General features: G+C 62.4%; 40 protein-coding genes (2 of these 40 cut by a window edge). 9 read left to right on the forward strand and 31 right to left on the reverse strand.

Annotated features, from left to right (window positions below; genetic code table 11):
- The 3 genes in view from ACE3O2_RS13680 to ACE3O2_RS13690 are tightly spaced (each overlapping or abutting the next) and all read left to right on the forward strand, a layout consistent with a single transcriptional unit that may run on beyond the window.
- Positions 1 to 6,181 carry the 3' portion of an amino acid adenylation domain-containing protein gene (locus tag ACE3O2_RS13680; RefSeq protein WP_374338359.1) on the forward strand. Its footprint begins 251 nt before the window's first position, so the window shows 6,181 of its 6,432 coding nt (coding positions 252–6,432); its start codon lies beyond the left edge, outside the window; the stop codon is at positions 6,179 to 6,181.
- Positions 6,178 to 9,207 carry a type I polyketide synthase gene (locus ACE3O2_RS13685; protein WP_374338361.1) on the forward strand — a complete coding sequence of 1,010 codons (3,030 nt, stop codon included), beginning with the start codon at positions 6,178 to 6,180 and terminating at the stop codon, positions 9,205 to 9,207. Before ACE3O2_RS13680 ends, ACE3O2_RS13685 begins: the two co-directional genes overlap by 4 nt.
- Positions 9,204 to 13,562: a condensation domain-containing protein gene (locus ACE3O2_RS13690; protein ID WP_374338363.1), complete on the forward strand. Its 4,359-nt coding sequence runs from the start codon at positions 9,204 to 9,206 to the stop codon at positions 13,560 to 13,562. The genes ACE3O2_RS13685 and ACE3O2_RS13690 overlap by 4 nt, the downstream gene beginning before the upstream one ends.
- Before the next feature lie 70 nt (positions 13,563 to 13,632).
- On the opposite strand, the gene panD is transcribed toward ACE3O2_RS13690, so the two are convergent.
- The 10 genes from panD to ACE3O2_RS13740 form a co-directional block, all read right to left on the reverse strand.
- Entirely contained in the window at positions 13,633 to 14,178 is a 546-nt protein-coding gene (panD, locus tag ACE3O2_RS13695; RefSeq protein ID WP_374338365.1) for an aspartate 1-decarboxylase, read from the reverse strand.
- 84 nt (positions 14,179 to 14,262) lie between these two features.
- On the reverse strand, positions 14,263 to 15,030 hold the full coding sequence (locus ACE3O2_RS13700) for a thioesterase II family protein (protein ID WP_374338367.1): 768 nt from the start codon (positions 15,028 to 15,030) through the stop codon (positions 14,263 to 14,265).
- Positions 15,011 to 16,537 (reverse strand): aspartate aminotransferase family protein, encoded by a 1,527-nt coding sequence (locus tag ACE3O2_RS13705; protein ID WP_374338369.1) that lies wholly within the window; start codon positions 16,535 to 16,537, stop codon positions 15,011 to 15,013. Before ACE3O2_RS13705 ends, ACE3O2_RS13700 begins: the two co-directional genes overlap by 20 nt.
- Positions 16,534 to 22,929 carry an amino acid adenylation domain-containing protein gene (locus tag ACE3O2_RS13710; RefSeq protein ID WP_374338371.1) on the reverse strand — a complete coding sequence of 2,132 codons (6,396 nt, stop codon included), beginning with the start codon at positions 22,927 to 22,929 and terminating at the stop codon, positions 16,534 to 16,536. The genes ACE3O2_RS13705 and ACE3O2_RS13710 overlap by 4 nt, the downstream gene beginning before the upstream one ends.
- Entirely contained in the window at positions 22,926 to 25,901 is a 2,976-nt protein-coding gene (locus tag ACE3O2_RS13715) for a type I polyketide synthase (protein WP_374338372.1), read from the reverse strand. Before ACE3O2_RS13715 ends, ACE3O2_RS13710 begins: the two co-directional genes overlap by 4 nt.
- A gap of 18 nt (positions 25,902 to 25,919) precedes the next feature.
- Complete coding sequence (locus tag ACE3O2_RS13720) at positions 25,920 to 27,941, reverse strand: AMP-binding protein (protein WP_168877553.1); 2,022 nt, start codon at positions 27,939 to 27,941, stop codon at positions 25,920 to 25,922.
- A gap of 42 nt (positions 27,942 to 27,983) precedes the next feature.
- Positions 27,984 to 29,330, reverse strand: a complete 1,347-nt coding sequence (locus ACE3O2_RS13725) for an MATE family efflux transporter (RefSeq protein ID WP_168877554.1) — start codon at positions 29,328 to 29,330, stop codon at positions 27,984 to 27,986.
- Complete coding sequence (locus tag ACE3O2_RS13730) at positions 29,327 to 31,063, reverse strand: ABC transporter ATP-binding protein (RefSeq protein ID WP_374338376.1); 1,737 nt, start codon at positions 31,061 to 31,063, stop codon at positions 29,327 to 29,329. The genes ACE3O2_RS13725 and ACE3O2_RS13730 overlap by 4 nt, the downstream gene beginning before the upstream one ends.
- A complete protein-coding gene (locus ACE3O2_RS13735) occupies positions 31,060 to 32,829 on the reverse strand; it encodes an ABC transporter ATP-binding protein (protein ID WP_374338378.1) in 1,770 nt (589 codons plus the stop codon). Before ACE3O2_RS13735 ends, ACE3O2_RS13730 begins: the two co-directional genes overlap by 4 nt.
- An 8-nt stretch (positions 32,830 to 32,837) precedes the next feature.
- Positions 32,838 to 35,003, reverse strand: a complete 2,166-nt coding sequence (locus ACE3O2_RS13740) for a TonB-dependent receptor (protein ID WP_374338381.1) — start codon at positions 35,001 to 35,003, stop codon at positions 32,838 to 32,840.
- Positions 35,004 to 35,168: 165 nt separating this feature from the next.
- On the opposite strand from ACE3O2_RS13740, the gene ACE3O2_RS13745 reads away from it, so the two are divergent.
- Positions 35,169 to 36,053: a helix-turn-helix transcriptional regulator gene (locus ACE3O2_RS13745; RefSeq protein WP_374338383.1), complete on the forward strand. Its 885-nt coding sequence runs from the start codon at positions 35,169 to 35,171 to the stop codon at positions 36,051 to 36,053.
- Positions 36,054 to 36,062: 9 nt separating this feature from the next.
- On the opposite strand, the gene ACE3O2_RS13750 is transcribed toward ACE3O2_RS13745, so the two are convergent.
- Together ACE3O2_RS13750 and ACE3O2_RS13755 are read right to left on the reverse strand one after the other, a co-directional pair.
- Positions 36,063 to 36,542 carry a substrate-binding periplasmic protein gene (locus tag ACE3O2_RS13750; RefSeq protein ID WP_374338385.1) on the reverse strand — a complete coding sequence of 160 codons (480 nt, stop codon included), beginning with the start codon at positions 36,540 to 36,542 and terminating at the stop codon, positions 36,063 to 36,065.
- Complete coding sequence (locus ACE3O2_RS13755; protein WP_374338387.1) at positions 36,508 to 36,786, reverse strand: hypothetical protein; 279 nt, start codon at positions 36,784 to 36,786, stop codon at positions 36,508 to 36,510. Before ACE3O2_RS13755 ends, ACE3O2_RS13750 begins: the two co-directional genes overlap by 35 nt.
- Before the next feature lie 126 nt (positions 36,787 to 36,912).
- Between ACE3O2_RS13755 and ACE3O2_RS13760 the strand changes: the two genes are divergently transcribed.
- A complete protein-coding gene (locus ACE3O2_RS13760) occupies positions 36,913 to 37,422 on the forward strand; it encodes a C40 family peptidase (protein ID WP_374338389.1) in 510 nt (169 codons plus the stop codon).
- A 10-nt stretch (positions 37,423 to 37,432) separates the two neighbouring features.
- On the opposite strand, the gene ACE3O2_RS13765 is transcribed toward ACE3O2_RS13760, so the two are convergent.
- From ACE3O2_RS13765 to nhaR, 3 genes are read right to left on the reverse strand one after another with little or no spacing between them, the layout of a single operon-like run.
- The gene (locus ACE3O2_RS13765) at positions 37,433 to 37,984 is read right to left on the reverse strand and encodes an RNA 2'-phosphotransferase (RefSeq protein WP_374338391.1); all 552 of its coding nucleotides are present in this window, start codon (positions 37,982 to 37,984) and stop codon (positions 37,433 to 37,435) included.
- Between the two features lie 35 nt (positions 37,985 to 38,019).
- The gene (locus ACE3O2_RS13770) at positions 38,020 to 38,934 is read right to left on the reverse strand and encodes an RluA family pseudouridine synthase (RefSeq protein WP_374338393.1); all 915 of its coding nucleotides are present in this window, start codon (positions 38,932 to 38,934) and stop codon (positions 38,020 to 38,022) included.
- Positions 38,927 to 39,823: a transcriptional activator NhaR gene (nhaR, locus tag ACE3O2_RS13775; RefSeq protein ID WP_374338395.1), complete on the reverse strand. Its 897-nt coding sequence runs from the start codon at positions 39,821 to 39,823 to the stop codon at positions 38,927 to 38,929. Before nhaR ends, ACE3O2_RS13770 begins: the two co-directional genes overlap by 8 nt.
- Before the next feature lie 108 nt (positions 39,824 to 39,931).
- On the opposite strand from nhaR, the gene ACE3O2_RS13780 reads away from it, so the two are divergent.
- The 3 genes from ACE3O2_RS13780 (at position 39,932) to ACE3O2_RS13790 (ending at position 42,256) form a co-directional block, all read left to right on the forward strand.
- On the forward strand, positions 39,932 to 40,501 hold the full coding sequence (locus tag ACE3O2_RS13780; protein ID WP_374338397.1) for a hypothetical protein: 570 nt from the start codon (positions 39,932 to 39,934) through the stop codon (positions 40,499 to 40,501).
- Between the two features lie 31 nt (positions 40,502 to 40,532).
- Positions 40,533 to 41,492, forward strand: a complete 960-nt coding sequence (locus ACE3O2_RS13785; protein WP_374338399.1) for a TerC family protein — start codon at positions 40,533 to 40,535, stop codon at positions 41,490 to 41,492.
- Positions 41,493 to 41,797: 305 nt separating this feature from the next.
- Entirely contained in the window at positions 41,798 to 42,256 is a 459-nt protein-coding gene (locus ACE3O2_RS13790) for a hypothetical protein (RefSeq protein ID WP_374338401.1), read from the forward strand.
- 19 nt (positions 42,257 to 42,275) lie between these two features.
- Here ACE3O2_RS13790 and ACE3O2_RS13795 read toward each other — a convergent pair whose 3' ends face one another.
- The 5 genes from ACE3O2_RS13795 to ACE3O2_RS13815 all read right to left on the reverse strand — a co-directional run bounded on the left by ACE3O2_RS13795 (position 42,276) and on the right by ACE3O2_RS13815 (position 45,167).
- Positions 42,276 to 42,713 carry a hypothetical protein gene (locus tag ACE3O2_RS13795; RefSeq protein WP_374338403.1) on the reverse strand — a complete coding sequence of 146 codons (438 nt, stop codon included), beginning with the start codon at positions 42,711 to 42,713 and terminating at the stop codon, positions 42,276 to 42,278.
- A 67-nt stretch (positions 42,714 to 42,780) separates the two neighbouring features.
- On the reverse strand, positions 42,781 to 43,209 hold the full coding sequence (locus ACE3O2_RS13800) for a hypothetical protein (protein ID WP_374338406.1): 429 nt from the start codon (positions 43,207 to 43,209) through the stop codon (positions 42,781 to 42,783).
- Between the two features lie 86 nt (positions 43,210 to 43,295).
- Positions 43,296 to 43,673 (reverse strand): glycine zipper domain-containing protein, encoded by a 378-nt coding sequence (locus ACE3O2_RS13805; RefSeq protein WP_168877567.1) that lies wholly within the window; start codon positions 43,671 to 43,673, stop codon positions 43,296 to 43,298.
- A gap of 83 nt (positions 43,674 to 43,756) precedes the next feature.
- Positions 43,757 to 44,158 carry a hypothetical protein gene (locus ACE3O2_RS13810; RefSeq protein ID WP_168877568.1) on the reverse strand — a complete coding sequence of 134 codons (402 nt, stop codon included), beginning with the start codon at positions 44,156 to 44,158 and terminating at the stop codon, positions 43,757 to 43,759.
- 34 nt (positions 44,159 to 44,192) lie between these two features.
- Complete coding sequence (locus ACE3O2_RS13815) at positions 44,193 to 45,167, reverse strand: quinone oxidoreductase (protein WP_374338409.1); 975 nt, start codon at positions 45,165 to 45,167, stop codon at positions 44,193 to 44,195.
- Positions 45,168 to 45,228: 61 nt separating this feature from the next.
- On the opposite strand from ACE3O2_RS13815, the gene ACE3O2_RS13820 reads away from it, so the two are divergent.
- Positions 45,229 to 46,077: an SDR family NAD(P)-dependent oxidoreductase gene (locus ACE3O2_RS13820; RefSeq protein WP_374338411.1), complete on the forward strand. Its 849-nt coding sequence runs from the start codon at positions 45,229 to 45,231 to the stop codon at positions 46,075 to 46,077.
- A 1-nt stretch (position 46,078) separates the two neighbouring features.
- Here the strand turns inward: ACE3O2_RS13820 and ACE3O2_RS13825 are convergent, their stop codons facing one another.
- The 11 genes from ACE3O2_RS13825 to ACE3O2_RS13875 form a co-directional block, all read right to left on the reverse strand.
- A complete protein-coding gene (locus ACE3O2_RS13825) occupies positions 46,079 to 46,870 on the reverse strand; it encodes an ABC transporter ATP-binding protein (protein ID WP_374338414.1) in 792 nt (263 codons plus the stop codon).
- Positions 46,867 to 47,706, reverse strand: coding sequence for an ABC transporter ATP-binding protein (locus tag ACE3O2_RS13830; RefSeq protein ID WP_374338416.1), 840 nt, complete (start codon positions 47,704 to 47,706; stop codon positions 46,867 to 46,869). Before ACE3O2_RS13830 ends, ACE3O2_RS13825 begins: the two co-directional genes overlap by 4 nt.
- Positions 47,699 to 48,592 carry an ABC transporter permease gene (locus ACE3O2_RS13835; RefSeq protein ID WP_374338418.1) on the reverse strand — a complete coding sequence of 298 codons (894 nt, stop codon included), beginning with the start codon at positions 48,590 to 48,592 and terminating at the stop codon, positions 47,699 to 47,701. The genes ACE3O2_RS13830 and ACE3O2_RS13835 overlap by 8 nt, the downstream gene beginning before the upstream one ends.
- The gene (locus tag ACE3O2_RS13840) at positions 48,589 to 49,623 is read right to left on the reverse strand and encodes an ABC transporter permease (RefSeq protein WP_374338420.1); all 1,035 of its coding nucleotides are present in this window, start codon (positions 49,621 to 49,623) and stop codon (positions 48,589 to 48,591) included. The genes ACE3O2_RS13835 and ACE3O2_RS13840 overlap by 4 nt, the downstream gene beginning before the upstream one ends.
- Before the next feature lie 22 nt (positions 49,624 to 49,645).
- Positions 49,646 to 51,208 carry an ABC transporter substrate-binding protein gene (locus tag ACE3O2_RS13845; protein WP_374338422.1) on the reverse strand — a complete coding sequence of 521 codons (1,563 nt, stop codon included), beginning with the start codon at positions 51,206 to 51,208 and terminating at the stop codon, positions 49,646 to 49,648.
- A 74-nt stretch (positions 51,209 to 51,282) separates the two neighbouring features.
- Positions 51,283 to 51,729: a hypothetical protein gene (locus ACE3O2_RS13850; protein ID WP_374338424.1), complete on the reverse strand. Its 447-nt coding sequence runs from the start codon at positions 51,727 to 51,729 to the stop codon at positions 51,283 to 51,285.
- 45 nt (positions 51,730 to 51,774) lie between these two features.
- On the reverse strand, positions 51,775 to 53,613 hold the full coding sequence (locus ACE3O2_RS13855; RefSeq protein WP_374338426.1) for a M24 family metallopeptidase: 1,839 nt from the start codon (positions 53,611 to 53,613) through the stop codon (positions 51,775 to 51,777).
- Between the two features lie 121 nt (positions 53,614 to 53,734).
- Entirely contained in the window at positions 53,735 to 54,598 is an 864-nt protein-coding gene (locus tag ACE3O2_RS13860) for a CoA ester lyase (protein ID WP_374338428.1), read from the reverse strand.
- Positions 54,599 to 54,602: 4 nt separating this feature from the next.
- Positions 54,603 to 56,060, reverse strand: coding sequence for a DHA2 family efflux MFS transporter permease subunit (locus ACE3O2_RS13865; protein ID WP_168877578.1), 1,458 nt, complete (start codon positions 56,058 to 56,060; stop codon positions 54,603 to 54,605).
- A gap of 52 nt (positions 56,061 to 56,112) precedes the next feature.
- Positions 56,113 to 57,027 carry an ornithine cyclodeaminase family protein gene (locus tag ACE3O2_RS13870; protein WP_374338431.1) on the reverse strand — a complete coding sequence of 305 codons (915 nt, stop codon included), beginning with the start codon at positions 57,025 to 57,027 and terminating at the stop codon, positions 56,113 to 56,115.
- Positions 57,024 to 57,671: the 3' portion of an alpha/beta hydrolase gene (locus ACE3O2_RS13875; protein WP_374338433.1), read on the reverse strand. It continues 336 nt past the right edge of the window; 648 of the gene's 984 nt are visible here — the last part of the coding sequence; the start codon falls outside the window, past its right edge; it ends in the stop codon at positions 57,024 to 57,026. Before ACE3O2_RS13875 ends, ACE3O2_RS13870 begins: the two co-directional genes overlap by 4 nt.

Here is a 57,671-nt window from a genome sequence, read left to right on the forward strand (position 1 = left end):
CTGGAACCGTTTGCTGCAGCGGCACGACATGCTGCGGGCGGTGGTCAATGCGGAAGGGGTGCAGCGTGTGCTGCAGGACGCCCCCTGGCAAGACATTGAAACGAGTGATGTCTCTACCCTGTCTGAAGCCGCCTTGCACGATCATCTGGCGGCAACACAAAGCCAGCTGCAGGCAGAGTGTGCCTCGCTGGCCAGCTGGCCCCATGCCCGGCTGATCTATGACCAGCTGAACGCAGCTGAAGGTTATCTGCACATCAAACTGGACCTGTGGTGCATTGATGGCCGCAGCCTGCATATTGTGTTTGATGAGCTGGCCCAACTCTACCAGCAGCCGGACTGCACACTCCCCCCGCTGCAGATGCAGTTCCGTGACTACATCATGGCCTTGCAGCAATATGAACAACAGGACGGCTGGCAGCACGCCCTACAATGGTGGCAACAACGCATGCCCACCCTGCCGTCGGCCCCTGACTTGCCCCGCCACCCGAATGCGGAACATCGCTCCGAACAATTCATCCGTCTGGAGCAGGCACTGGGGGACGCCGCCAGCCGGCAGCTTCAGCAGCTCACCCAGTCACACGGCCTGTCGCTGGCAGGCGTACTGCTGTCGGTCTACGCCCATGTTCTGGCTCACTGGAGCAGCAGCCGCCACTTCACCTTGAACATTCCCCGCTTCAACCGGCCAGACTGGCATCCGGACATCGGCAACGTGGTCGGGGAGTTTGCCTCGTTCAGCCTGCTGGAAGTAGACCTGCGCGAGCCAGGCAGCTTTATCCACCACGCCCGCACCATCCAGCAGCAGCTATGGCAGGATCTGGACCATCAAGCCGTGTCCGGTGTACGACAACTACGCGAACTGGCCCGCGCCCGGCACAGCGGTGAGCTGGCCAGCATGCCGTACGTGTTCACCACCACCCCCGACTTGCGACAAGGGGCACACTACACACCCCGCGCCATCAGCAGCGTGTTTGGTGAGGTGCGGCAGATGGTCAGCCGCACGCCACAGGTGTTGATCGACTGCCAGTACCTGCTCGAAGACGGAAGCCTGCATCTCAACTGGGATGCCATGCCGGGCGCTTTTCCGGATGGCATGCTGGACACCCTGTTTGCTACATTCGTACACCACTTGCGGCAGCTCGCAGCTTCCCCTGAGCAGTGGCATCAGCCTTTGCGTACGCTGCTGCCAGACGATCAGCACCGGCGTCGCCAGCCACCAGCAACGCTGCCCGCTGTCCGTCCCGAGACAGCTGCGCAGGGTTTACGGCACTGGAGCCAACGCACACCAGCAGCACCTGCTCTGATCTGCGCTGACGGGCCTCACTGGAACTATCGGCAGCTTGAGCAGCAAGTGGCCGCTTGGGTGCGGCAACTGCAGGCCCACGGGCTGAACACCCGCTCACGCGTTGCCTTGCTGCTGCCACGGGGCTGGCAGCAGACCGTTGCCCTGCTGGCCTGCCAATGGCTGGGCTGCACCAGCGCACCGCTGGACCACACCCAGCCGACTGCCCGGCTACAAGGCATGCTCAATACGCTGACACCGGATCTGGTCCTGAGTCTGCCGGGGCAACATCCTGAAACCCTGCCCTGCCCGCTCCTGCTGATGCCGGAACCCCTGCCAGCCCCTGCCACGCTGCCGCAAGTAGCGGCCTGGGACCCGGATCATAACGCTGTCATCATTTTTACCTCGGGCTCGACCGGCACCCCCAAGGGAGTGCAACTGCATGCAGCCGCGCTGGCCAATGCCTTGCAATACAGTGCACATCGCTTTGGTCTGAGCGAGCAGGACGGATTCATCGCCATTACCGCCCTGCACCACGACATGATGCTGTTTGATCAGCTGCTGCCTTTCCAGCTGGGCGCCCGCCTGGTGCAGCCTCTGGCCGCACAGGCGCTGGACCCGGCGCACTGGCTGCAATTGGTACAGGAGCACGGCATTACCGTCTGGAACAGCGTGCCCCGCTTTCTGGAATGGTTGCTGCAACACAGCCCGGCACTACCGGACTCATTGCGAACCCTGCTGCTCGGGGGCGACTGGCTCCCCCCTGCCAAACTGGCACCGCTGCTGGCGCAAGGGCGCGCGGTCTACAGTGTGGGCGGCCCAACGGAGACCACGTTATGGAATATTGTGCACCCGCTGAGCCTGGACGACTGCCATCGGACCCGCATTCCTTATGGCCGCGCCATTGACCATTGCCAATACCATGTGCTGAACGACTGGCTGGAAGATTGCCCGGATGGGGTCAGCGGTGAGCTGTACTGCAGCGGCATGAGTCTGGCGCAGGGCTACCTGAATGCCCCCGAGCACAACGCCGCACGCTTCTTGCCCCACCCGCTAACAGGCATCCGCCTGTACCGCACCGGCGACAAAGGCTACTGCGACGAGCAAGGCATCATTCATATTTTGGGCCGCACCGACTTCATGCTCAATGCCGGAGGCCTGCGTATCAACCCGCATGAGATCGAATCCGCACTGCTGCAGCACCCCGCCATCGCCCAGGCGGTGGTACTGGAACAGGCCGATGCGCAGCAACGGCAGCACATTGTTGCTGCTGTGCTCTTGCGACCCGAGCAGAAAGCGGACGAAGCAGACTGGATCGCCCATTGTCGCCAGCAGGTGCCGGCAGCCGCCATTCCGCGCCGTTTCGTGGTGCTGACGGAGTGGCCTGTCAACGCCAATGGCAAGCTGGACCGCCCAACCCTGAGCCGGCTCATGCAGACTCAGGCAGTTGTCCAACAGGCCAGCCGCCCGCTGAGCCCGGAAGAGCAATCGCTAGCCGATATCTGGCAAGCCCTGCTCCCACACAGCATCACCCGGCCGGATGCTCATTTCTTTGCCATGGGGGGCGATTCCCTGCTGGCCACGCGCCTGCTGCTCAGTCTGGAGCAGCATTATGGCTTCCGCCCCCCGCTGGGCATGGTGTTCTCGCACCCGGTGCTGCAAGACATGTGTCAATGGCTCAGCCGCCAGCCCGCCCGGCAGCGCACCCCATGGCCGAGTGCGCACCCTGAAACGCCAGAGCGAGGCTGGGCGGAGGACCGTATCTGGTTCATGAACCAGCTCTCCCCGGGCCATGCCTTCTTCAACCTCTGCCATCAGCTGACGCTGGATGGCGATCTGAACCCCGAGCGGCTGGCAGAGGCCTTCCGCCTGCTGGTAGCCCGTCACGAGCCGCTGCGTGCCCACTACCCACGCGGGCTGCAAGGCCACCGTTACCAGATTCAGCCCGCAACAGCGTTTCCGCTGCCCTGCACAGATTTGCAACAACTGGCACCTGAGGCACAAGCCGAGGCCTGCCAGCAAGCACTGGATACTGAGCTCACCTCCGGCTTTGACCTTGAGAACGGCCCCATCCTGCGCGCCCACTTGCTGCAGCTTGGGCCGCAACGCTGGCAATTGCTTTACAGCCTCCATCACATTGCCTTCGATGGCTGGTCCAGCGAGCTGTTCGTCAAGGAGCTGTTCCAGCTGTACGGTACGGGCAGTGCTGACAAGATGCCTGTGGTGGCCCGCTATGCCGATTTCACCTTGTGGCAGCAACAACACTACGGCGGCACGACGTTGCAACACAGCCTGACGCAATGGCAAGCCATCCTGGGCGAGGCCAGCCCGCTGAGCCTGCCGAGCGATCATCCCAGATCGCCCGTGCAAAGCTTCCGTGGCGCGAGCCTGCACCACTGGCTGGACGCAGAGCAGACCGCCGCTGTGCAGCAACTGGCCCAGGCCGAGGGCGTCACCCCATTCATGGTCCTGCTCGCGGCCATGCAGCTGACGCTGGGTCGTCTGGCCGGGCAGGATGATTTCATCATGGGCAGCGTGCTCTCAGGCCGCGATCATGCCGCCACCCAGAACATGATTGGCTTGTTCATCAACCCGGTCCCCCTGCGCGCCCGCCTGCAACCTGACCACACCTTCCGGCAATTGTTGCTGCAGACGCGCGAGGCTTTCCTTGCCTCCGAAGCGCATCAGCATGTTCCCCTGCAGGCACTGGTTCAACAACAGGACCGGGCACCGGACCTGAGCCGGAATCCCTTATACCAGGTGTCCTTTACCTATCAGGCTGCCGGGCTGGTGCAGGGAGACTGGCATGGTTTGCAAGTTCGCAGTCATCCGGTGGCCTCTACCGCCACCCATATGGACCTGGAAATTCTGGCCTTGCCAGACCAGGAGCGACTGCTGGTGGTCTGGCAGTACGCCGCAGATTTGTTCAGCCCTGCCCGTATCGAGCAGTGGCAGCAGGCCTTCACCCATGTGTTGCAGGCCGCACTGGACACCCCCGATGCCGCACAGGGCCGCCTGCCACTGGCACCGCTGGCCAGCCGCCTGGCGTGGTCGCGCTTCGATGGCGGCCCTGCGCTACCGGGTCTGGACCCTTGGCCAAAGCTGGCGGAGCATGCGGCACAACAGCCGGATGCCCTTGCCCTGTTTGACGATCACGGCGCACGCTGGAGCTGGCAACAGCTCATGACCCGCGCCGAGTATCGCGCCGGGCAACTGCTGCAACAGTGCCCGCAAGCACAGCGCATTGCCGTGCGCCTGCACCCCGGCTTTGACTATGCCTGCACCATTCTGGCCATCCTGCGGCTGGGACTGACCTGGCTGCCAATAGACCCGCAACGGCCCATTACCGCAGTACAAGACATGCTGCAACGCGCCGAGGTCGACCTGCTGGTCAGCACCCACAGCCTGTGGCCTGCCACTGACGCCACCACGCCAAGCTGGCTGCTGGATCAGCACACACCCGTTTCCCAGGCGCTGCCCCCCTACCAGGCAGCGCCGGGGCATCGCGTGGCGTGGGTTCAGCACACCTCCGGCTCCAGCGGTCAACCCAAAGCGGTGGCGCTCAGCTACGACAATCTGCGCCATCGCCTGGCCTGGGGACAGACCACGGCCCCATTGCACGCCGGCGCTGTCGCCTGCCTGAAAACCTCCCCCGCCTTTGTGGATGCCATGGGTGAGCTGCTGGATAGTCTGTTGGCGGGCATGTCCATCCTGATCCCGGACCCGGACGCGGCGCGCAGCCCGTATCAATTGCATACCCTGTTGCAACGACATCAGATTGATCGGCTGGTACTGACCCCGACCTTGGCCACCGCCCTGCTGGCCCAAGCCGGAACCGCAGGCTTGCCAGTGCGGGTGCTGGTGCTCGGTGGCGAGAAAGTGCAGCGTGATCTGGCGCAGCAACTGCTTGCCGCCCTGCCGGAGGACAGCCATCTCCTCAACTATTATGGCTGCACGGAGGTCAGTTCGGACGCGGCCTGGTCCCGCATCACCACCCCACTGCCGGATGAGGCCATCCTGCCTGCGGGTGAATCCGTGCCGGGTTGCACCCTATGGCTACTCGACGCGCATGGCGCGCCTGTGGCCCCTGGCCAGCCCGGTCACATCCACGTCAGCGGCTGGAATCTGGCCGAGGGCTACCTGAATGAGCCCGAGCTGACTGCCGCGGCCTTTCATAACTGGACGCACCCGGACGGTCACGTGCTCAGGTTGTATGCCACCGGTGATATCGGTCGACGGCAGGGGCAGCAACTCAGCGTACTGGGCCGGCAGGACCAGCAGATCAAGCTGCGCGGCATGCGGGTGGAGTCTGGCGAGCTGGAGGTCGCACTGCGCAGCCACCCGGCCGTCAAGGATGCGGTCATCCAGTTGCAGGTCACGCCACAGGGAGACCATCTGGTCGCCCATATTCTGCTGCGGCAAGGGCAGACGGTACGCTGTGCAGACCTGCGTGAACATCTGGCCCGCCAGCTGAGCGCCAGCCTGTTGCCCACCCACTGGAGCCTGTCCGAGCAATGGCCCCTCACGACAACCGGCAAGGTGGATCGCCGGCAGCTGCCGCAGGAAGGCTTGCTGACCAGCAATCACGATCGCCAGCACACCCCGCCCCGTACCGACAGTGAACGGGCCTTGCTGCAGCTGTGGCAAACCTTGCTGGGCCCGGCCCCGATCGGCATCGACGACAATTTCTTTGAAGCAGGGGGCAACTCCCTGCTGCTGGCGCAACTGCACCAGCAGGTCTGCAGCCGCTGGCAATGTGAGCTGCCGCTGACCCAGCTGTTCCAGCAGCCCAGCATCCGGGCGTTGGCCACCCTGCTGGATCAAGGGCACAACCAGCAACCCCGGCAGGCCACACGTGCCCGCGCGGCCGCACGCCTGGCAGCGCGCCGGAGGTCTGCATGAGCCAACGGATTGCGATTGTAGGCTGCGCGGGGCGTTTTCCCGGCGCCGAATCGGTCGCTGAATTGTGGCAGTTGCTGCTGGCGGGAACAGAAGCCTATCAGCTGCTGGACCCGGCGCAACTGGCCCAGTCAGCCCATCATCAGTTGAGTCAGCAAGCAGGCTATGTCGCACTGGCGCGCCCACTGGCTGACCATGACTGCTTTGATGCCCGCTTCTTCGGCTATGCCCCGCGTGAGGCGGCCCTGATTGACCCGCAGCAGCGCGTCTTGCTGGAGTGTGCCTGGCAGGTATTCGAAGATGCCGCCATTCCACCGGGGGATCAGGATGGGCGCCGGACCAGTGTCCTGGCCAGCGTGGGGGCAAACGCCTACCTGCCGCTGCATGCCCTGCCCGCCGTCTGGCGCGGCGAGGCCGACCTGCTGGAGTGCACACTGGGCAATGACAAGGACTACGCCGCCAGCCGTGTAGCCTACAAGCTGGACCTGACTGGCTCGGCACTGACGGTGCAAACTGCCTGCTCCTCGTCGCTGGTCGCCGTTCACTTGGGCGTGCAACAGCTGCTGGCGTTTGAAGCCGACCGCGCACTGATTCTCGCTGCCTCGATCAGCCTGCCCGCAGACCTGGGCTACCTGCCCGAAACAGGGGGCATCCGCTCACACGATGGCCATTGCCGCCCCTTCGACGCAGCCGCCAGCGGCACCGTGTTCGGATCCGGCGTGGCCGGGGTCATGCTGAAGCGGCTGGACGATGCCATCACGGACGGAGACCGTATTCTGGCCGTAATCGAGGGCAGCGCCATCAATAATGATGGTCATCAACGGGTCGGCTTCACCGCGCCCGGCCTGAACGGGCAGGTGGCCGTCATCAGCGAGGCGCTGCAAGTGGCCGGGCGACAGGCGGACGAGCTGGCCTATGTCGAATGCCATGGCACCGGCACCCATATGGGCGACCCGGTCGAGATCGAGGCCTTGCATCAGGCCTTGCAAGACAATGCGGACCACGCACTGGCAGCCGCCTCCTGCGGCATTGGCTCCATCAAGAGCAATATCGGGCATCTGGATGTGGCCGCTGGTCTGAGCGGCCTGATCAAGACCGCACTCAGCCTTCATCACGGCCAGATCCCGGCCACCCTGCATTACCAGCGCCCCAATCCGGCGCTACGGCTGGCACACACCCCGTTCCATGTCATTCATGAGTCTACGGTCTGGCCTAAGGATCGCCCGCGTGTGGCCGGGGTCAGCTCCTTCGGCTTCGGCGGGACCAATGCCCACGCCATCCTGTCTGCGCCACCGGACACACCGGCATCTGGCCCGACTCGCAGCTGGCACTGCCTGCCCCTCAGCGCCGCCACTCCTGAGGCGCTGCAACAGCGCGCCACCGCGCTGGCACACTGGCTGTCGCAACACCCGGCAACGCCACTCGATGATGTGGCCTGGACGCTGCAAACCGGGCGCAAAGCCCTGCCTCATCGCAGGGTTTGCGTGGCAGACAGCGCAGCCAGCGCCATCCAGCAACTCAGTACGCTGCCGACTACCCCGGTCACGCGCGTGACGCAGCTGCGCTGGTTGTTCCCCGGCCAAGGGGCGCACTATGCGGGGATGGCCGCCCCGCTCTATCAGCAAGAGCCCTTGTTCCGCGAGCGGCTCGAGCGCTGGCTGGCACGTCTGGTCCATGCCGGAGCCAACCCGGCGATCCGCGCCGTACTGCTGACCCCCTCGGAAGCGGAGGCGGATACCGGGCTGGTGCAGCCAGCGCTGTTCGCACTGGAGGTCAGCCTGGCCGAAACCCTGATGGCGCTGGGCCTGCAACCCGACGAGTTGCTGGGGCACAGTCTGGGGGAACTCAGCGCCGCAACCGTAGCCGGGGTGTTTCAGCCCGATGATGCTGCTCGCCTCCTGGTAGCACGCAGCCAGTGGATGGCCGCCTTGCCCACGGGCGGCATGGCGCTGCTGCTGGCGACAGCGGCAGACGTTGAACGCGAGCTACCCGTCCATGGCTCACTGGCGCTCGCGCTGGTCAATGGCCCGCAATGCTGCGTGGTTGCAGGGCCGGATGTCGCGCTGGAGGCCCTGCTGGCCTCATCAGCCGCTCAGCGCTGGCAGGCACGGCGCTTGCGCACGTCTCATGCCTTCCACAGCCCGATGCTGGACCCCATGCTGGTGCGTTATCAGGATTTGCTCAGTCAGCTGCACCTGTCTGCCCCGGTCTTGCCCTTGCGCTCCGGTACGCACGGCCAGCTGCTGTCCGCCGAGGAGGCGTGCTCCGCAGACTACTGGGTACGGCAGCTACGTCACACCGTGCGCTTTGATCTGGCGCTCGCCCATGCCTCACCGGATGGCATGGATCTGGAAATCGGCCCGCCGGGTGGTCTGCTGGAGTTTGCCCGCCAGTCGCAGCCCTCGCCCCGGCCCGGTGTCAGCCTGTGTCCACCGCGCCAGTTGGCAGGGCATGCGGCAGAGCGCATCTGGCCGTGGGCGATAGGCCTGCTGTGGCAACATGGTGTGGCCATCAACTGGCCTGCCTGGCAACACGCCTGGCTGCCGCGCCAAAAGTGTGCCTTGCCCGGCTACCCATTTGCCCGGCAGCGCCATTGGCTGCCCGCCGTGTTGCCTATCGCCCCGCCTGAAGGCGTACCAGTCAGCCCAGCCACGCTCCCGGCTCAACCACGGGGCATAGCCTCAAGTGATGTACCGCCCACGGCAGCGCCGACAGGGCTAACCGACGAAAGCCGCATGTTGGCCCTGTGGCGTGCCGTGCTGCATCTGGACGCCATCCAGCTAACCGACGATTTCTTTGCGCTGGGCGGAAATTCCATCCAGGCACTGCGCCTGTGCCAGCTGGCACGCGAACAGGGTTGGTCGCTGACCCCGCAACAGGTATTCCAGCTACGCACGCCTGCCGCACTGGCTGCGGTACTGACACCACCCGTGCAGACGTCACCTTCGTTGCCTTCCCACACTTTCAGCGAAGTGGATGAAGACGACCTGGCCTTGCTGCTGAATCAATTGACTGAAGAGACCCCATGACAATGACGGTGATGCCCTCCCGCCTGGACGCAATCGTACCCGCCACCCCTTTGCAGCAAGGCATGCTGTATCACGCGCTGCTGGACGATGACCCGAGACTGTATCTGGAACAGTATGGCTTTACTGTCTCCGGCACGTTTGACGTCACCCGCTATCGACAAGCCTGGGAAACCAGCCTGCAGCAGCAAGCGATGCTACGTGCCTCTTTCCACTGGGAGGGGCTGGGCAAAGCGTATCAAGTGACGCAGCAAGCCGTCAGCTTGCCCTGGCACGAGCACGACCTGCGTGGCTTGAGCCACGAAGCCCAGCTCGCCGCCATCGAGGCACAACGGCAACAGCGGCGAGAACAAGGCTTTGTGCTATCGAAGGCCCCACTGTTTGTGCTCGACATCCTGCAGCTGGACACACAACGCTGGAAGGTCCTGCTGACCCTGCATCACATTCTGCTTGATGGCTGGTCACTCGCGCTGCTGCTGGAAGAAGTCTCCCTGCGTTATGTGGATCCGACAGCAAGCCTGCCGCCGGCTGCGCCCTTCGAGCACTATCGTGCCTGGCTGGCACAACAAGACCCGGCATCTGCCGCCGCCTGGTGGCAACAGCAGCTGGCTGACTTTGGTGCCGCCACCCCGGCCCCCCTGCTGAATACCGCACAAGGCGAAGGCAGCGTGGCGTTTGACCTGGACTGGTCTGCCACAGACAGCGCCCGGTTTCGCCAGCTGTGCCAACAGCAGGGGCTGACCGGCAATACCGTTTTCAGCGCGGCCTGGGCCTTGCTGCTGGCGCGGTATCATCATCAGCAGGAGGTCAGCTTTGGCAGTACCATCGCCACCCGCCCGCCCGAGATTCCCGGCATCGACCGCACGCTGGGCCTGCTACTCAATGTGCTGCCTTGCCGGGTGGATTGCGATGGAGAGCAAGCCAGTGGCCTCTGGCTGCAGCAATTGCAGGCCCGCTGGCTGACCGCTCAGCAGCATGGCTACCTGCCCTTGAGCGAGCTGCAGCGGCAGGCCGGTTGCCCCGGTCAGGCCTTGTTTGAGACCCTGCTGGTCTGGGAAAACCAGCCCGGCAGTCAGGCCGATACCCCGGCAGGCGCGCCACTGCAGGTCCGCCACGATGAAAGCTACGAGCACAACCCTTATCCGCTGATGCTGGCCGGTTATCCCAGCGAGCGCATCCGCCTGCGGCTGACAGTCCGGCAGGGTAGCCTGGATGCGCAAGGCGCCCAGCAATTGCTGGCGCAACAGCAGGCACTGATGCTGGCATTGCTGACACAGCATGAAGCCCCCCTTCATCAAGTCACCGGGTTGCGGCAGCGGATCGAGACCACCGCTCCGACCGACGCCCCCCGCACGCCTTCACTGTGGTCACGCTGGCAAGCCCTGTGCGATCTGGCACCCGATGCTCTCGCCTTGCATGATCTGAACGCTGCGCGCAGCTACACCCGGCAAGACCTGATGGCGCACACCCGGCAATGGGTGCAGCAATTGCGCACCACCATCGCAGACACGGAGCCCACGGCTCCACTGGCCTTGTTACTCTGGCCCGGCATCGAGCAATGCACCGCCATGCTGGCCGCACTCTATCTGGGTCGCCCCTGGTTGTCTCTGGATCCGCGTCGCCCGCAGGATGGGCTGCTGGCGCAGTTGCAGCAGCTGCACCCTGCTGCTTTGCTGACTCGCCCGGAGCTGTGGCCGGCCACCGGGCAATGGGATCCGGCACGCACGCTATACCATGCCGAGTTGCGCCAGCCTGCCCAGACGCTGCCCCCGCATACGCCACCTGCAGCTGATGCTGCCGCACTGATGGTGCTGACTTCCGGGTCGACCGGTGCGGCCAAATGCGTGGAGCTACCCATGCAGGCCTTGCAGTCCCGACTGGACTGGATGGCCCATGCACATCCGGCCGCGCTGGACGAGCGCATGCTGTGGAAAACCTCACCCGTCTTTGTGGATGCCGTGTGTGAGGTACTGGGGCCCTTGCTGTCCGGCTACCCCGCCGTCAGCCTGCCGGACAGCCAGCTCGCTCACCCGGAGTCACTGGCATCAGCCTTGACCCGCGCGCGCATTAGCCGGCTGGTGATCACCCCCAGTGTGCTGGAGCATCTGCTGGCGCATCTGCCCCAGCCCTACCCGGGGTTACGGCTGCTGCAAGTCAGTGGCGAACGCTTCCCGGTGGCGCTGTTGCAGCAGGCACGTGTGGCCTTCCCTCAGGCACGCATTCTCAATGTTTACGGCTCATCCGAAGTCATGGCCGATGCCTCCGTCTTTGATGCGACGCACTGGCACGCCTCGGACGAATCTGTCAGCAGCGTACCCATCGGGGTCTGCCTGCCTTACCTGCAGGCGACCTTGCTGGACCTGCACGGCCAACCCTGCCTGCCCGGTGCCGTGGGGCAACTGTATGTGTCTGGCCTTGGGTTGGCCAAAGGCTACCGTCACGATGAGGCACTCACCCGACAGGTTTTCCGCAGTGTGCCCGGCCAGACCGGGCGGCACTATGCCACCGGCGACCTGGCCCGTGAGCATGCGCAAGCTGGACTGCTGATCTGCGGTCGCGCCGACCGGCAGCTCAAGCTGCACGGGGTACGCATTGAACCTGGCGAGATCGAGCATGCCCTGCTACAGATCGCCGGGGTGCAGGCCTCCGTGGTCACCCTGCACCAGGACCCACAGGGGCAGGCACGACTGAGTGCGCATCTGGTCTGGCATGAGGGGCACACACCGCACAATGCGGCCAGCCTGCGGAGCGCCCTGTCAGGCAGGCTCCCACCTGCCCTGATCCCGACACACTTTCAGAATGAAACCCATCTACCCCGCACGGCCAGCGGCAAGCTGGACCGCCGCGCACTGCAGGCCCGGTTTGCCCAGGCGGAGGTGACCGCGCTCCCCGAAACCGAAGACCAGCATGCCTTGCATGGCTTGTGGCAGAAGGTGCTGGGTCAAGCCCCCGCTGGTATTGACCAGGATTTCTTTGCCGCAGGGGGCAACTCCATCCACATGACTCAGCTGGCCTTTGCCATCCGCAAACAGTTTGCACAACCGTTTCCGATTCGCGCCATTTTTGAAGCGCCAACCATCCGTCAGCAGGGCGCGCTCTTGCACACGCTGCGCCAGGGCGAACAGCCGCATGAGGACCGCAGCCACAGCGACAGCCAGGGTTTTGATCTGACACAGGAGGCGCGTGCTGCAGATGACATCCTGCCGGGCGCCACGCTGCAATCGGTGTGGCCTGCGGGGCAAGGCAAGGTGTTCCTCTCTGGCGCGCAAGGGTTCATCAATGCCTGGCTACTGGCCCGCTTGCTGGATGAGCCAGACCTGCAGGTCTATTGTCTGGCGCCGGGGGCCAACCGGGTTGAGGCGTATCACCATCTGGCCGATCACCTGGGCCGCTTTGGCCTGTGGAACGCCACACGTGCGGCTCGTCTGACTGCGGTTGCTGGTCGGCTGGAGGCACCGCGTTTCGGACTGGAACCCGCACAATGGCAGCAGCTGGCGCAGGAGATGGATGTCCTGTTCCATACCGGGGTCATCATCAATTTCGTAGCCCCCTACACTCAGCTACGCCACAGCAATGCGCTGGCTGCCGCCGAAATGCTGCAGCTGGCGAGTGCACACCACAGCAAACCGCTGCACTTTATTGGCAGCCTGGGCGTGTTTGACCACAGCCAGGCCACCCCAGATAGCCCACCAGTACATGAAGACGATGCATTACAGCACTGGCGAGGCTTGCCCAATGGTTACCTGCAGGCCCGCTGGGTCAGCGACACCCTGATCCGCCGTGCCATCCGGCGAGGCCTGCCTTGCTCGGTGATCCGCTTGACCACGGTGTGCGGCGACCGGGTTCGCCATCAACCTCATGCGGACGACATGGCCTGGCAACTGCTGCGCTTGGGCATGACGGTGAAAGCCGTACCCGACAGTGCGCGGCTGCTCGACATGGTGCCAGTAGACGAAGCGGTGAATGCAGTGGTGGCCCTGGCCAAGGATGGTCAGACCCTCGGACAGGCGTGGCACATCTCCAACCCACGACGCTGGCGCTGGGCCGAAGTCGGCCAAGCGCTGGCCCGACATGGCTACCACTTGCCGCTGATGCACGGCAAAGACTGGTCACGCCATGTCCAGCAGTGCGCGGCGGAGCTGGCCAGCCAGACCGACTGGCAAGCGATACTGCCGCTGATCGGGGACAGCTGGCGTGATCACGCCCGTTTCCTGCAACTGGACAACCAGAAGAGCCTCAACCGTCTCCATTCGCTGGGGCAGCCGTTGACGGTCATGGACTGGGCACACTTCTGGCCCTCCATCCACACCCTGATCCAGCAGGGCTTCTTGCCACAAGCTGACCAACAACCGGTCTAACCCGGGGGCAAACCCAAAGCAAAAGCCCCCGCCCCATTATCCTGGGGCGGGGGCTTTTCAACATCCGGACTCAGTGTGAAAACTGGCTGAGGTGCTTGGACAGGATATCCGCAATCGCACGGTCATCCAGGCCACGGCTACGCAGTTCGGTACTCAAGGCCTCCACATCCACCTGCTGCAGGCTGCGGGTCGTGCCTTGCTGGCTGCCTTCCCGGACAATGCGGAAATCATGCTGCCGCTCTGCCGTTTCGCGCACTTCATAATGCATGACCTCATCCACCTGATTATCCGGCGTAAAGGTCAGCACGGTAGGCCGTAGCTGGTACAGCTCCTTCGGCTGAATGTAGTCCGAAGCACAAATGATGACCTGGTCACCTTTCTGGCAAGTACGCGCGGCTGCACCATTGAGGATGCAGCAGCGTGAGCCGGGCTCACCATAAATCACGTACGTGGAAATCCGGGCACCACTGTCCTTGTTCCAGATTTCCACGAATTCCATCGGGAAAATACCGGCCTGCTCGCACACTTCCGGGTCGAGCGTGATCGAACCGTGGTAGTGCAGTTCTGCACCGGTGATGGTAATACCGTGCAACTTGGCACGAACCACCTTGATCATGGGGTTTACTCCTTGCGTATGAATCGTCAGGCTGCAGCCTCTATGGCGCGCAGCATACAGGATGAAGGCCGGTCTTGCATGCGCTCACCAGGCCAGGACCGGCGCCAGTAGCAGCGCCAGTTGTTCGCGAAGATAATGCAGCAACTGCTGCCGGACTGCCGCGACCTCAAAGTAGAAGTGCTGACCCGGAAAACAGCGGTAGCCCTGCCACTGCGCGCTGTAAGCCGACCAACCCGCCAGCATGGCCGGCTGGAAGTCTGGCTCCTGATCTCCACCCACCGCCAACAAAGGGCAAGACAGCTGAAATGGCGCCCACGCATAGCCATCCACCAGCGCAAAATCATTGCGCAGCACCGGCAGGAACAGCGCACGGAGTTCGGGCAGGGTTTGCCATTGCGGGTTCAGGCCCCCATAGCGGGCAATCTCGGCCAGGAAGGCATCCTCCGGCAATTCCGCACGGCGTGGCGGGGTCTGAACACCCACGCCCGGTGGTTCTCGCCCGGACAGCACCACCGCAAGCAAGCGCTCCGATTCGGCAGCCGGCAGTTGCCGTGCCATTTCCAGCGCCAGCAGCGCCCCCATACTATGCCCAAACAGGGCAAACGGCCCTGTCGCGGCAGCCCGGGTGTCGCGCAGCAAGTCTGCAGCCAGCTGGCGGGCATCCGCCTGCAAGGGCTCACTGAAACGATGGCCTCGCCCCGGCAACTCTACCGCTTGCAGGGACAACCAGTCTGGCAGCATCGCATCCCAGCCGCGGTACATCTCGGCACTGTTGCCCGCGCACGGCAGGGCATGCAGGGTCAGCGCTGCATGCGGTTTGGAGGATAAGGTGTCATGCAGCCTGAACGACATCGTGCCTCCCCGCTGTTTGCCCATCACCTGCTTCGGCCTCCAGCTGCAGCCCGCAGCGCACCACATCGTCCAGCAGCTGTGCCAGATGCTGAGGCTGACTCAAAGGATTGTTGATCACAGCACGCAAGAAGGTGCATGCCGCCCCAGACTGCCCAGGCAACACGCGTTCGGAGCGGGACAGAAACGCCGGGCCCTGGTTACGCAAACGCTTGTGCAGCCGGATATTGAAGGCATGAATGGCCGCCGTGTCCTTCCAGCCTGGCGAAGACGGCAGATAGCGGAAGACCACCACATTGCCGACCGGCTCCAGCAGCAGTTCCAGCCGGGGGTGTTGCTGAATCAGCGCAGCAAGATGGCGAGCATCAGCCACGCTCTTCTCCAGCACGCTCCGATAGCCCCGCTCGCCCATCAGGTGCAGTGCCGCGTGCAGGTACAGCACATTCGCCGGGCGCGACCCCTCCAGCGTAAAACGGCCCGCATCCCATGAGCCTGGCCGCACCGCATAGGGAGCGGTGGTCATGATGTCGCGCGAGCGCTGGGGATCACGGTACAGCAAAACGCCGCAGCCGAGCGGTGTCAGCAATTGCTTGTGGGCATCCAGCGTAACGGTATCCGCCCGCTCGATCCCGAACAGCCGATCCGCCATGGTCGGCGCAAACAGGAAAGGCCCGCCCCAGGCCGCATCGACGTGAAAGTGCGCCCCGACTCGCTGCGCACGGTCTGCCAAGGCATGCAGCGGGTCAAAGCTGCAGAAATCGGTACTGCCCGCCACCCCCACCAGCGCGATCACCTTGCGGCGTTCGCGCTGGCACGCTGCCAACGTCTGGTCCAGCTGTGCCAGATCCACGCTGCCGTGGGCATCCACCTCCAGCTTGAGCAACTGCGCGCTACCAAGTGCCAGCAGTTCCGACGCCTTGTCAAACGAGTAATGCATCAACCGCGAGCCGATGATCACGGCATCGCGATAGCCTTGCTGCTGCAGCTGCTGCCACCAGGGGGCTTCACCGGGAAAGGCCTGCTTGCGGGCGCACCACATGGCCATCAGATTGGCCAGCGTTCCGCCCCCCGTAATCACACCTTCGACCTGATCGTGCTGCGGCTCGCTGAGCCGGGCAGAACGCTGGAACACCCGCTGATGCAGCATGGCCACGGTTTCGCGTTCGAGCCGGGTCAAGCCGGCCGATGATTCGCTCTTCATCATGTTCTGGTTCAAGGCCACCAGCAGCCGCCCCAGTTGCGGCATGAAACCAGGCAGCGGAGAAGTCATGTGACCCAAGCAATCCGGGCGCCACATGGCGGCCAGATGGTCCAGCCCATGCGCCTGTACCTGCTCCAGCCACGCAGCGGGGCTGATACCCTCCTGCGGCATGGGGCCAACATGGGCGCGCCCTCCAACACGCGGTGCCGTAGGGGTTGCGGACCGATATCGTGCAATCAAGGCATCCATCGCCTGGGCCCACTCCGCTTCTTGCTCAGCGGACCAGTCCATCCAGTAGGTCTGTGTCATGTTTCCTCCTGCCCCATCCGTTTTTGCCGCTCGCGGCGCTGTCGCAAAGGCATGCTCTCGTACTCATCCCTCACATCCGTCGCGGACGGTGGACTCAGCCGTGCCGCCAGCTGGCGCAAGTTGTTGTATTGGAACAGTTCGGTGAGCGTTAACCCTGCCTTTGGATAACGTGCCTCCAGCCGGGCATGCCATACCGCCAGCGACAGCGAATTGAGACCCAGTTCATAGAAGCCTTGGGTAAGGTCCAGTTGATCAGACGATAAACCAATGACCTCTGCGAGCATCGTAGCCAGTGCCCGCTCCTCATCATGGACAGGGGTCTTTGATTGCGGTGGGCTTTCCGCTTCCAGCGTCAGCAAACGTGTACGGTCCAGCTTGCCATTGGGTAACCGCGGCAGCTGCGCGAGCGCATGCCAGCGGGTCGGCACCATATAGGCTGGCAAGCGTGCCGACAGCTGCTGCCTCAAGGTAGCCAGGGCCTCCCGCTCAACCCCTCCTAGCCAGGCCACCAGTTGCAAACCGCCTTGCGGGTCTGCCACCGCCTGTACCGAGATATCACTCAAACCGCTGACCTGCTGCAGCTGGCGCAATACTTCACCCAGCTCGACCCGATTGCCGCGGATCTTCACCAGCTCGTCACGGCGTCCTTCATGCCGCAAATCACCCGTGCCCTCCAGATGTCCCCAGTCCCCCATCGGGAACAGGGGCCAGCCTGTATCCGGCAAGCACAGCTCTGGGGTCGGCTGGGCCAGATATCCGGCAGGCAGATGCCATCCTGCCACATGGATCTGGCCGCTGTTCCCCGGTGGCACCGCTTGCAGCCAGCGATCCAGCAGCAGGAGCTGGCAACCGGGCAACGGTTTCCCCAGCGTGACCGGGGCAGGTGACGGCCCACGCGGCCACTCGCTGACGGTCACGTCAGCCACTTCCGAGCTGCCATAGAGGTTGACGAAACGCACCTCCGGCAGCAGCTGGTACAGCTGTTGCAGTTCGGCACGCTGCGGCGCTTCCCCGCTGCTCAGCAAGAGTTGCAGGCTGTGCCAGCCCTCCAGATGGTGAGGCTGCTGCAACCAGCCCCGCAGCAGCCCCGGCACGATCACCATGCGACGCACAGCCTGCTGCTCCAGCCAAGGCAATAAGGCCGCACTGTCCATCAGCAAGGTGCTCGGTACCAGCACCAGCCGCCCTCCCGCCAGCAAGGGGTCCAGTACTTCCCACAGCGCATCAACAAAGTTCATCGGGGTCCGCACGGCGCAACCGGTCCCACGTTCAATGGGGTAAGTCGTCCTGGACCAGTCGGTACGGCTTTGTGCCGTCAGCCATGTCCCCATCACGCCTTTGGGGCGTCCGGTAGAACCTGAGGTGAACAAGACATACATCACCTCACGGGTCTGCACCACTGGCAGCAGCCACGGCTCCGTCGCACCGGTTGTCGCCAGCGGCAGGCACAGGCTCAGTGCCTGCCAGTGTGCGGGCAAACGCCCCTGCAATGCGTGCACCGTCAGTACCCGAACGGGCTCAGCCAAATCCAGCATGTCGTGGATTCGAGCGTCCGGGTAGTCGGCGTCCAGTGGCACATACACCGCACCCAGCCAGCACAGCGCCAGCATGCTGCACACATGCTGCACCGAGCGCTGCAGATAGACGCCGACCCGCTGCCCGGGCTCTACCCCCTCGGCTTGCAGCTGCCGAGCCCAGGCCTGGCTGATCTCCAGCAGCTGCCGCCCAGTCCAATCCTGTCCTTCCGCTTGCAGCAAGACCTGATCTGCATGTTGCAGCAAACTGTCCAGCAAGCGCTGCGGCAAGTCGATGGCCGGATCGGCAGGTTGCACCGGGTAGATCGGGGCAGGCCAGTATGCCAGCTGCAACAGTTCGGCCTCTGGCTGTGCACATACGGATGCCAGCAGCTGTTGATAATGTTGCAACAGATTTTGCATGCGGGCGGCGTCGAACAGCTCGGACAGGTAATTCAGCTCCAGCTGTAATCCCGTCTCGTCACTCAGCACATAGAGGTCGATGTCCATATGGGCAGACGCCACCGGTGGCCGCAGCTGCTGCAGGGATACCCCACCTTGCAGCGGTGACCACGCCGCTGCAGGCTGCATGGCAAAACCGACCTGATACAAAGGATGACGGGCCGGGTCTGGAGCCTGCCCTTGCAGCGCCACCATCTGCTCGAATGGAAAATGCTGGTGCTCGAACGCCTGCAGGATGTGTTGCCGGTTCTGCTGCAAGTAATCCACAAAACGCTGCGTCGGTTGCCAGCGAGCACACAGCGGCAGGTTGTTGACGCAGCAGCCGAGCAAATGCTGGCTGGCAGGATGCTCACGGCCCGCAACATAGCTGCCCACCACCACCGCCTCTTGCTGGGCGTAGCGCCCCAGCAGCAGCTGAAACACACTCAGCAACAACATGAAGCGGGTGCAGTCGGTACGCCGCGCCAACTGATCCAGCTGCTGTACCAGTTCATCGGGCAGGCGCAGGCTGACGCACCCCGCCGCGCCCTGAAGGTGCGCCGGGCGGGGCCGATCTGTGGTCAGTGCCAGTACAGGCAGCTCGGTCAGCGCCTGTTGCCAGAACGTCCGGGCCACCGCGTCCAGCGGCAAGGACTGTTGCCAGCTGGCGTAATCACCGTAATGGTATGTTTGGGGTGCGACGGGTTCACCCTTCAGCAGCTGATGATAGGCCGCACTGAATTGCTGCAGGGCCTCGCCAAAGGACCAGCCATCAAACGCAATATGGTGGGCGTGCAGCACCAGCAGATGTTGCTCGGCGTGAACCTGCAGCAAGCTGACCCGCAAGCTCTCCCCCGCCGCCAAATCAAAGCCTTGACTGAGCAGGAGAGACAACTCCGCCTCGACCGCTTCCCCCTCGGGCTGGGTGATTAACTGCAGGCGGGGCGACGGGCCGTCCGGCAGCATGACCGGCCCCTCACCCTGCAACAGGTAACGGCAACGGAATAGCTCATGCTGTGCCAGCACCGCATCCACCGCCTCGCGCCAGACCTCCCGTTGCAGCGGGCCATCCAGCTGCAGGACCAGCGGCAAGGCATAGCGGGTGGTGCCCGGCTGCTGTTGCTCGATAAACCACAGCCCGCGCTGTGACCAGCTGAGCGGGGCGGCCAAAGCCTGGCGGGGCGGAAAATGTTCCAGCGTGTTCGAGGCAGGCTCGACATTCGCCTGCTCACCCGCCAGCCAGTGGGCCAGGTCATGCAGTACTGCAGCGGCAAACAGCCGCTGCAGTGGCAACACCACCTGCCAGCGCTGCCGGATACGCGCGGCAAGTTGTACGGCCAGCAGGGAGTCGCCACCGGCGTGAAAGAAATTGGTTTGCCGGTCCAGCACCGGCCGCCGCAACAGGTCTGCCCATTGCGCCGCCAGCCAGTGCTCCATTTCCCCCTGCAAGGCTTCGCTCGTCCGTTCGGTCTGCAATAGCGCAGGGGCAGCCAGCGCACGCCGGTCCAGCTTGCCATTCCCTGTCAGCGGCCACTCCTCACAATACTGCCAGCGCTGAGGCACCATGGGGGCAGGCAGCCAGTTTGCGGCGAAATCCCGCAGCGTGTACAACGCTACCGTGCCTTCAATCCAGGCCAGCAGGAACGCTTGCCCTTCCGGCTTGACCACGACGGCACGCTCGACTTGCGGGTGCCGCTGTAATACCGCCTCGATCTCACCCGGCTCAATGCGGTAGCCATTCAGCTTGAACTGCTGGTCCCGTCGCCCGATGAATTCAATCTCACCGGAGGGCAAGACCCGGCCCAGATCGCCAGTACGATAAGCATGGTCCTCCAGACCCCGAATGGGTGCGAATCCAGGCAAGGCAGGGTCCAGATAGCCGGGGCTTAACCCGATACCGGCGCAGACCAGCTCTCCCACCACCCAGTCCGGGCAGGCTTCATCGCGTTCGTTCAACACATGGTAACGTGCATTGGCCATCGGGCGACCGTAAGGAATGCGTCCGCTCGCCACATCCTGCGCCGTAATACGGTGATGGATATTCCATACCGTAATCTCGGTCGGCCCCCCCACACTGTAGACCGTGAGCTCAGGCAGATGCTGCCAGAGTTGTTGCACCAGCTCCGCCGCTACCCAATCACCGCCCAGGGTCACCCGGGTCAGTCCGGCCAGACGTACCCCCTCGGCCTCGGCCTGAGTCAACAGCATCTGCAGCAAGGCGGGGACCGAATTCCAGTACTGTACCGGGTATTGCTGCATCATTTGCAGCCAGACAGCCGGGTGACGCCGCGCCGCCTGACTGGGCATCAACAGGCTGGCACCTAGCGTCAGGCAACCGTAGACATCGGGTACCGACATATCATGGTGCAAGGCACTGATGGCAAAAATGCGATCCGCCGGCCCCAGCCCCAGCCACGATTGCTGGTCATCCAGCACATTGCATACCCCGCGCTGCAGTACCGGTACCCCCTTGGGTTCCCCCGTCGATCCCGAGGTAAACAGCACATAGGTTTCCGCATCCGGGCTGGCCTGCCAGCCCGGCAGGGCAGCGGGGACCACCTCGCCTGCAAGCGGCCAGTCTACGGTATTCAGTGAAGGCACCGGCCACGCGGTGTCTGCATGCGCCTCATCACACAACACCAGGCTCACCCCGGCACGATCCAGAATATGGTTCAGACGTGCCAGCGGCTGCTCTACATCCAGCGGCAGATAAGACCGACCCGCCAGCACGCAGGCCATCACCGCCACCAGTTGCTCGCCCCCTTTACTCAGCACCAGTGCCACGCGCCCGTCTTCGTGCTGCAAATGATCCGCCAGTGCCAGCGCACGGGTTTGCAGTTCGGCAAAGGTCCAGACACGGCTTTCCGTGATGACGGCCATCCGCGCTGCCTTGGCCTGGCAATTCGTCACCATGCGTTGCGCCAAGGGCCGCCAGGGAAACGCCTGATCGGTCTGGTTCAACGCCACACGGCGGGCCCGTTGCGCCTCCGGCAAAGCCAGTGCGGGTGAGGCATTCAGTAATGCGGCAGCCGTGTCACCACCGGCCGCCAGCTGACGGACCAGTGCGACAAAACCGTCAAACATGGCATCCACCATGCCCTGCGGAAAGCGCTCGGCCAGATAGTCCCAGTTCAACCGCAACTGGCCGGCTTCCTGATAGTACTGACAATCCAGCCAGACTTGGGGGGTTTGCGACAGGCTCTGCACCACGTCGCCCAGAATGGCGACTTCACGCCCAATGTTGTCCGCACCCATCGCCAGCTCTGGCAGCGAGGTAAACACAATGGGGGCGGGAGCCGGCTGCGAGCCACCGGACAGCTGGTTCCACTCTCGCAACACACGCACGCCGGATACGGCATCGTGCTCCATGTCTTGCCACAGCTGTTGTTGCAAGGCCCGGACGCGCTCGCCCAGGCTGTGCTCCGCATGCAAGCGGACCTCCAGCAGATTGAAGCTGGCAAACTCGCCGAGTACCCGATGAATATCCGGGTGCACCGGCATACGGTTGAAGCGGGGCATGTTCAGCACAAAATGCCAGCAACCGGACCAGCGGGCCAGCACTTCGCTGTAGCAGGTGGCCAGCAAGGCGGCCAGCGTCAACCCCTGCTCGCTGACCAACTGACGTAACTGCCGGGTCTCGGCCTCACTCAAGCGGGTTTCGCAGCGGGCAAAGCGCGCCGGGATGCGCCCCCCCTCTCCCTGCGTGACCAGCGGCAAGGCAGGTGCCGCAGGCAGCGTCGGCAGCCGGGCCTGCCACCAGGCCAGATCAGCCTGATACTTTGCGCTGCGCTCAAACGCCTTGCAGGCCAGCGCATAGTCACGGAAAGCCAGCCCTGGAACGGGCGGCAATGCCGCCGGAGACAGGCAAGCCAGCGCCAACTCGCCCAACAAGGTCTGGATGCTTTGTCCATCAATGCACCAGATGTCCAGACTCATCAACAAATGGAAGCGCCCTTCGGGCAACAAGCAGAGCCAGACTTCGTGTTGCGGCCACTGCGCAAGGTCCGCCTTGCGATGCATCAAGCGCTCACGCAGCTGAGCCAGCGCTGGCTGCCACGCAGCTTCAGTCTGTCCAGACCAGTCCTCGCATTGTGGCAAACCCACCCCGGTCTGGATGGGCAACACCTGCTGCTGGTCGTCACGAATCACCACCCGCAGCATGTCATGTCGTTGCAACAGGGTTTCCCAAGCGCGCTGCAGTGTAGGCAAATCCAGGCCCTGACCGCTGCGCTCCATGAAATAGTGCATGCCGGTCTGGTCATCTCCCTGCCGACCAATCCAGTAGGCTTGCTGCATGTCCAGCAGGGGGAAAGGTTGATAACGCGCCGCCATGTCAGGCACAACCACGGGCAGGTGGTCGGCGGCCCCGGGCAGCTGGCGCTGCTGCAACCGTCCCTGCAACAGACGCCGTGCCTTGTCGCTCAACGAGGTACTCACGCCAGCGCCTCCCCTTCTGCCGCTTGCTCCAGCAGCAGCTCCACCGCCAGCAGCATGTCGCCTAGTGTCCGCAGACTCATCATTTGCCCCAGTGGCAGTTCCAGACCCAGGTCACGCTGTAGTGCGGCGCGGATCTGCACGGCGGCCAGCGAATTGCCGCCCAGCAAAAAGAAGTCACTGTCCCGGCTCAGGTTGCGGGTGCCCAGTGCTTGCTGCCAGTACCCGGCAATCAGGCTGAACAGCGGGTCCGCCTCATCCAGCACCGGCATGTCGGCAGGGGCTGCCTCAGCGGAAGCGGGCACCTGCACCATGCTCACCGATGCGGGCGTGGCAGCGACCACCGCCTCCGGCTTGAGCCAGTAGCGTGTTTTGGCAAAGGCATAGCCCGGCATATGGATACGTCGCCCGCCTTCCACCGGTTGCCAGTGCGTCAGGTAGCCAAGCCGGAATGCTTCACCGGCATGCCGCAGCCAGCTATACGGGGCGGCCTCACCCTCATCCAGCGAAGTCAGGCAACCATCGGGCAGCGCCTGCCGCAACAGGCCAGCCAACTGGCTGCGTGGTCCAATCTCGAGCGCGCGCACCACGCCTAATGTCTGCAACTGCTGCAGGGATTCGGCAAAGCAGACGGTCTGGCGCAGGTGATCGCGCCAGTAGCGGGCATCCGGTGCCTGAGTCGCCAGGCGACCATCCAGATTGCGGACCCAGGGCAGCTTGGGAGGCTGGAAGGACAGCTGCGCCGCCACGGCCTCAAACTCATCCAAGATCGGGTCCAGCCACGCGGAGTGGAAGGCGCTGCTGACGGGCAGGCGCACGGCATCCAGCCCCAGCGTCTGCACCACCTGTTGCAAGCGCTCAATGTCCGTCGCCGCACCGGAGACCACCACCTGCTCTGGCCCGTTGTGGGCTGCAATCTGCAGCGGGAAGCCATCGCGCAGCAGGTTTTCTACCTGTGCCAGCGACGCCCGCAGTACGAGCATGCCGCCGGTGCGGGGCAAGCGGTCCATCAGCCGTCCCCGCTCACACACCAGCCGCAAGGCATCCTCCAGTGACAACACACCAGCCAGATGTGCCGCCACGTACTCCCCCAGACTATGCCCCAGCAGGACATCCGGCTTGGCACCTTGCGCCAGCCACAGCTGTGCCAGACCATATTGCAGGGTGAACAGCACGGGTTGCAGCTGTGCGGCCGCGTCAAAGACTGACGCCATCGGCTGGCTGCCTTCGAACCATGCCTGCAGCGGCAAGATCACTTCCACAGGCAGTGCGGCAACACACCGGGCCACCGCCTCACGAAATACCGGCTGCTGCGGGTATAGCCCCAAAGCCATACCTGGGTAATGGGCACCTTGCCCACTGAACACCCAGGCTGTCTTGCCACTGCGGGCCGCCTCAGCAGGCATGGACTGAGCGGACAGCAGGCGAGGCAGGTCTGCCAGCGCATCCACCACCCAGGCCTGACGATAAGGCCACACCTTGCGTCCGATCGCCGCGGTGTGGCACAGATCTGCCAGCGATACCTGCCCATCTGGCTGCTGCAGCCAGTCTGCCAGTTGCTGGCGTTGGCGCTGCAATGCCTCGTGATCGCGTGCACTCAACACCAGCAACGCCGGACCGGGCACCGTACCCGGCACCGGCAAGGGCGCTTCCTGCACCACCAGGTGTGCATTGGTGCCACCGAAACCAAAGGCGCTGACCCCGGCCCGTCGCGGCCGACGAGTCCTCAGCCAGGGGCGTACACGGTCATTGATGAAGAAGGGGCTGCCTTCCAGTTTGAGTTGTGGATTGGGCTGGCGGTAATGCAGGGTAGGTGGCAGCAATTCATGCTTGAGGGACAGCACGGTCTTGATCAAGCCTGCCATGCCCGCCACCGTATTCAGATGCCCGACATTGCTTTTCACGGCACCGAGCGCGCAACGCTGCTCACGTTGGCCCCCTTGCCCAAACGCCAGCTGCAGCGCCCGGAACTCGATCGGATCACCCAACCGGGTACCGGTACCGTGAGTTTCCACATAGTCGATGCTGTCCGGGCTGACATCGGCCAGTCGGTGCGCCATGCGGATCACCTCCACCTGACCGTCCACTCCGGGAGCCATGAAGTCCATCTTGCGCTGCGCATCATTATTGATGGCGGCAGACAGGATCAGCGCATCAATCGTATCGCCCTCCTTCAGCGCATCTTCCAGTCGCTTGAGCACCACGCAGGCGACGCCACTGCCCATGATGGTGCCTTCCCCGTCAGCATCAAAGGGGCGGCAATGCCCGTCCGGCGAGAGGATGGTGCCTGGCTGGTAGCGGTAACCCTGACGATCCGGCAGCATCAGACCGGAGGCACCGGCCAGCGCCATATCACACTGCCACGACAGCAAACTCTGGCAGGCGGTGGCCACCGCCACCAATGAGGTGGAGCACGCCGTCTGAATGTTCATGCTGGGACCGCGCAGGCCCAGCTTGTACGACACCCAGGTGGTCAGGTAGTCCTTGTCGTTGTATGTGAGGACTTCCAGCCATTGCGCCACATCCGGTTCCTGCAGCTTGCCGAGCAGGTTCTGCCACAGGTAGACACTGGGGTTGGAACCCGCAAACACACCGACCCGCTGCTTGCCCAGTCGGCTGACGTCATAGCCGGCATCTTCCATGGCGTGCCAGCAGGTTTGCAGGAACAGGCGAATCTGCGGGTCCATCCAGCTGGCCTGTTTGTCGCTGATACCAAAGAAGGCGGCATCAAAGCAGTCGATATCGTCCAGCGACATGCTGGCCGCTACCCAGTCCGGCTGTTGCGCCGCCGCGATACCCTGCTGTAGCAGTTGTGCGCGGTCCAGCTCGGTGCGGCCTTCGCGGCCGGATTTAAGGTTGTCCCAGAAGGCCGCCAGATGGCCGGCGCCGGGAAAGCGCCCGGCCATGCCGATCACGGCAATGGCATCCGGGTGATCCTGTAGCAATTGGTGCTGCTCGTCCGTCAGCATGGACATGGTGTACTCCGCAGTGGATCAATCAGCCAGCCGTTCGCGGCGTCGTGCTGCATGCGCCTGACGCCCGGCTGGGTGTGCAGGCTCAGTGGCCTGCGTGCAACGTTGCTGAATGTGTGCCGCCAGGGCCGCGAGCGATGGCGCCTGAAACAGGTCAATCAGGTCCAGCTTCCATTCGGGATGCTGTCGGTACACGCGCTCGTACAGCGCCGTGACACCGCTGGAACTCATGCCCAGCTCGAACAGGCTGCGCTCCGGGTCCAGTCCGGCAACAGGTTGCTGCAGCTGCTCAGCCAACTGGCCCATCAGCCAGGGCAGGATGTCTTCTGGCGTGTCCGTCATGGTGGGCTGCAGCTGCTCCGCGCGGAAGCGATAGCGGGCGGGGAAGGCATCCTGCTGCCATAACAGGCGGCTTTCGCGACGCTGAATCTTGCCGCTGGAGGTTTTCGGCACGCTGCCGGGGGTGGTGAACAGCAGCTCATCCAGGGTTATGCCGTGCTCTTCGGCCAGCGCCTGCTGAATGTCCAGCGCGTATGCAAGCAAGGTCGCCGCCGTTGCCTCCTTTTCAACCTCCTGCACCATCACCAGCCGCTCGCCGTGCTCACTTTCCACACTGAACGCGGCACCGCCATCCACCCGCAGCAAAGGTCGGTCCTGCTGTACCAGCCATTCGATGTCGGTCGGTACCAGATTGCGCCCTTGATGAATGATCAGGTCTTTCAGGCGCCCGCTGATCACCAGCTGCGTGCCCGCCCAGTAGCCGAGGTCACCCGTGCGTAAGTAGCAGCCGGCCTCATCCTGCCGCTGCGCCTGGAATATGGCCTGGGTCAACACGGGGTCCTGCCAGTACCCCTGGGCAACGCATGGGTTGCGGGTGGAGATCCAGATTTCGCCCACCTGCCCTGCCGCCGAGGGCAGCCGGGTATCCGGGTCGACAATGCAGACATCCTCTGCCTGGAAGGGCGTGCCGCACGCTACCGTGGCCGCCTCCCGGTCCCCCGGCCGCACTGGCTGGTCCAGCCGTGGCTGCCCAGGCAAGCCACTGCTGACAAACAGGGTGGCCTCGGCCATGCCGTAGCCCCCGTGCAGTACGCCCGGCTGCAAGCCGCAAGCCACAAAACGGGCTTCAAAGCGGGACAAGGTGCGGGCCTTGATCGGCTCAGCACCGCAATGCGCCCAGCGCCAGCAAGACAGCTCCAGCGCCGCCAGCTCGGCCTCCGGAATACGATCGAGGCAAAGCTGGTAGGCAAAGTTGGGGCCACCACTGCTGACCGCGCGATAGCGGCTGATACTGGACAACCAGACTCCGGGGTCTCGCAACAAGGCCATCGGTGGCAGAATGATGTGCTCACTGCCGGTATATAGCGCCAGCATCAGTCCATGCACCAGCCCATAGTCATGGAAGTGTGGCATCCACTCCAGGGTCACGGCGGGCTGCAGCAGGCCGGAACGCTGGGCCAGCTGCTGGAGGTTGTTCAGCAGATTGCGCTGGCTGATCATCACCCCCTTGGGCTGCCCGGTAGAGCCCGAGCTGTACTGCAAGTACGCCACGGCATCCGGATCGGCATCAGGCAGGGTGCCCCCCCCGGTGGACAAAGGCCAGCTGGGCCACTGGTAGGCCTGCAGATCCAGCCAGACCTGTTCACCCTGTGCCCGTGCATCGGTCAGGAATGCTGGATCAGCCAAGACCACTGTCGCCTGGCAATCCGCCGCAATCCGCTGCAGGCGGGGCAGCGCACGCTTGAGACCCACGGCAGCGGGGCGTGCGGTGGGTACTGCGATCCGTCCCGCCAGCAAGGTGGCGAGAAAAGCCACCACAAAGTCGATCCCGGCCGGGAACAGCAGCAGGATGCTGTGTTGCGTCGCAGGCAGCCCTGCCAGCTGGCGCGCCGTCGTCTGGACCCGCTGCTGCAGTTCATGCCAGCGGATGTGCGCTCGCTCACGGCCCCGACTATCCAGTTCCCGGTAGGCTATTGCATCAGGCTGTACTGTCGCCCAATGCTGTAAAACCTGATTCAGGTCATTAAACATAATGATACTCATTTACATTAAAAGTCATAAAAATGAGCGATACCACGCTCCGGATCAGGTTGCCATGACAGGTTGGCGAGATGCCCTACCGGGTAATTGCCGCCAAGCTACCAGCACCATGCAAGCCCCAACCAGTAAAGCGGCCAGCAAGATGCTCCACCAGAGTGATGTCGAAGACGCCACGTGTTGCGTGGCCCACCAGAACAGCAGCGGCTGCAGCAACAGATGACGTGACAACCCGCCGAGAAAATTACAAAGGGGTCGCTGCAGACCTTGCAGGGCTTGCCCACTGACCAGCATCAGCACATAGCCGAGCGCACACCAGCACATGATGCGCACACCCTGGATCGCCTGCGCCAACACCGCCGGCTCTGTCGTAAACCCGGCACACAGGGCGGGTGCCAAACCATAGAGTGCCGCTGCAAACAGCAGAGACAGCGGCATGCCGATCCACAAACCACTGCGCCAGACCTCGCGCACCCGCTCCGGCAAGCCCGCCCCCTGCGCTTGGGCCACCATGCCCAGCACCGCATACCCCAGGGCAATCACCGGCATGGACCACAGCTGCTCCAGACGCAATACCAGCAGCGCGCTCGCTTGTGCAACAGCACCCCATGGCTGGATGAAGACAAACAAGACGTAGGTGCCGCCAGCAATAAAGAGAAAGGTCAAGCCCGCCAGTGTGCCCAGCTTGAACCAAGGGCCCAGTAGCGCAGGCTGTAACTGCCACATCCCCACACCTGACGGAGGGAGGCGTCGCCAAAGCAGATAGCCTCCCCACAGCAACGCTACGGACTGTACCAGCAAGGTGGTCCACGCCAACCCGACCAGACCGGGTGCCCAGCCACTCCAGAGAAACAGCCAGGCATTGCACAGCAGCCCCAGACCAAAGCTGGCCAGCATGATCCGGCTGAACAGCACTGCCAGACCCAGCCCGTTAAACGCACCGTACAGCACCATCAGCAGGTAGAACAAGGGTACCGCGGGCAACAAGGTCTTCAGGTAGCGGTGCGCCATCCCCCCGCCACCTCCCAGCAACTGCAGCAAGCCCTCCAGCCCTATGGCCGCCAGCGCGCCCAACACGCATCCAACTGACAGTGCCCCCAGCAAGGCTTGAACCAGTTGCGGGCGGAGTTGCGCCACCTGACCGGCGGCGTGTGCCTGCCCCAGAAAAACCGCTGTAGACTGGCTGTAACCATACGCCAGCGCCACCAGCAGATAAAACACCGTACTGCCGGTGGCCAGTGCCGCCTGGGCTTCTGCGCCCAGCCGCCCGGCAAACCAGGCATCAGCCACACCAAACAGCAGCATCAACAGCAGTCCCAGGGTCAAGGGCAGGATCTGCTGCAGCAATTGACGGACAACCGGCCCCTGATTCAGGTCGTGAACGGCCTGTTTCATTCGGAAACCTCCTGCAACTGCCATTCACATCCCTGCCGGTATTGACGCCACCAGCGGGCATACTGCCCCCCTTGCTGCAGCAGGGCTTGATGCGTACCCCGTTCACACACACGGCCCGCATCCATCACGATGACCTGATCGGCCTCGACAGCATGCTGCAAGGCATGGGTAATCTGAATCACGGTACGCTGGCGAGACAACGCCTGAATCGCCTTCTGCACCTGCAACGCGTTTTCACTGTCCAGCCCCGAGGTGATTTCATCCAGCAAGACCACGGGCGCGTCTTTCAGCCAGGCACGGGCGATTGCCAGCCGCTGTTGCTCACCGCCAGACAGGGCAACCCCACCCTGCCCCACTGGCGTGTCCAGTCCCTCTGGCCATGCTGCGATCACCTGATCGCAACACACCACCCGCAATGCCGCCCAAAGTCGATCATCATCGGCATCCGCTGCACCCAGCAGCAGGTTCTCACGCACAGTACCCGGCAACAGCACATCCTGCTGCAGCACCACGCTGACCTGTTGCCGCCAGCTCGCCAGTGAATGAGGTTGTATCGCGTGACCATCCACACTCAGCTGGCCAGCATCGGCGTCATAGAAGCGAACCAGCAGCGCCAGCAGGGTGGATTTACCGGCACCGTTGCGCCCCACCACCACGGTATGGCTCCCCGCCGGGAAGGTCGCTGAAAAGCCATTCAGTACCGCATGCCGCTCATAGCTGAACTGCAACGCTTGCGCCTGCACATTTGCCTGCACATTCGAGGGTAAGGGGGCAGACGTATCGACTTGCGGCGGCAACTGGTGCAACCCTTTCAGGCGCCCCCAGGCCATCAGGCTCCACTTGAGCAAGCCCCACTCTTGCCAGGCCGCACTCAGGTTGAAGTACACCAAGGGCGACAGGATCAGCAAAGGCAGCAGCTGAACCGCTGACCAGCCCAGGGGATTCAGCACCAGCAAGGCCAGCAACAAGAGCAGCGCCAGCTCCAGCATCCCGTTCAGCAACAGATCACGCAGTGAGAACACCCGCACCGATTGCAGCATGCCGCGTTGCCGCGCCTGCAGACTGTCTTGCAGCCGCAGCTGGGGATGATGGAATGCGCCGTGCTGTCGCAGGGTGCGAATGCCGTCAATCACCGACGACAGAGCCATCATCATCCGGTCCTGCAAGGTAGCCAACGCAGCAATGCGCCCCTGCAGGGTGTGCATCAGGCGCTTCGCCAATACCCCACACCCCGCCAGCAGCAGCAGGAACATCGCAGCAGGCAGCGGGTTGTAATACAGCATCGCCAGCAACAACAACAGCGACAGCATCAGCAGTGACTGTAGCCGGACCAGCACGATGAACACGCCCTCCTGCAACAGGCGAACATCATTCCCCACCCGTTCGATCAGTTCGCTATCCGTCCAGCGACGTACCTGCCATAGCGGCGCACGCAACACGCGCTCCACCAGTTGCTGGCGCAGCAAGCCAAAGGCTGAGAATACGGTGCGGGTGCCCAGCATGCGTGCCCGATGCTGGATCAGCAGCCTCAGTAAAGGGCTCAACGCCGCCGCCACCAGCCAGTACGGCACCGCCTGTGCCGAAGCCCCCGGCAGCAGCGACAGCATCACGTTGATCGCCGCCAGCGGGAGCACCGCCTGCAGCAGTACATCCAGCGCCGACAAACCCTGCAAACGCCAGAACGCGGGCCGTTGCCCTTGGGCCTGCAGCAGACTCCAGAACAAGCGACTCATGCCAGCACCTCCTCGGGTACGTCATGCAAGGCCTGCCATAGCGCCGCATAGCGCCCCTGAGCAGCCATCAGCTCTGCATGGCGACCAGTCTCCACCACCCGCCCCGCCTCCAGCACCACAATCTGGTCGCAGTGCTGGATGGTGTGCAGGCGATGTGCAATCACCACCAGGGTTCGCCCCCGTACCAGCGTGGACATGGCCTGCTGGATCAGGGCTTCATTCTCGATATCGCTGAACGCCAGCGCCTCATCCAGAATCACGATGGGCGCATCACACAGCATGGCGCGCGCCAAGGCCAGACGTTGACGCTGCCCCCCGGACAGGTTACGCCCCTCCTCCTCCAGCCTAGTCTGGTAGCCGTGTGGCAAGGCGGTGATGAAGTCATGGCACAGCATGGCTTGCGCCACGGCTTCTACTTCCGCATCGGGTGCATCCGGTCGCCCAAGGCGGATGTTGTCCGCCACACTCATGGCAAACAACTCCACCTGCTGGCTGACGTAGGCCAGCTGTTGCCGCAGCAGGTCCTCAGACCACGCCGTCAGTGGCAGCCCGTGCAGCCGGATGCTGCCGTTGGTCGGGTCATCTTGCCGCATCAGCAATTTGGCCAGTGTCGATTTGCCCGCACCACTGGGGCCGACCAGCGCCAGAGAGCGGCCCTCGGGAAGGGTCAGCGAAACCTCATGCAACACCTGCCGCCCCGACCGAACATAGTTCACAGCGGACAGCACATAGCCTCGCTCTGCTGCGACCGGCTGGGCAGGCATCACCGCCAGCTCCGGTGCATCGAGCACGGCAAACACCCGCCGCCACAAACCACCCAGTTTGCCCAGCCGCAGAAACAGGCTAAACACATCGCCATAGAGCGAGCCCAGCCCAATGGACACCACGATGGCAAACAGCAAGGCGGAAGGCGTGATACTGTGCGCGGGCAGCACCCCCATCCCCAGCAGCAGCACTGCGGACAGCGAACTGGTACCCAGAACCATGAACAGCACGGCCAGCCACAAGGTACGCTGGACACTGGCTTCCGCCAGTGACTGATGCTGTTGCAGTGCCTGTGCAATGGCATGGTGGCGGTCATGGCCTTGTCCATAGGCCCGCAACAAAGGCTGGCCTTTGACGAATACCGACAACTGCTGCAACACCCCACCCCAAGCGGTCATCATCGCTTGCATGGCTGCCTGCCCTGTCACCATCGAGCGGGCAGAAGCCAAGACCGCCAGTACATAAGGCAGAAAGCACGCCAAGGCCAGACGCCAATCCACCCCGACCAGCACCACCAACGTCAGCAGGGGAATCAGGGTCGCGCTGACCAGATCGGGCAGCAGATGCGCCAGCCCGTCCTCCAGCTCATCCACCTGTTGCCCCAGCAGATGCGTCAGCTCCGCGGGATGCTGCCGATCAAACCAGACCAGCGGCACCCGCTGCAGCTTGTCCAGCAGCGCCTGGCGTAATTGCTCAATGACGGCAAACGCCATGCGATGTGAGGTGGCTCGCGCCCAGTACAGCAGCGTGTGTCGCCCCAGCCACGCCACCAGCAGGCCAGACAGCACGGCGGCAATCGACACCCCCTGTCCGCCCGCCAATAGCGCCTGCCCCTGCCACCAGGCCGCCAGATAAGGGGTGAGGCTCAACATCCCGGCCAGCGCCACAGCCGCACAGACTCCCCAGAGGGTACGCCGCCAGGGTTGCAGCACGGCCAGACTGGGTTTCAATCCCCCTTGGCGAGGCAGGCTGGCAAAGTCCCGCGGCGCATTGGCTGACATGACCATCCTTAGAACGACGCCCCGGCCGTCAGCATCACGCTACGCGGCTGGCCATAGACGGCAGAAGTCAAGCCATTGACCGGCGAGTTCGCCGCAATCAGCTGGTAGTAGCGCTTGTTAAAGACATTATTGACATTCAGCTTCAGCCACCACTGCTTGAAATCCAGCCGCGCACTCACATCCATCAGGTCATAACTGCCCTGTCCAATGCTGTTGGCCGAGTTGGCATAGAAACGCCCGGTCCGGTTCCAGTCCAGCCGCGCGGTCAGCCTGGTGCCATCGGCAACCGCGCCTTGATACTGCAAGCCCAATTTCGCGGTGTAGAGCGGCGCCAAGGGCACCGCCTTGCCGATGGCCACCGCTTCAAAGCTCTGCTCCACCCGGCTCTGATTCAAGGCATAGCCCGCATTCAGGCTCCAGCTACGGGCAAACTGATAACCCAGCTCCAGTTCCAGACCACGATAACGGGTGCGCCCCACGTTCTTGATCTGCGTATCCGGCAACACCATCAATTGCTGATCATGGATACGGGTCTGATACAGGGACACGGCATAGCTCAGCGCCGGATCTTGCAGCACACCTTTCATGCCGAGCTCTACATTACGACTGGTCTCATGGCCGTAGGTCAGGTAGGGACCGGTCGGGCTGCCATTGACCATCTGCGGGTTGGTATTCACCCCACCCGGCGTATAGCCGGTTGCCACATTGAGGAACACCACATTATCCGGGCGCCACTCGTAGTTGGCCGCCAGCTTGTAGGTGGTCGAGGTATCCTGCCGACTGATCTCCGGTTTGTTTTTGTAGACATCAGTGAAACGCTGGTGATCCTTTTGGTAGCGCACACCTGCTACCAGCGTCCATTGCGGAGCCAGTCGGTAATCCAGCTGCCCGAAACCGGCCCAGCCAGAGGTCTGATAGCGGGTATCCTGGTACTGCGTGCCAAAACTGTTGCCAAAGCGGTTGGTATTGAGCGTCTGATCCCGGTAGGCATACACGCCGGCTTGCCAGTCCAGCTTGTCGCGCTTGCCCACCAGCTGCACCTCCTGGCTCAGCTGGCGATGATCATTGGTATAGGGATCAAAGTTATAGAAAAACGAGGGGTCCGCCGAGTAGTCCACATCGGTTCGCATCTCTTGCTTGCTACGCTGCCAGGCGGTCGTGGCGTTGAGTTTGACGCCACCAAAGTCATGGCTAACCTGGAAAGTCAGTGCTCGCCCACGGGTGCGGGTATCACCCTCCAGATTGCGCTCTACTTCGTAGAAATTCAGGTCCCCCGCGCGTGTCGCCGAACCCATGCTGGCAAACGCCATCATCAGGTTACGCAGCTTGATGGGCTGCAGCGTCTGTGGGTCCACATAGGTTTGCAGGTACGCCGGCGTGCGGTCATTAAAATGGCGTGCTGTCAGGCGCAGCTGTGTATCGGCCGAGGCATCCGCTTCCAGCTTGAACCCCACATTGCGGCGCTCATAGGCATCCAGCTTGCCTTGCGAGCCATTGGCCACATTCTTCAGTACGCCATCGCCTTCCATCACACCGGCGTCAACACCGAAACGCAGACGGTCATCAAATACGCCGCTCTGTGCATTGAAAGTCAGACGTTTGGCGTGACGCTGCCCCCAGCCCGCGCTGACACTGATGGCATGGTCGTCCGGCCGCCTGGTGACAATATTGATAACACCCGCCGACGCATTGCGCCCATAAAGCGTACCCTGCGGCCCTTTCAGTACCTCCACCCGCTCCACATTACCCCCCAGCAGTACATCCTGCATGGCGGCATCGAGTTGTGGTACACCGTCCACATAGACGGCGACGCGTTTGTTCTTCAGATCGGTCATGTCGCCGATCCCCCGGATGAAGATGCGGGGCTGGCTGCCGGTATAGCTGCCGATAGAGACACCGTTGAGCTGCTTGCCCAGTTGCTCCAGGCTGTCGATCTGGCGCAGTTCGATCTGCTCGCCACTCACCACTTCCACTGTGGCGGGTACATCCTGCAGCGCTTGCTCCACCTTTTGTGCCGTCACTTTAATCGGCTTCATGGTCGTCGGCGCTGGCGTTGTCGCATCCGCCCATGCCATCCCGGAGTACACCGACAATACGGCGACCACCCCAACCCGCAAACGCAAACCCTGCTTGTACCGCACCGTTACCCCCAGATTCAGTTGTCGCCCTGTCATGCCGCCATTGGCAGGCGTGAGCGCTATTGTTTTTTCACAAATAAAAACAATTCTCATTATATAGAGAGGTGCAAAGCTCTGTTTTTGCGCGGTGCACAGAAAAGTTTTGTGAAGTGATCACATCGCAAATATAATGATATTCATTATCAATTAATGATGCGCACCATGGAAGCTTCTCTGCACGTCGAACGTCAATTCCAGTGGCAATCTGCTGAAGGGGTACATCTGGTCAGCAGCGAGCTTCACATTCATGAACCTTGCTGCCTGCAGTCCGTGACCCCGGCTTCTGGTCTGGTGGTCGGATTAACGCTATATGGCACGGCAGAATCCGTGCTGCTGGGGGAGCCCGAACAAGTGCATGCCATTCCGCCCAACTTCTGCTGGGCCTTGCCGGTGCAGCAGGGCAATGTGCTGGAAAGCCGCTACCAGGCGGGTACCCGTATCGCTGGTGCAGGCTTCTTCCTGCCTGCAGACTGGCTGCGCTGCCATGGCCAGCAAGACCCCAGCCTCGCCATCCTTCTGCATATTCTGGAAGAAGGCCGCATGCGCTGCGCGGATACACCGTGCCAGGTTGAGCAGCACATCACCCAGCTGCTGCACAACCCTTACCATGGCAAGCTGGCTGATCTTTATCTGGAAGCCCGAGCACACGACCTGCTGTTCAACCTGATTGAAACCCTGAGCGGGACACGCCGGCCCAGCGCGTTAAGCCACGGCGAACGGCGGCTGGAAAAGGCACATGAGATCATCAGCGCCCGGCTGCACAATCCACCTAGCCTAGAGGAACTGGCAAGGGAGGCCGGCATCAGCATCTCAGCCCTGCGCAAGGACTTCAAGCGACGCTATGGTTTGCCGGTGATGAGCTATATCCGCAAGCGACAACTGGATGAAGCGCGTGAAGAATTACGCAATGGCGCATCGGTCACGGCGACAGCACTGAAGTACGGCTACGATACCCCGGCCAATTTTTCCACCGCATTCAAGCGGCAGCACGGCAACTCCCCCAGCCAGCAGCGCAGGCAGGATCAGGGCATCATCAGCATGCAGTAAGTCTCTGGTTTATTGATAGCGCACGAGAATACGCTCCAGTTCACCCTTGCGCTGCAGCAAGGCCATGGCGTGCTGCAATTGCCGGATGAGCACCGGGTCGAGCCCCTTGCGGGCGTACATGGCATAACGACGCTCATTGATTGTAAAAATCGGATCAAACTGCTTACGATCCAGCCCAGACTGCCGCAGTGCATAGTGCAGCAGGTAATCGGACGAAATCACCGCATCCAGTCGCCCAAAGGACAGCATGCGCACCCCCTGGAATGGGTCGGCAATCGCGTCCTTGATGATGCTGTCGTCGTTATTGATCCGTTCATCGTAGAAGGCACCCCGTGCCATGCCCAGGTGGCGCCCGCGCAAAGACTCGATACGGTCAATGCCCAAACCCGCGCGCGGGATCACCACGGAGCGAAAGGTATGGAAAGGAACCACCCGTTCACCCAGCGTATCCAGCTCAGCGCCCTCCACCCCCCACCACCAGATCGGCACTGCCATCCTTCAAGGCGGCGGCAATACGCACATACACCACCGAGGTTGACTCCATGCTGATGCCACTGGTGCGGATCAAGGCATTGAGGATGTCCATATGCATGCCACCACGTGAGCCATCGGCTTGATGAATGGTATAGGGTTCAACGTCATTGATCGTCACCCGCAAGGGACGCTCGTCCGCCAACGCAGGCAGCACCAGCATCACCCCCAGCAGATACAACCCTCTCCACCACCTGAACATCCTGCACGCCTCCTGCTTGATGCCTTCAGTATAACCGGGCAAGGCCGCCTTTCCAGCATCCGGCTAGCCAGTTGCAAGCGTTCGTCGTACCATGCAGTCAGCATGGTATGTAACAGGCTATCCAGCATGAAATGCTATTCCAAGATGGCAAGCATTGCCCTTGCAGCCCTGCTGCTGGCGGGCTGCCCGAGTCGTACCCCGCCTGCCACCAGCAGCAGCAAACCCCTGTCGGTTGGCAAGCGTGTGGAAGTGGCGTCCAGTCACCGTGAAGAAGTCACCCTCTATGCGCTGGGACTGCTGAATACCGAGTACCGCTACGGGGGTAGCTCACCCGAGGGCGGGCTGGATTGCAGCGGTCTGGTCAGCCATATCTTTGCCAAGGCCACTGGCGTGCTGTTGCCACACAATGCTGCGGCGATTGCATCACTGGCGCGCCCGCTGGAACGCAGTGCCCTGCAGGCTGGGGACCTAGTGTTTTTCAACACCCTGGGGCGGCCGTTCTCGCATATGGGGGTGTATCTGGGCGAGGACAAATTCATTCATGCCCCCAGCAGTGGCAAGCTGGTACGCATCGACCTGCTGAGTAACCGCTATTACGCCAGCCGCTTTGAAGGCGGACGTACCCTGTTTCAGTAGCCGTGGCTCCTTAGTCGGGGAAGGCCAGATAGTCTACCGGCACCGGCCCGGTCAGCCATACCCCGTTTTCAGAGCAATGGAACACTTGCCCGGCCCGGTGCAGGTCGCCACTGCGCACCACCAGCACCACCGGACGGCCATGCCGGCCGCCGACCTGAATCGCCGTCTCTTTCTGCAAGGACAGGTGCACATGGTGCCGACTGCCCGGCTTCAAGCCTTCGCGGCGAATCGCGTCCAGATGGCTGTGCGCCGTGCCATGGTACAGAAACTCGGGCGGTTGCAGCGCGGCCAGCTGCAGGTCCACCCCCGTCACAGAGTGCCCCTGGTTGGCGCGTATCCGCAGCCCATCCTCGGAGAAGGCAAAGCGCTGCTTGTTATTGTCGCACACCACAACGGCCAGCTCCTCCGGTGCGCAAGGCATGCCATGCCGGGCCAGCGCGGCCAGCAGGATGCGGACCTCGACCCAGCCTTGGGCATCCAGCGTCAGGCCCACGGACTCTGGCGCATGGCGCAGGATGCGGGACAGGGTTTTACTGATACGGGTTTTGCGTGCTTCATTCATTCTTCTTGTTCGCTTTCTTGTTCTTATGGTTTATGTCATGACGGGCGGACATCCTCCGCCAGCCAGGCCAGCTGTCGCTGGCTGGTAAACTGCCGCGCCTCCCCGCTCAGCGGATCGGTAAAAGCAATGCTGCGCGCCAGCAATTGCAGCGGCTGACTAACATCATCCCCCTTGTCGTCCAGTACCTGCGGATAAAACGGGTCATGCACGATGGGGATGCCCAGACCGGCCAGATGCACGCGCAGCTGATGCTTGCGTCCGGTATGCGGGTGCAACCGGTACCAGGCGTAGCTGCCCAGTCGCTGGATCAGCTCGATGCGGGTCTCGCTGTTGGGTTCGCCGGCCACTTCCTGCATGGTCATGAAGTGATCCCCCGCCTCAATACGGCTGCGGTGGGTCAGCGGCCACGACAGGTCGCGCCAAGGGGCCACCGCTTCATAGACCTTGCGGACTTCACGGCGCTCAAACAGGGTCTGATAGGCGCCGCGGCTGGCCGGGTCCAGGCAGAACAGCACCACCCCTGCGGTTTCTCGGTCCAGCCGGTGCACCGGGGTCAGTTGGGGTTGGTTGAGACGCGTACGCAGGCGGTGCAGCAGGGTTTCCCGCAGGAAACGCCCGCCGGGGGTCATCGGCAGGAAGTGCGGCTTGTCCACCACCAGCAGGTGCGCATCCTGGTGCAGGATGGTCTCAGTAAACGGAATCGGTGTTTCCGCGCCAACTTCGCGATAGTACCAGATGCGCTGGCCGACCCGATAGGGGGCCGCCACCGGCAGCGCCTGGCCGTGATCGTCAAACAGTTCGCCCTGAGCCATGCGTTGCTGCAAGGCTTGCGGGTCCAGATGGCGGAAGCGGGTCTGCAAATACGCCAGCAGGGAGGGCCACTCGCCTTCCGGCAGCCACAGGTAGCTGGGGGCAATCCCCTCCCGCCATGGAATCGGTGCCTTACTCATGGATCAAGCCCTGCGCCAGCAAGATGGCACGGATCGCCGGGTGCACCGTACGCCGTTCCGCGGTAATCAGGTAGGTCTGTTCCTTCACCGCCTCGATCTGCCCCACCACTTCCACCCCATGCTGACGGCACACATCGTCCACAATGGTGCTGGGGGCCACAAACAGTCCGGCCCCCGCCTGCCCAAACGCTTTCAGCAATGCGCCATCGTCAAACTCGCCGACAATGCGGGGCCGCAACTGCTGCCCTTCCAGCCAATCCAGCAGGCGGCTGCGTACCGCCACATCCTCCCCCGGCAGCAGGAACGGCGCGCCATGCAGGCACTGTGGAAAAGCCCCCAGCAAGGTCGCCTTCAGCGCCGGGGTGGCAAAGACGGTAAGCGGACTATCGCCCAAAGGGTGTACATAGGCGCGCACGTTCAGGTTGCTCGGCATCGGCCGGTCGACGATCACCAGATCCAGCCGGTGTACCGCCAACTCCCCCAGCAGCGCCGACAAGCGCCCCTCTCGCACCGTCAAACGCACCGGTTCATCCAGTTGCAGCACGGCTTGCAACAAACGATAGGTCTGCAATTTGGCCACCGAGTCGGCCACGCCGACACGCAATGGCAGGGACGCGGTCAAGGGGCCACTGCGTAGCGCTTCGGTCAGCGCCTCGCCCAGTGAGAAAATCTCATCGGCGTAGCTCAACACCTGCTGCCCAGTCTCGGTCAGCTCCAGCCCACGCCCCGCCCGCCGCAGCAGCTTGACCCCAAGCTGCTCCTCCAGCTCGGCCAACTGCCCGCTGATGGACTGGGGCGTGACATGCAGCTGCTCACTGGCGCGGGCAATACTGCCCGCCTTGGCGACGACCCAGAAGTAGCGCAAATGCTTGTAGTTGAGATGACTCACCAATACATCCAAATAAACTGATATTTGACAAATAATATTCGATTTGTGCGAATAATGGCAGCCCCCTACACTGCAAGCATTCCATATTGCCCGTCAACGGAGCTTGCCATGCAACCTGTACTGCCTTTGCAACAATTGCGCCGCTATCGCCGCGTCATCATCGGCGTCGCACTCACGCTGGCGGTATTACTGGGCCTGACGATCTGGGGTGTGATTGCTGGCGCGAGCTGGTTGCTCGACAAAGCCCCTCAAGTGGCCGCCAGTGGCCAGCAGATGCTCACGGCTGCGCGTGAAAAGATTGAGGAAGTGGCCCCCCAAGCCAAGGAGCGCGTCCAGGTCTGGTTGCCCTCGACCAATCCATCCCAGCCCGTGGCACAGGATGTCAGCGGCAGTGACTTGGGCCCCGCCAGCCGTATGGCCGGTCTGGTGCGTACCCGCTATACCGAAACAGAAGCGCAGCGACAAACCGTATACGAGGGCAAGGTGGACTATCAGGCCACCTTGCAGCATTACCTGCGCGGCTTTGATCGCCCCGGCATGGAGCACCATGTTTTGAGCGCTGCGCCAGGGAATGAACAACATAGCTTCCGCAGTGGCCAGCAACAGTGGCAGCTGGATATCCAGCAACTGGCGGATAGCCGGGTCAGCGTATCGCTATCCGAAACCACCTTGAAGTAAGCCGTAAATCAGTCTGGACAAGGAGTACCCTATGCACAGTATTGGCAGCCCCGGCTTGTGGGCCGTTTTCCTGGGTCTGGTGGTGGTGATGCTCGCCATCGACCTGCTGACGTTAAAACAGAAAGGCAATCACCGTCCCTCCATGCGTGAGGCGCTGGGCTGGTCGGCGGTATGGGTGTCGATTGCCCTGTTGTTCAACCTGGGCCTGTGGGTCTATCTGGATGATACGGTGGGCCGCGCGGCAGCCAATGAAACGGCACTGGCCTTCTTTACCGGCTACCTGATCGAGAAAGCGCTGGCAGTCGACAATATCTTTGTGTTCCTGATGATCTTCAGCTACTTCTCGGTGCCACCACAATACCAGCGCCGGGTACTGCTGTACGGCGTACTGAGTGCCATCGTGCTGCGTGCAGTCATGATTCTGGTGGGTGGTGTCTTGATTGAGCGCTTCAGCTGGATCCTGTATGTGTTTGGTGCCTTCCTGCTGTATACCGGGGTCAAAATGTGGTTCGCCAGCGAATCCGAACAGGACCTGGGCAACAACAAATTGCTGCGCTGGCTGAAAGGGCACATCAAGTTCACCGATGACTACCACGGCGAGAAGTTTTTTGTGGTCAAGCAAGGCGTACGCTACGCCACCCCGCTGCTGCTGGTACTGGTGATGATCGAGATCTCGGACGTGATCTTTGCGGTGGACAGCATCCCGGCCATCTTCGCCGTCACCACCGATCCGTTTGTGGTGATCACCAGCAACATCTTTGCCATCCTCGGTTTGCGGGCCATGTACTTCCTGTTGGCAGATGTGGCCGACCGCTTCCACCTGCTGAAGTATGGCCTGGCGCTGGTACTGGCCTTCATCGGCTGCAAGATGCTGCTGGCGCAGTACTGGCACATGCCGGTTGCCTGGTCACTGGTGGTGATTGCGGTGCTGATTGGCGGATCAATCGCCCTGTCACTGTGGCAGACCCGCAAACAGGTCTCCTCTCACTGACCCTACCCCACCGGGTGGCCAACCGGCCACCCGGTACCTCCAATCCGCTCAAAGTCATCCCCAACACGCACCAACCCTCGTCCACCCCACTGCTGTACACAGGGTCATAAGCTGGGCTTGGTGATAACGTGCAGGCTCCCTTGCCAACCCGCATGCAACCGTTGTATTACACATGCCATACGCTCTACTATCGGCCACATGCAGACATTCAAGCGCATTTCCTGCGGCTTGACGTTGTATGAGTGGCTGCGCTTCCTAGCCCGGCCTGAGGGCAAACAACACGGACCATTCACCGGTAAGGCCACATGATGAAAATGCGTTGGGTCGCGCTAATCGCACTGGGTTCACTGACGATTGGAATGGGGACTGCCAGCTGGTACTGGCTAAACTTCTATTCCCAATTTATAAACTCTGGCTTGACCACCAGCCTTGGGGCAGACATCGTGACCAAGGTCAGTATCTTGGAGCGTATTCGCGCTGGGAAAATAACTGAAGCAACAACCCTTCTTGAGACACTGTTAGATATCGACCTCATCAGTGCCGCAAGCCTTGCGCGGGAGGGCGCCACGTTTTCGCCCAATACTGCCCGCGCACTTGCTCGGGAAGCCAAAGCACGCTCCCTCTCGGGCTATCGATCCATACGTGACGATATGCACAATGCGGTTCAAGAAGCATTTTGTCTGGTGTCCGCAGCAACCGAGGCCAAACCCCCGGTAGACATTCCAGCAGGATGCACCACAGACAAAGTGGCCCCATCTCCTTGAGCCTGAAAGGCGAGGCAACTTACTTGTTGCTCTCTTCCCGCCACAGGCCCTTGCGTTGCATGCACATGCGGTACGCAGCATCACGATCGTTCTGATTCACATCATACGACGTATATTCAGCCGGGGCCCAGTGTGCCGGTGTGCGCTTGCACACCTGCTCGTCCGTCTGGGTGGTTACCCTAGTTTTACCGCCGGCAACCGTACCCCGGTAAGGCAATGGTGTCTCTGTGGTGTTGCGCGTGGTGGTACAGCGGGTCTCTGCAGGGGCGTAGTGGGCCGAGGCACTCTCATACTCCTCAAAGACCTCCGGATTATTGCGCCAGATCTCCGCTACACAATCCTGATAATCCTTACCCTTGTTCACATGCTCCTTGAGCTTGAGCCCTTTGAGCCCATGAACACCGCTGCAGGCTGTCAGCAAGACGGATAACAGCCCGATTGCCACGCATTTCCACATGATGGCCCCCTCACCCTTGATTGTCCCTATCCCGCTGCAACCTGCCCCCTGGCCTTACGGGCCAGCATCATTGCTGAACCTCTTCCCAGCGCCATCCCTTTTGCAGGAAACAGGAATCCGCATGTGAACTGCGTCGGCCACTGTTGACGTCCCGCATTGCCTTGACCGCAGGCACCCATCTGCCAGGCGTGGTCTGGCAAACCCGCTCTTCTTTGTGATCCGTGCTGGTACTGGTGCCGGGCTTTCCCGGCGCGGCGGGCGTGGTGGTCAGCGTACTGCTGCGGGTGGTGGTACATCGGCTGACTTCTGGTGCGTAGTAAGCGTGGCTGACCTCATACTCGACCAGCTTCTCCGGGAACCGCGTGCGTGCCTCGCTGGCACAATCACTCCGGTCCTGGCTCATCTCGGCCTCACCTTTGTGATCATGCACCCAGTGATAACTGACGCACCCGGTCAACAGTAACGGTAGCAGCAGAAATGAAACAGGCTTCCACATGATGTTGCGCTCCCTGAATGGCTCCCCTGCGCAGGCCTCTGCGGGCCTGCTGCAGGTCACGATGCCGATATGTCCATCAACGCAGGTCAGTCATCATCATCGTGGCGATGGTGCTTGTAGTGCCCCAAGTGGCGGCCTCGGCCAGGGAAACGATCAGGTTGGTAGCGGCGTTCGGGGCGTTCGACATACACCACCCGTTCACGAACCGGACGGTCTACATAGACCACACGCTCGCGCACCGGCTCGCGCTTGGGCTGGTCCAGCCGGTGACCAATGTAGGCACCTGCACCGCCGCCGATGGCTGCGCCCAGAATGGCACCATCCCGGTCACCCATGTCGTGCCCCACAGCCGCCCCCAGCGCACCACCAATGGCGCTGCCCAGAACGGTACCGGTACGGATTTGTTCAGCTTGTGAGTTCAAGGCCGCCAGCAGGAGGCCTGCGATCATCCAGTGCTTGTTCATTGCCGTCTTCCTTCATTCGGTTGCAACGAGACCAGTGTCGCAAACTGCAACTGAATGAAGGATGAATCAGTCAGTGATGCACCTCAGCCCGCGCGCAGCGAGCGCAGGAACAGCCCCAGCCCGCCAGCCACCAGCACCAGGATGACGATCAGGTCGAACGCACTCATGTTACGGAAGGAGAAATGAATCGAGGCAATCACCCCGAAGATCAGTGCCAGCAAAGACCCACCTGCCAGCACCCAGCCCAGCACGTTGCGGGCGTTGTAGAAAATCATCCCCACCCCGAACAGGAAAGGGATCATCACCATGCCACTGGTGATGGCATACATGCTGCCAAACATCTGCCAGCCAAACAGTGGCATGCCCAGACCAAAGCTGGACGTCACCATGATGGCACTCAGCAGCAGATACAAACCACCGATCAACATTGCCAGACCGAGGAAAAACTGCCCGGTCCCGCCTTGCGTTCCTCCTGCACCCCTCACCTTTGCCTCCTTTCCTTGACCTTGTTGTCGTCGCTCATGGCAGCAAAACGCTGGAACCCGTGGTACGCCGTGCGGCTAGGTCCTCATGCGCCTTCGCCACCTCGGCGAGTGGGTAGCGCTGATGAATGGCCAGCTTGATCTGCCCCTGTTCCACAGCGGAGAACAACGCCGCAGCGCCGGCCAGCAATGCTTCCCGTGTCCCCGTGTAGTGACCCAGCGTCGGGCGCGTCAGGTAGAGCGAACCCTTGCTGGACAGCACCCCCGGCTCGATGGCTGGCACCGCGCCGGAGGCGTTACCAAAGCTGACCATCAACCCGCGCTGGCGCAAGCAATCCAGTGAATCCATAAAGGTAGCCTGGCCGACACCGTCGTAGACTACCGGCACGCCCTTGCCGCCTGTGAGCTCTCGCACCTGCGCCACCCAGTCGGGCTGGCTGTAGTCCAGGACATGATCGCAACCATGCTGGCGGGCCAGCTCGGCTTTGGCCGGGCTGGACACGGTACCGATCACGGTCGCCCCCAGCGCCTTGGCCCATTGGCAAGCGATCAGCCCCACTCCGCCCGCGGCGGCATGAAACAGGATGGTCTCTCCGGCTTGCAACGGATAGGTCTGATGCAGCAGGTACCAGGCCGTCAGCCCTTGCAGCAACATGGAGGCCCCTTGCTCAAAGCTGAGGTGATCTGGCAACGGCACCAGCTTGTCGGCAGGCAAAATACGCTGCTCGGCGTAGGCTCCCAGCGGTCCACCGGCGTAAGCCACCCGGTCTCCCACCTGAGCGGTGCTCACCCCCTCGCCTACCGCTTCGACCACCCCGGCCGCCTCCATCCCCAGCCCCGAAGGCAAGGCCATCGGATACAGGCCACTGCGGTGGTACAGGTCGATGAAATTGAGACCGACCGCGTGCTGGCGCAAGCGCACCTGCCCCGGTCCCGGCTCGCCCACCGCCACCTCTTCCAGCACCATCACCTCCGGCCCACCGGTCTGATGGAAGCGAACCACCTTGCTCATCTCTGCCACTCCTTTAGAATGCTGTTCATCCTGATTGTGCCATCTCAAGACCCGGCTGCCTATGACCTCCGCCCCTGCTCGCCCCCGTTCCATCCTGATCACCGGCTGCTCCAGCGGCATCGGGCTGTGTGTGGCACAGGGCTTGCAACAGCGTGGCTGGCGGGTATTTGCCACTGCACGCAAGCCTGAAGACGTGATCAGCCTGCAAGAGCGCGGGCTGGAAGCCCTGTTTCTGGATGTCACCGACGAAGAAAGCATCGACACCGCGCTGGCGGTGGTGCTGGGGCGCACCGGTGGCACGCTGGATGCCCTCTTCAACAACGCGGGCTATGGACAACCCGGTGCGGTCGAAGACCTGACCCGCGATGCCCTGCTGGAACAATTCGATACCAATGTGTTTGGCGCGCAGATGGTGACCAACCGGATACTGCCCATCATGCGCCAGCAAGGGCATGGCCGCATCCTCTACAACAGCTCCATCCTCGGCTTCGCCGCCATGCCGCTGCGGGGCGCCTACAATGCCAGCAAGTTCGCCATGGAAGGTCTGGTGGATACGCTGCGGCTGGAACTGCATGGCAGCAACATCCACCCGGTGCTGATCCAGCCGGGCCCGATCAGCAGCCGCTTCCGCCCCAATGCCTATCTGGCCTACCAGCGCCACATTGCCGGTCGACCCAGCGTCTATCAGGACATCTACAACGGGCTGGAAGCTCGCTTGCGGCAGGAAGGGCCGGTAACCGGCTTCACCCTGGGGCCGGAAGCGGTATTGGCAGCAGTGCTCAAGGCGCTGAACAGCAGACGGCCCGCCCCGCGTTACCGCGTCACCTTCCCGACCAAGCTGTTTGCCGTACTCAAACGCATACTGCCTACCCGCTGGCTGGACTGGGCCGCCTGCAAGGCCGGGACTTGACTCAGCCTGGCAACGCCTCATGTGGTCGTGGCGCCGAGGCCAGACCACTTTCCTGCAGCAGGCTGAGGGTGTAAGGGTGTGTTGCCGCCCCCTCCGCCAGCTGTGTTGCGGACAGTGTCTCGACAATCATGCCGCCTTGCATCACCGCAACCTGGTCACACAAATGCGCCACAACGGCCAGATCATGACTGACAAACAGGTAGGTCGTCTGCAGCGCTGCACGCAGCTCCATCAGCAGGTTGAGGATTTCAGCCTGAACGGAGGCATCCAGTGCCGAGGTGGGCTCATCCAGCAGCAGAACGGCAGGCTGCAGGGCAATGGCACGGGCTATCGCCACCCGCTGCCGCTGCCCGCCAGACAGTTGGTGTGGATAACGGAAACGGAAACGGGCATCCAGCCCAACCTGCTGCAACGCCTCAACAATCCGCTGTTCGATACGGTCAAAGCCCTGCACCCGCAAAGGCTCCCCAATCACCCGGTCGATGGTATGGCGGGGGTGCAGGGAGCCATAAGGGTCTTGAAACACCATCTGCAACAGTTTGGGGTAATGGGCGGGCGGACGGCTGCCATTGCGCCGCTCCACCGCCATCACCTGCAAGCGCCCCTGCCAGTGCGCATCCAGTCCGGCCAGTACCCGCAGGATGGAAGACTTGCCGCAACCGGAGCCCCCGATCAGGCCGAATGCCCCCCCTCGTGGAATGGCAAATGACACCTGATTGACCGCGGTAAACGGCTGACCACCGCGCAGGTATTGCACCGTCAGCGCATCACACACCAATGCATTATCACTCATGCGCTCATCGCCTCTGGCAGTTGGCTGCGGTCCAGCACCGGCAACAGTTGCCCGCGCCGTGCCGCAGAGGGCTGGCACGCCAGCAAGCCACGGGTGTAGGGATGCCGGGCCTGCTGCAATTGACTCGCCACACACTCCTCCACAATTTGCCCGCGATACATAATCAGCACCCGGTCGCAATAGCGGGCCACCATGCCCAGATCGTGGCTGATCAGTAGCAAGCCCATGCCGCGACGGCGAATCTCGGCATCCATCACGTCCAGCACCTGGGATCGCACCATGGCATCCAGCGCCGAAGTGGGCTCATCCGCGATCAGCAAGGTCGGCGACGCCATCAGCATGGCGGCAATCATCACCCGTTGTCCCAGGCCACCGGATAGCTGATGTGGATAGCAATCCGCCACCCGTTCCGGGTCCTGCACCCCCACCGATTGCAGCAGCGACAAGACTTGCATGCGCGCTTGAGAGCGGGTCAGGGCGCCGTGGAGCAAGCCCGCTTCCGCAATCTGCACACCGACTTTCTGCACCGGGTTCAGCGCATGCTTGGGGTCTTGCATTACCATGCTGATCTGGCGGCCACGCCATGCCCGCCATGCCTTGGGGCTCAGGCTCAGCAGATCGGTGCCGTCCAGCGTCAGGCGATTTGCGCTCACCTGTCCTGGCGAGGGGACCAAGCCCATGAGCGCCTTGGCTGTCATCGACTTGCCCGAGCCGGACTCGCCCACGATCCCCAGCCGTTCCGTGCCCAGCTGGAACGACACCCCATTTACCACCGACTGCCAGCCGGTGCGGGAGGGGTAACGGATATGCAGATTCTCAACCAGTAATTCAGGCATGTTTCGGGTCCAGTACGTCACGCAGCCCGTCGCCGAGCAGGTTGAAAGCCAGACTGCCCAGCAGGATGGCCATGCCGGGTACGGCGGCCACCCACCACTGGTCAAACAGGTAATTACGGCCCGCCGCGACCATGGCCCCCCATTCGGACATGGGCGGTTGTGCCCCCAGCCCGAGGAAGCCCAGGCCCGCTGCCGTCAGGATGATGCCCGCCATGTCCAGTGTCACCCGGATCACGGTGGAGGGAATACACAAAGGCAAGACATGACCAAACAGAATGGATCGGGATGGAATACCCGCCACCTTCGCGGCCTGGATGAACTCTGCCTTGCGGATCAGCTGAGCTTCCGTGCGGGCAATGCGGGCATAGGGTGGCCAGGCGGTGATGGCGATGGCCAGCACGGCATTAACAATACCCGGCCCCAGAATGGCCACAAAGGCGAGTGCCAGCACCAGCCGGGGAAACGCCATGAAAATATCGGTCACCCGCATCAGCACGGCACTGACCCAGCCGCCAAAATACCCGGCAACTATGCCGATGGCGAGGCCAAACGGAGCCGACAGCACGGCCACCAGCAGCACGATCAACAAGGTGGGGCGCGTACCGTACAGCAAGCGTGCCCACAGGTCGCGCCCCAGCTGGTCTGTTCCCAGCCAGTGCTCGGCACTGGGTGCCAGCAGGCGGGCGTGGCTGTCCTGCACGTTAGGGTCATAACCCGCGAGCCAAGGCGCTGCCACGGCAGCCACCAGGATCAATAACAGCATCAGGCCACCAAACAGCATGGCCGGATTGCGGAGCATGCGGCGGCCAGCGCGCCACCAGCGGCCCAGACGGGCCTGCATGGCGGACTGGGGCGTATCGGTCTCTAGCCAGGTCAGTGTCGTCATCGTGTCCTCGGGTCCAGCATGCGACTCAGGGTATCGGTCAGGCTGTTGAGCAGCACAAAGCAGATGCCGATCAGCAAGGTACCGCCCAGTACGGCAGACATGTCTGCCGAAAACAGGGCATTGGTGATGTAAAGGCCAATGCCGGGCCAGGAGAACACAGACTCCGTGAGCACGGCGCCTTCCAGCAACACGGCATAGGACAGCGCGGACACCGTCAGCAATGGTCCCCGCAGATTGGGCAGCACATGCCGCCACAGGATGCGCCATTCACTGGCCCCCTTCACCCGCGCCAGCGTGACATACTCCTTGGAGAGCTCTTCCAGTACGTAGGCACGGGTCATGCGCGCGATATAGGCCAGTGAAAAATAAGCCAGCAGGCTGGCAGGCAGTACCAGATGGGACAAGGCATTGCCAAAGGCAGACATGTCACCACTGCGCAGGGTGTCAATCAGCGCAAAGTGGCTCCAGCTTTCGATGGTGTACTGATAAACATCGTCCAGCCGCCCCGGCCCGGATACCCAGCCCAGCTTGGCATAAAACACCAGTAAGGCCACCAGCCCCAGCCAGAAGACCGGCACCGAATACCCCAGCAGGGAAACCGCCCGGATCAGTTGATCCTGCCAGCGGTTATGCCGACAGGCCGCCCAGATACCCAGCGGGATGCCCAGCAGCACCCCCAGCAGGATGGCAATGGTGGATAACTCCAGCGTGGCCGGGAAATAGCGCAGCAGATCATCCATCACGGGCTGGCCGGTACTGGTGGACGTCCCCAGCTCCCCGCTGACCACCGACTTCAGATAGCGGGCAAACTGCACCGGCAAGGACTGGTCCAGCCCCATTTCGCGCCGCACCGCCTCATAGGTTTCCTTGCTGGCCTTGTCGCCCACCACCTTCAGTACCGGATCAATGGGCGCCACCCGGGCAATCAGGAAAGTAACCAGCAGCAGACCCAGCAGGGTCAGCCCGATGCTGAGCCCTCCCTGCCCTGTCCGCATGATCAGGCGTGCCAGCTTGCTGCGCTCGCGCATCATTGGCTCTCCTGCTTGTGCACGCTTACTGTTTCACCACTTTGTCATACAGCACAAAGTCCGGCGTCAGCCCATTGATGTAACCTTTGACGTTGCTGCGCAGCGCCACCTGGCTCTGTTCCTGGAACATCACCACAATCGGCGAGCTTTGCTGCACATCCCGCTGCAAGTCCTGGTAGGCGGTGGCACGCGCCGTCGGGTCTTTTTCCTTCAGCGCCGTCATGGTCTTGCTGGAGAGCTGCGGTACCGCCCAGGCATTGCGCCAGGTGGTGGTACTCTGGTAGTTGCCATCACTGTTGTCGACGTTGTAGGCAAAGGCCTTGGCATTGGCGTGCGGGTCAAAGAAGTCCGGTCCCCAATACAGCATGATGGCCTCATGCTTGCGGGCACGATAGCGGGTAATGACCTGGCTGCCGGTACCGCTCAGCAGATTGAGCTTCACCCCGCCCTTGGCCATGGAGGCCTGCAACGACTGCGCCATGTCCATGAAGCGTGGGGCATTGATCACATCCATGTCAAAACTGAGGTCCTTCACACCGGCTTTGCTCAGAATGGCCTTGGCTTTTTCCGGATCATACTTGAAGGGTGTTTCCTTCAGCGCGCCGGGGAAACCTTCCGGCAAGAAGGCCTGATGCACTTTCATCTGACCTTTCAGCAGGCGGTTGGCAATGCCGTCATAGTCCACCAGATAGCGCATGGCTTCCCATACCGCCGGGTTACGCAGCTTATCCTGCTTCTGGTTGAAACTGATGAAGTGGACGGCGGCCTGTGGGTAGGTTTCCACACGGATGTCAGCGCGGGCTTTCATGGCCGTCAGCTGGTCCGGTCCCAGATCGCGGGCGATGTCTGCATCACCGGATTCCAGCAGCAGGCGCTGGGTGGCGGGTTCCACCACGTTCTTGATCAGCACCATACGGGTAGCCGGTGCACCCACCGGGGTGGTGGCATTGGCTTCCAGCACCACCACTTCCTTGGGCTTGTACAGCTTGAGCTTGTAGGGGCCGCTGCCTGCCGAATTCTGATTCAGCCAGGCGTTACCCAGATCGGTGCCTTTCTGGTGCTGCGTCACCAGCTTTTCATCCAGAATCGAGCCTGGGCGAGCCGCCAGCAGGTTCAGCACAAATGCGGCGCCGAAGTCACCGCTCCAGCTGATCGTCACGCTGTCATTGCCGGTCTTGCGCACCATCTGGCCGATGTTGTCCGGCGTCCAGCCCAGCTGGGTCAGAATGAATGCCGGAGCCTTGTTCAGCTTCACTACCCGCATGAACGAGAACAGCACATCTTCCGGCCGCACATCATTGCCCGAAGCGAAGTGCGCTGACGGCTTCAGCTGAAAGGTGATGGACTTGCCATCTGCTGCAACCGTCCAGCTATCCGCTAGCCCGGGCACCACCTTGTTGGGGTTCTTCACGTCATACTGGATCAGGTTCTGGTACACATTGCTGACCACCTCGGCACTGCTGAACTCAAAGGCTTCCGCCGGGTCCAGCCCGACGATGTCTTCGATGTTCTTGGCGACGACCAGCGTATCCTTAGGCGTTGCCGCATGCGCAGCACCCAGCAGGGTCAGGGTAAAAAGTGTTGCCATGGTTGTTTGACGCATCATGTTCCCCCTTGGTGTGGTTCAGAAAAGTACCGTGTGGCCCTCAGCCAGGCAGCCTGTTATGGGTGGGCGGTATTGAAATGGGCAAACGCCTGTCGGACCTCAGACTGCAAAGCGGCACAACGCGCCACAGTATCGTCCTGGTACTGACCGGGTGCATCCAGCAGGTTGATGGTCCCCAGCAGCTCACCCTGCTCACTGGAGACCGGGAAGTTGATCACGCAACCCAGCCCCATCTGCACCAGTTTGTCATGGTCCGGAAAGTAGGGCTTGAAATCAGCGGCTTGCCGGGCCAGAAAAGGCTGGCGCTGAATCAGCACCTGCTCGGTCCAGGCATCCGGCAGAATCGGCTTGCGGCCGGTGACCGGGTATGTCGCAGGGTCAGTGGTGTAAATCCGCTCGACCTCCTGCGTGCCTGGCACCACCCGGGTGATGGTAAACAAACGGAACCCCACCTGATCCTGCAGCAGTTGCCCCAATGCGTTAAAAACCAGCTCCTTGCTCATAGGCCTCCCTGTTGAATGTGCGATGGTTTGGTATGAGCGCTCGCACTACGCTTGCAGCAGCGGGCAATCCGTGACAGCGGTACCCAGCACCAGGCACCGCTGCTCGTAAGCCCGTAGATAGTCCTTCTCTTCCGCGGTCAGCAGGTCAAGATCAATCAGCTCCCAGTCATAGCCCACGAAGGTCATGTTCTCGAACCTAACCTGTCCGGGCTGTTCATCCTGCTGGATGATCACGATATTCTCGATGCGGACCCCGCCTTGACCCGCCAGGTAAATCCCCGGTTCGATCGAAATGACCGCATGCGGTACCACACCATAGCGGGAGCCCGGCATGAAGCGGACGCCATTCTCATGCACATGGATACCGATGCCATGCCCGGTCCCGTGAGAATAGTCATGCCCGTATTGCTGGCAGACGGCACGCACCATCTGATCGACATCATGTCCCGTGGCGCTGGCTGGCACGGTTGCCAGCAAGCCCCGAATGCAGGCCTTGAGCGCAACGGTATAGATCTCGCGTTGCCACGACTGGGCCTGGGTGGTCGGGTCGGTCTTTCGCAGCACAACCCGCGTGCAGTCCGTCGCCAGCCCATCTTCGTAATACGCACCGCTATCGAGCAGTACCAATGCGCCTTCCTGCAAAGGACGGGTCTTGCTGGCCTTGGTGTAGTGTGCCAGCGCGCTCATGGCATCACTTGCAGCAATCGTGGTGAAGGTCAGCGCCACGGCACCTTCTGCGCGATACTCATCGTTGATTTGGCGCGACAGGTCATACTCACTGTGCGCCACACCCGCAACACCCCACTTGGCCCAGCGCATGGTGCGAGCAATGGCGCGCGAGCTGCGCAGGTAAGCGCGACGGAATGTTTCCTGCTCTTCGGGGGTTTTGGCCACGCGCAGGTTTTCAACCACGTTGAACGTGTCGACCAGGGTCACTGTTGGCCAGATCTGTTTAGCCCACTGTGGCAGGGCACTGTTAACCGTGTCAGCACTGAAGCACACCTGCGAGATGACTTCATGCGCCAGGGTGCGTCGCAGGGCTGGCACATCGTTGCGAATGACTTGCAAATCCGGCACCTCAGGGAGGTTGACCGGACTATCGGCACACTCTTGCGGCATGAACAGGACCACCCGTCCAGGCAACACAAACAAGTACCCCAGTTGTGATGAGGCATTCGGGATGTGATAGCCGCGACTGTTCAGTACATAGCTGATGTCTGCTGCGGCCCCCGTCATGAACGCTGCGCCGGCAGGCAGGCGTGTCCGCAGGGCCTGCAGATTGCCCACCACGCTGCGGCCCGTAATCGCCTCACTGACCGGGAATACCGGCCGGTCTACCGACCATCCCGGCAGCTGGACGGCGAGGTCAATCTCTCCTTCCTGCAAAGGCAGCCACTGCAGTTGCTCGGCGCCTTGTACCGCCAGCATGCCCTTGCGCTGCGCCTCACTGACGCGGAAGCTGTCAAATCCTACCCGCCGTACTGTCTCGCCACGCGCTGCCAGCCAGAGCGCCATGCTGTGCCACAGGCTGACACCCACCGGTAGTTTTTCCAGATGTACCTGCTGTGGCACCGTTTGCTGCTCGGCTTGCAGATGGTAGCGGCCATCCACAAACAGCACGTACTGACCACTCAGACCCAAGGCTTGGGCGACATCCTGCCGCACAAAGATGCCCTCTCCGGTCGAGCCATCAAACCCGGAAACCGCATAGCGCGGACTATTGTGCTTGGGGGTGTATTCGGTCAGGAAACGATCCTGGGCATTCACCAGCATCGCATGCAAGTCCAGCTGGCGCATCAGCTGCTCAAGTGCAAGCTGGTTCTGCGCCACATCCGGGCTATAGGCGGGCAGACTGGAAAAGTGGTAGGGCAGACGATCTGGCATGCATTTCTCTTTATTAAAAGTAAAAATTACACACAGATTTTCATAAAACTAAAATTTATGCAAGCATCAGGGCGATCATCGCCGCGCCATAGCCTAAACACTTCAGTATCGGGTGTTTGACTCAGCGGCCTACCACAGCCTCAGCCACTGCCAGAATGCGCTGGGCACGTTCCACCACCGGCAGCTCGACCAACTGGCCATCCAGCAGAACACAGGCACCGTCCGACGCCGCAAACGCTGCGACAATCTGCCGTGCACGCTGCACCTCGGCCTCAGTAGGCGCAAAAGCACGGTGCACGCAAGCCACCTGATTTGGATGAATGCACAGTTTGCCCTGGAAGCCCAGCCCATGTGCCCGCCGGGCGGATGCTTCCATGCCCGCCTCATCTCCCACCTGCATCCAGACGGTGTCGATCGGTGCTTCCAGCCCCGCCGCACGTGACACCAGCGCCATGCGTGAACGATAAGGCAGCAGCTCCAGCTCTTCGGGGGTCCACTGCAGCGATAAATCCAGCGTCAGATCTCCCGCGCCAAAGGCAAGGCGACGTACACGACGGCTGGCTTGCGCGATCTCTTCCAGAGCCATCAGGCCGGTTGCCGTTTCCACCAGCGGCATCACCTCCAGCCCCCCCACCGGCAGCCCACGCTCACGCTCCAGTTGTTGCAAGGTCCAATCCAGCGTTTTCAGTTCCTGCCCACTCTCGATCTTGGGCAGCATCACCCCATCCAGCCCCGGCCTGATCACCGCCTGCAAATCCGCCCAGACATAGGGGCTTGCCATGCTGTTGATGCGCGCAAACAATCGGCCTGTCCTGGGCAGTGACAAGCTCTCCATGATCCGCGTCCGTGCCACCGGCTTGTCTTCTGGCGTGCAGGCATCCTCCAGATCCAGCACCACCACATCCGCGTTCAGTGTCAGTGCTTTTTCCACGCGCCTGGCGTGGTGCCCGGGTGCAAACAGCCAGGACCGTACCGCTCTGCTCATGCCCTTACTCCACCTGCCCGGTTTCTGGCTGGGCTTGCCACTGCGTTTGCTCAGACCTGCGCTGTTGCAGGTAGAGGCGGCCAAACACAGCAGCAATCAGCAGCAGAACACCGGTAATCAATAAAAAGGTATCCCGGAATGCCAATGCATGACTTTGCTGTGCCAGCGCATGGGCAACGAGATGCTGTACTTGTAGCGACGCCGCATGCGCATCGTGGCGGAAATGGACCCAGCTTGACAATAAGGCCAGCCCGATCGCCCCGCCCAGACTGCGGGACACATTGAACAGGATGCCGGCCATCGGCGCATCGGTCGGGTCCTGGATGGAGGTGGTGACCGCCACACACAAGGGCGCCAGCAACAGGGAATGACCGATACCACGAATGACTTGGGCCACCATCAGCCAGCCCGGTACAAACTGCCAGGTAGCCCAAGCCCACATCAGACTGTGAACCGCCACCAGCAGGGCGCCCGCCACAATCACCAGATACAGGGGGAAGCGCTGCATGATCTTGCCCGAGAACAGCAGCACCACCATCTGCGTGAGGCCGGTCACCAGCACCACTTCACTGATCTGGGCCGGGCTGTAATGATGCACGCTGGCCAGAAAGTAGGGCACCAGAAAATAGAAGGCGAAGATACTGCCACAGCTCACCAGCGTGCCGATGCAGGCGATGCGCAGGGCGCGGTCTTCGAGCAACGACAGTTTGATCAGCGGATAGCGGGTGCGCAGCTGGTGATGCCAGAATCCGGCCAGACTCACCAGCACCAGCGCCGCTGACAGCCAGAGCATCGCGGTGGCACCACCCTGCCCGGCCTCCCTTTGCCCCAGCATGTACTGCAAGGCCCCCATGCCAATGGTGACCAGCATCACGCCTCGCAGATCCAGCGGCCGCTCCTCTTGCTGTGGCCGGGGCAGGCGGCGCAAACCGGGCCATAGCATGCACAGGGCCAGTACCCCGATCGGCAGATTGATATAGAACAGCGACTGCCAGCCCAGCGTACCGACCAGCCAGCCACCCAGCGCCGGGCCTGCCGTTGGGGCCAGCGCCACCGTCGCCCCGAACAGCCCGATCGCACGCGGGTGATCCTGTACCGGCAAACAGCGGATGATCAGGGTATAGGCAAACGGAGAGAGTGCGCCGCTGGCAATGCCTTGCAGGGCGCGAAACAGCAGCATGCTGGGCAAATCCCAGGCATGGGCGCATAACAGGGAGCTGAGCAGAAACAGACCAATGAAGGTGAGCGCATAGCGCGGATAGCCCAGCCGGTTGGTCAGCCACGCCGTGAGCGGCAGGGTCAGGCTCTCGGCCATCAGGTAGACCGAAGACAGCCAGGAACCTGCAGACAGCGGGGCATTCAAGGCGCGCTGGATGGGCTCAATCGCGGCGTTGGTGATCTGGATGTCCATGATGGACATCAGTACCGCAATGAAGCTGCCCATCACACTTAACCACGCCATACCCTTACCCCCTGATCAGCCTCCCGCTCGAGGCGATAAAACCCGCGACGGCTTAATCCAGCCGCTGCAAGACGTGCGCCGTGGCCAGCAAATCCAGCCAGGCATGGCCAATGGAACTGAACACCGTGCGCTGCGCTTGCAGCGTCTGCACCGGGATCGTCAGCAGTGCCTCAAGCGGATGCGCCTGTTGATGTACCTCGCCCGCCTCGACGATCGCCATCGGTACATCCTCAGTCAACACCAGCGCTGACTGCAGCACAGACCACGGCAGCTCTCGGCTCTGCTCGTTATGCCCGCCCATGCAGTTGATGTGAACATGCGGCTGCAAGCGGGCAAACTCGCCGAGCGGGGATTCCGCACTGGTGGCTGTCGCCACCACATCTGCCCCGGCGATGGCCTGTTCCAGATCAGTTTCCACCTGCAAGATCAGCGGCTTTGGCGTGTGCTGCCGGATGGCAGCCACAAACGCGGCCGCGGCCTCCGGGCGGCGGGCGTAGACCCGGATCGTCTGGATGGGCCGCACCGCCGTGACCGCCAGATACTGCTGCCAGGCTTGCACGCCGGTACCACAGATCGTCAGCGTATGGGCATCCGGTATCGCACACTGGTCGGTCACCATCGCAGCGACTGCAGCACATTTGATGCGGGTGAGCGCAGCGCCATCCAGCAAGGCCAGTGGACGGCCATGACGAGCCGACATGGCCACCACGCAGGCATGCACCGTGGGCAAGCTGTCGCCCACAGCCCGTGGAAAAATACTGCCGACCTTGTTGATATACAGCCCGCAGTCCACGCTGGCCGCCGGCATGGATACATAGATGGCTTCCGGATCCTGCTGGAACAGCACTTCACGCGGAGGCAGCAGCGCCCGTTCGCGCCCGCCCTGGCGGAGAAAGTCTTTCATCTCGGCCGCCAGCTGCACGATATCAGCACGCTGCAGCACGGTCTGCTCATCGACCCATTTCATGCCATGCATGCACTGGACTCCTTGCTGGCCGTTGGCCTTGCAGACGGCTGCCGCAGGAAAGCCCCCACGCGGGAGATCGCCTCACGGCCTGCCGTCAGCATCGGGTAGTACAGGTGCCAGACGTGTACCATGGCGGGCCAGACCTCGAACGTGACCTCCACACCACACTGGTGCGCCTTTTCCGCCAGCATCTCGGCATCACTGTAGAGGATTTCCAGTTCGCCGACCTGGACCAGCATGGGCGGCAACCCGGTCAAATCACCCAGTATCGGTGAGGCCGTCACCTGAGTAGGATCTTGCAGACCCAGATACTGCTCCCGCACCAACTCCACCACCTTACGCTCCACCATCGGGTCCAGATGGGCCCGGGTCTGGTAGCTCTCACCCCGCAGCAGCAAATCCACCCACGGCGACAGGCAAGCAACGGCTCCCGGCAGCGGCAACTGACGTTGCTTCAACACCAGCAGCAGGGCCACCACCAGGCCGCCCCCGGCAGAATCCCCCACCAAAGAGACCGCAGACGCTGCATAACCTTGATCCAGCACGGCACAGTAAGCCGCCAGCGCATCCTCCACCGCCGCCGGGTGCGGGTGTTCCGGTGCCAGCCGATAATGCAGCTGCACACCGATGCAGCCTGCGGCACG

Origin of the sequence: Leeia sp. (genome assembly GCF_041909055.1) — a bacterium.
In the GTDB taxonomy this organism is placed as follows: Bacteria; Pseudomonadota; Gammaproteobacteria; order Burkholderiales; family Leeiaceae; genus Leeia; species Leeia aquatica.

Excerpts from the sequence above, each read along its gene's own strand:
- ACE3O2_RS13685 (WP_374338361.1), top strand. The coding sequence starts at position 6,178 with ATGAGCCAACGGATTGCGATTGTAGGCTGCGCGGGGCGTTTTCCCGGC.
- ACE3O2_RS13690 (WP_374338363.1), top strand. The coding sequence starts at position 9,204 with ATGACAATGACGGTGATGCCCTCCCGCCTGGACGCAATCGTACCCGCC.
- panD (WP_374338365.1), bottom strand. The coding sequence starts at position 14,178 with ATGATCAAGGTGGTTCGTGCCAAGTTGCACGGTATTACCATCACCGGT.
- ACE3O2_RS13700 (WP_374338367.1), bottom strand. The coding sequence starts at position 15,030 with ATGTCGTTCAGGCTGCATGACACCTTATCCTCCAAACCGCATGCAGCG.
- ACE3O2_RS13705 (WP_374338369.1), bottom strand. The coding sequence starts at position 16,537 with ATGACACAGACCTACTGGATGGACTGGTCCGCTGAGCAAGAAGCGGAG.
- ACE3O2_RS13715 (WP_374338372.1), bottom strand. The coding sequence starts at position 25,901 with ATGTCCATGCTGACGGACGAGCAGCACCAATTGCTACAGGATCACCCG.
- ACE3O2_RS13720 (WP_168877553.1), bottom strand. The coding sequence starts at position 27,941 with ATGAGTATCATTATGTTTAATGACCTGAATCAGGTTTTACAGCATTGG.
- ACE3O2_RS13725 (WP_168877554.1), bottom strand. The coding sequence starts at position 29,330 with ATGAAACAGGCCGTTCACGACCTGAATCAGGGGCCGGTTGTCCGTCAA.
- ACE3O2_RS13730 (WP_374338376.1), bottom strand. The coding sequence starts at position 31,063 with ATGAGTCGCTTGTTCTGGAGTCTGCTGCAGGCCCAAGGGCAACGGCCC.
- ACE3O2_RS13735 (WP_374338378.1), bottom strand. The coding sequence starts at position 32,829 with ATGTCAGCCAATGCGCCGCGGGACTTTGCCAGCCTGCCTCGCCAAGGG.
- ACE3O2_RS13740 (WP_374338381.1), bottom strand. The coding sequence starts at position 35,003 with ATGACAGGGCGACAACTGAATCTGGGGGTAACGGTGCGGTACAAGCAG.
- ACE3O2_RS13745 (WP_374338383.1), top strand. The coding sequence starts at position 35,169 with ATGGAAGCTTCTCTGCACGTCGAACGTCAATTCCAGTGGCAATCTGCT.
- ACE3O2_RS13755 (WP_374338387.1), bottom strand. The coding sequence starts at position 36,786 with ATGTTCAGGTGGTGGAGAGGGTTGTATCTGCTGGGGGTGATGCTGGTG.
- ACE3O2_RS13760 (WP_374338389.1), top strand. The coding sequence starts at position 36,913 with ATGAAATGCTATTCCAAGATGGCAAGCATTGCCCTTGCAGCCCTGCTG.
- ACE3O2_RS13765 (WP_374338391.1), bottom strand. The coding sequence starts at position 37,984 with ATGAATGAAGCACGCAAAACCCGTATCAGTAAAACCCTGTCCCGCATC.
- ACE3O2_RS13770 (WP_374338393.1), bottom strand. The coding sequence starts at position 38,934 with ATGAGTAAGGCACCGATTCCATGGCGGGAGGGGATTGCCCCCAGCTAC.
- ACE3O2_RS13780 (WP_374338397.1), top strand. The coding sequence starts at position 39,932 with ATGCAACCTGTACTGCCTTTGCAACAATTGCGCCGCTATCGCCGCGTC.
- ACE3O2_RS13785 (WP_374338399.1), top strand. The coding sequence starts at position 40,533 with ATGCACAGTATTGGCAGCCCCGGCTTGTGGGCCGTTTTCCTGGGTCTG.
- ACE3O2_RS13790 (WP_374338401.1), top strand. The coding sequence starts at position 41,798 with ATGATGAAAATGCGTTGGGTCGCGCTAATCGCACTGGGTTCACTGACG.
- ACE3O2_RS13795 (WP_374338403.1), bottom strand. The coding sequence starts at position 42,713 with ATGTGGAAATGCGTGGCAATCGGGCTGTTATCCGTCTTGCTGACAGCC.
- ACE3O2_RS13800 (WP_374338406.1), bottom strand. The coding sequence starts at position 43,209 with ATGTGGAAGCCTGTTTCATTTCTGCTGCTACCGTTACTGTTGACCGGG.
- ACE3O2_RS13805 (WP_168877567.1), bottom strand. The coding sequence starts at position 43,673 with ATGAACAAGCACTGGATGATCGCAGGCCTCCTGCTGGCGGCCTTGAAC.
- ACE3O2_RS13815 (WP_374338409.1), bottom strand. The coding sequence starts at position 45,167 with ATGAGCAAGGTGGTTCGCTTCCATCAGACCGGTGGGCCGGAGGTGATG.
- ACE3O2_RS13820 (WP_374338411.1), top strand. The coding sequence starts at position 45,229 with ATGACCTCCGCCCCTGCTCGCCCCCGTTCCATCCTGATCACCGGCTGC.
- ACE3O2_RS13825 (WP_374338414.1), bottom strand. The coding sequence starts at position 46,870 with ATGAGTGATAATGCATTGGTGTGTGATGCGCTGACGGTGCAATACCTG.
- ACE3O2_RS13830 (WP_374338416.1), bottom strand. The coding sequence starts at position 47,706 with ATGCCTGAATTACTGGTTGAGAATCTGCATATCCGTTACCCCTCCCGC.
- ACE3O2_RS13835 (WP_374338418.1), bottom strand. The coding sequence starts at position 48,592 with ATGACGACACTGACCTGGCTAGAGACCGATACGCCCCAGTCCGCCATG.
- ACE3O2_RS13840 (WP_374338420.1), bottom strand. The coding sequence starts at position 49,623 with ATGATGCGCGAGCGCAGCAAGCTGGCACGCCTGATCATGCGGACAGGG.
- ACE3O2_RS13845 (WP_374338422.1), bottom strand. The coding sequence starts at position 51,208 with ATGGCAACACTTTTTACCCTGACCCTGCTGGGTGCTGCGCATGCGGCA.
- ACE3O2_RS13850 (WP_374338424.1), bottom strand. The coding sequence starts at position 51,729 with ATGAGCAAGGAGCTGGTTTTTAACGCATTGGGGCAACTGCTGCAGGAT.
- ACE3O2_RS13855 (WP_374338426.1), bottom strand. The coding sequence starts at position 53,613 with ATGCCAGATCGTCTGCCCTACCACTTTTCCAGTCTGCCCGCCTATAGC.
- ACE3O2_RS13860 (WP_374338428.1), bottom strand. The coding sequence starts at position 54,598 with ATGAGCAGAGCGGTACGGTCCTGGCTGTTTGCACCCGGGCACCACGCC.
- ACE3O2_RS13865 (WP_168877578.1), bottom strand. The coding sequence starts at position 56,060 with ATGGCGTGGTTAAGTGTGATGGGCAGCTTCATTGCGGTACTGATGTCC.
- ACE3O2_RS13870 (WP_374338431.1), bottom strand. The coding sequence starts at position 57,027 with ATGAAATGGGTCGATGAGCAGACCGTGCTGCAGCGTGCTGATATCGTG.